Here is a 57671-nt window from a genome sequence, read left to right on the forward strand (position 1 = left end):
CTTGACAGGAATTACCTGCGCACCGCCAAGCTCCTGACGCTGGCTATCGGGGTGGTGGGCACGGTGCTGGCGCTGGTGCTGGCACAGTCGGGGGTGTCCTCCTTGTGGGATCAGTTTAATCTGATATTAGGCTTGTTCACCGGAGGCCTAGGTGGCTTGTTTGTGTTGGGCATCTTCACGGAAAGGGCAAATGCCAGGGGAGCGATTGGCGGGCTTTTGCTAAGCGGATTGGTGCAGTTCTACATTAGCCAGTATACGTCCGTCAGCTTCCTGCTTTACGCTTTCACGGGGCTCATGTCCTGCGTGGTGTTTGGGTATTTGTTGAGCCTGCTGTTTGGCGGGCAGGAGCGGCAAAACGAGGGGTTGACGGTGTATGGAGGCCAGTCGCCGCAACGCCAAAGTAAGATAGGGGAGAAAGTGTCTTGAGTAGCAACAAAGTAATTGAAACCGAAAGGGAAAGAGGCGTAAGCGCAGCCTGGCCAGGTATAAAAAGAAGTAGAAAACAGCCTGCATGCCTCAGAAACGCACCTATAAAATAATCAGCAGTACCAAGTATAAAGCATCATGACGAAAGTTAAGATTATTCTGTGTTGCCTGTCTCTGGCGCTGGCCTGCAGCGCTGGCTGCTCCCGAAAGGTAAGCACCGCAGCGCCCACAGATGGTATCCGTGTAAGCAGCACGGCACCGGCCATGCCGATACTGAAAGGGGTAGAGACGAACCCGCTGCTGCGCGTGACGGTATACGTGCCGGCAAAGCATGGGCAGGTAAGCGTGCAAAGCATAAAAGCCCGCCTCAACGCCACCGCCCTGCACGATGTGGAGAAGCTGGAGGTGTACTTTACCGGCGCGGAGCCCCTGTTTAAAAAAGAAAAACTGGTCCACACGCTCAGGCCTGCTTCGGAGGAGCTGGAGGTGCCGTTGAACATGCACCTGAATCCTGGGAAGCATTACTTCTGGATTAGCGCCACGCTGAAGGAGGCGGCCAACCTCGACCATAAGGTAGCGCTGCACGTTACCCAGCTGGCCACGGCCTCCGGCAAGGTATACCCGGTGGCGGAAGACGGCTCGGCGTATGCCAAGCGCATCGGTATTGCCCTGCGCAGGGTCGGCGACGACGGGGCGCATACCTACCGCATCCCCGGCATCGCCACCACCGACAAGGGTACGCTGATCGCCGTCTACGACATCCGCTACGACAACTCCGCCGACCTGCCCGGCAACATTGATGTGGGCATGAGCCGTAGCACCGACGGTGGCCAAACCTGGGAGCCGATGCGCATTATCATGGACATGGGCCCGCCGCATGAGAACAATGGCGTAGGCGACCCCGCTGTGCTCTTCGACCCTGTCACCAAAAAGCTTTGGGTGGCAGCACTCTGGAGCAAGGGCAACCGCTCCATCGCCGGCTCCAGGCCCGGCCTCTCGCCCGACGAGACAGGGCAGTTTGTGCTGGTGAGCAGCTCCGACGACGGCAAGACCTGGTCGGAGCCTTCCAGCATTACCAGGCAGATCAAGGACCCGGAATGGCGCATTTACTTCAACGGGCCCGGCAACGGCATCGCCATGCAGAACGGCACGCTGGTTTTCCCCTCGCAGTATTGGGATGAGAACGGCATGCCGCACTCCTCCGTCATCTACAGCAAGGACCATGGCGCCAGTTGGGAGAGCGGCACCGGGGCCAAGGCGAACACGACCGAGAGCCAGGTGGTGGAAACCACCCCCGGCACCCTGATGCTGAACATGCGCGACAACCGTGGGCGCTTCCGCTCTGTGGCCACCACCACCGACCTGGGCCAGACCTGGGTAGAGCATCATACCTCCTATAGCGCGCTGCCCGACCCGGTGTGCATGGGCAGCTTCATTAAAGCCAATGTGGGCACAAAAGGCGGGGAGCGGGAGGTGCTGTTCTTCAGCAACCCGGCCACCTTCTCCGGCCGCTACAACATCACCCTGAAAGCCAGCACAGACCTGGGCGAGACATGGCAGCCTGCCAACCAACTGCTGGTGGATGAGCGGGGTGCCTTTGGGTATTCTGCCCTGACCAGGATAGACGACAAAACGCTCGGGATGCTGTATGAGGGTGTGCGCGAGCTGTACTTTGTGCGCATACCGGTGCAGGAGGTGATCCATTAACGAACCCATGCCGCCCGTTTTTGCCGCTATGATGCGCTTTATACTTCTTCTCTGCCTCGCCCTACCCGCTGTGTTTCCGGCTATGGGCCAAAGCGCGTCCAGGGGTAAGGTGGCCTGCATCGGCAACTCGGTTACGTATGGGTATGGCATCGAAAACCGGGAGGAGTACGCATACCCCGCGCAGTTGCAAGCGCTACTCGGGCCGGGGTATGAAGTGGCCAATTTCGGGCAGAGCGGTGCCACGCTGCTGCGTGAGGGGCACCGCCCTTATGCCAGCACGCAGCAGTATAAAGAGGCGCTGGCCTACAGGCCGGACATTGCCGTCATCCATCTGGGGCTGAACGACACCGACCCCCGCAACTGGCCAAACTACCGCGATGCGTTTGCTGCCGACTATGGCCATCTGATCGACACCCTGCGGGCCGTAAACCCCCAGGTGCGCATTCTCATTTGCCGGCTCACGCCCATTTTCTCAGGTCACCCGCGCTTTGCCTCGGGTACCCGCGAGTGGTTCTGGCAGATACAGGCACTCATCCCCTTTATTGCCGAAGGCAGGAGGGTGGAGCTGATTGACCTGCACACGCCGCTGTACCATCGCCCTGATCTGTTCCCGGATGAGCTGCATCCGACCAAAGAGGGTGCGGCTATACTCGCTGCCACGGTCTATACGTCCATTACCGGCAAGTATGGCGGCCTGCAACTGGCCCCGGTGTATGCTGACCACATGGTGCTGCAGCAAAAAGTGCCCCTGCCGGTTTATGGCATAGCCGACGCCGGGCAGGAGGTAACCGTAAGCTTCGGAAGCGAGCGGGGAACGGCCACCGCCGGTGCCAACGGGAAATGGGCAGTCATGCTTCCGGCCCTGAAGGCGGGAGGGCCTTTTCGGATGGAGGTTTCCACGCAGGACACAAGCATCAGCATCAGCGATGTGCTGGTGGGGGAGGTATGGCTGTGTGCGGGGCAGTCGAATATGGCGTTCCCGTTGCGGCAGGCCGTGCACACAGGGCCGGAGTTAGTGGCGGCGCAGCAGGCCTCCACGATCCGTCTGCTGCAGATGAAGCCCATGGCCGAGACAGCGGACATCGCCTGGGATTCCGCCACGCTGCAAAAGGTTAACCAGCTGCAGTATTTTTCCGGCACCTGGCAGCGCGGCGACTCCGCTACAGCGAAAGATTTCTCGGCCGTGGCCTATTATTTCGGGAAAAGGCTGCAGGAGCGGCTTGGCGTGCCCGTGGGGCTGATACAGGTGGCTGTCGGCGGATCCGGCACCGAGTCGTGGATAGACCGCTATACCCTTGAGCGCCATCCGCAGCTGGTGGGTATGCTGCACGGCTGGCGAGACTCCGATTTCCTGATGCCCTGGGTGCGCGAGCGGGCCTCCAGAAACCTCGGCAACGCCACCCTGCCGAAACAGCGCCACCCGTACCAACCCGCGTACAGCTTTGAGGCAGGCGTCGCGCCTTTGACGGGCTTTCCCATCAAAGGCGTGATCTGGTACCAGGGCGAAAGCAACACCCACAACAGCGAACTACACGAAACGCTGTTTAAAACGCTGGTGCAAAGCTGGAGAGAGCAGTGGGGGTATGCGTTTCCGTTTTACTACGTGCAACTGTCTGGCATAAACCGCCCCAGCTGGCCGTATTTCCGGGATAGTCAGCGCCAATTGCTCCAGCAGATACCCAACGCTGGCATGGCGGTCTCAACTGACCTTGGCGACTCACTGGACGTGCACCCGAGGCAAAAAAGGCAGGTGGGCGAACGGCTGGCAGGCTGGGCGCTGGCCCGCACCTATGGCAGGCAAGTCCCCTATAGTGGCCCTCTGTTTCAGAGAGCACGCATAAAGGGCAACCGGGCCGTCTGCAGCTTCGCGCACAGTAAGGGCATGCGGGCAAGCGATGGGCAGGCCCTGCGCGGGTTTGAGGTGGCGGGAAGCGATTTGGTTTTCAGCAAGGCGAAGGCCGTAGTCAGCGGCAGCAAAGTGAGGGTATGGTCGGGGAGGGTGCCCGAGCCGAAGTATGTGCGCTATGCCTGGCAGCCCTATACCACCGCCAATTTAGTCAACAAGGCAAACTTGCCTGCCGCTACCTTTAGCAGCTTTACCATCACAGAACGATAAGATAACCCCTTTCATACATGGGAACGAACCATACCGAAATGCTAACCCACTACAGAGATTTTTACAAAAAGCAGCTGCTCCAGGACACGGTGCCTTTTTGGTTTCCGCGCGCCATAGATGAAGAACACGGCGGCTACCTGTTGATGCGCGACGCGGACGGCAGCCTGCTCGACGACGACAAGGCCGTCTGGATACAGGCACGCGCCGCCTGGTTGCTGGCAACCCTGTACAACACGGTGGAACAAAAGCCCGAATGGCTCGCGGGGGCCAAAAAAGGCATCGACTTCCTGCGCCAGCATTGCTTCGATGAGGACGGGCGCATGTTCTTCCACATGACGCGCGAGGGCAAGCCCATCCGCAAGCGCCGCTATTTCTTCTCCGAGACGTTCGCCGTCATCGCCTTTGCCGCCTACGCCAAAGCCAGCGGCGACGCGGAGATTGCAGAGGAGGCGCGGAGGCTTTTTGGCAAGTGCCTGGAGTATGCCACCACGCCCGGCCTGCTGGAGCCCAAGTTTACCGGTGTGCGTCCGGCCAAGGGCATCGGTGTGCCCATGATCATGATCAACACGGCCCAGCAGCTGCGCGACACCATCGGCGACGGGCGGTGCGACGCCTGGATTGCCAAGTGGATTGCGGAGATAGAACGCGATTTTGTGAAGGACGACATCCGCTGCGTGATGGAGCAGGTGGCGCCCGACGGCAGCCTCATCGACCACTTCGACGGCCGCACCCTGAACCCCGGCCATGCCATTGAAGGTGCCTGGTTTATACTCCATGAGGCAAAATACCGGAACAATGACCCCCACCTGATAGACCTCGGCTGCCGCATACTCGACTACATGTGGGAGCGGGGCTGGGATAAGGAGCATGGCGGTATCTTATACTTCCGGGATGTGCATGGCAAGCCGGTGCAGGAATATTGGCACGACATGAAGTTCTGGTGGCCGCAAAATGAGGCCATTATCGCCACGTTGCTGGCCTATCTGATGACGGGCAAGCAAAAGTATGCCGACTGGCACCGGCAGGTGCATGACTACGCCTACAGCCACTTCCACGACAAGGAGCACGGCGAGTGGTTCGGCTACCTGCACCGCGACGGCCGCCAGTCGTCTACCATAAAGGGGAACCTGTTTAAAGGGCCTTTCCACCTGCCGCGCCAGGAGTGGTATTGCTGGCAGGCGCTGGCCACTTTCGAAGACAGGTAAAACTAAGTTTGTCAACTATTTTCAAGAGATAACTCACTTTAACACCCATGCTGCATCTACTGCTTATAATTTCTGTTTTTCTAACCGCACTTCAGGCCGTGGCGCAGCCAACCGACGTGCCTGTTTTCACCTCAGGCGAGGAGGGCCACAAGTCTTACCGCATACCCGCTATAATAAGCCTTCCAAACGGCGATTTGCTGGCCTTTGCAGAAGGAAGGGTGCATGGCGCGGCCGATTTCGGAGACGTGAACATTGTCTTAAAGCATAGCTCGGACAAAGGCACAACATGGTCGAGGCTGCAAACAGTGATAGATTACGACAGCTTGCAGGCAGGCAACGCCGCCCCGGTAGTAGACCTGACAGACCCGCTATACCCAAAAGGGAGAATTTTCCTGTTCTATAACACCGGCAATGCGCATGAGCATGAAGTGCGCAGCGGCAAGGGGCTTCGAGAAGTATGGTACGTCACCTCTACCGACAATGGGCAGACCTGGTCCGCCCCTGTGAACATTACCGCTCAGGTGCATCGCCCGAAGATGCCTTCTGCCCACCCAGCCTATAATTTTGAGGAAGACTGGCGCTCCTATGCGAACACGCCCGGCCATGCGATACAGTTTGCTGAGGGCCAGTACAAAGGCCGCATTTTTGTGGCTGCCAACCACTCTGCGGGGCCGCCCAGGCACAACTTTGAGGACTATGCCGCCCATGGCTTTTATACCGATACCCACGGCAAAACCTTTAAACTGAGTGAAGCCGTGCCAGAGCCAGGGAGCAATGAGGCCACGGCAGCTGAGCTAAGTAAGGGCAGATTGCTCTTAAACAGCCGCAACCAACAGGGGGATGTGCGTGCGCGCATTGTGAGTGTCAGCAACGACGGTGGCGCTACCTGGGACTCAACTTACTTCGACAAGCAACTGCCAGACCCTGTGAACCAGGGAAGTATACTGCGGGTAGGGAAGAAGAACGGGCAAGCGATTCTTGCTTTCAGTAACGCTGCCGATACCCAGCACCGAGACAACTTGACGCTGCGCATCAGCTTTGACGAGGGCAGAACCTGGCCTCGGAAATTTGTTATCGCCAAAAGCCCGAATGGAGAAAAAGACTATGCCGCTTACTCAGATTTGGTGAAAACCGGAAAAAAGGAGATTGGCGTGCTGTACGAGAAAAACGGCTATGCGCAAATTGTTTTCACCACCCTGAACTGGAAAAAGTAATCCGCCCATGCGCAGGCTTCCATTAGGCCGACTCTTTATCATGAGAAAATTATTGTTTCTGTTCCTCTTGCCTTTTCTGTGCGGTGCATCCCGGGCGCAGGTAAAACCCGTGCAACTGGCCGACAGTCTTTTTTCGACTTACTACCACCAGCGCACCACGCACTTCCGCAACCTGCCGCACACCCCCGGCGACATTATTTTTATCGGCAACAGCATCAGCGACGGCGGGGAGTGGAGTGAGCTTTTTGCAGACCTGCGTGTGAAGAACCGCGGCATCAGCGGAGACACCTCGCCCGGCGTCGTGAACCGCATTGGGGAAGTGGCAGCGCGCAAGCCAGCGAAGGTGTTTCTGATGATCGGCACCAACGACCTGGCGCGCGGCATCTCACCTGATAGCCTCCTGCAGAACATCTTCTGGCTGTCTGACTACCTGAAAGTGAAGAACCCTGCAACCCAATTGTTTGTGCAGAGCATCCTGCCGGTGAACGACAGCTTTGGCAAGTTCAGTGGCCATACCCGCAACGGGCAGGTGATCCGGGAGGTGAATGCGGCGCTGCAAACTGCGGCTCCAAAGCATGGCTATACCTATCTCGACCTGCACACGCCATTCTCTGATGCCTCCGGGAAACTCAACGCCAGGTACACCAACGACGGCCTGCACCTGAACGGCGACGGTTATACGTACTGGAAGCACTTGGTCTACGACGACGTGTATGACTTGCAAGAGAAGCCTTCTATTATCCCCGAGCCCCAGCAGCTGCAGTGGACGGAAGCGGCTTTCCCGCTTTACAGGAGCAAAACCATTGTGGTGCAGGACCCGGCGCTGCGAAAAGAGGCGGAGCGGCTGAGAGGGATGCTTACGGCCAAAGGGTTGGAAGTGCGAATAAAAGACAAAGCCGCGCCCGGTGAGCCGCACATTGTCCTGACGCTGGAGAAAACAGAGGCACCTCGCCTGCAGGCAGAGGCTTATACGTTGTCAGTGAATAGCGATAAGGTACAGATCAAAGCCAACACGGCGCACGGCATCTTCAACGGCCTGCAGACCCTCGGCCAGCTGATGCGCGATGGGACGTTTATACCTGGCTGCGCGGTGCGCGACTGGCCGGCCTTTGGCTGGAGGGGCTACATGGTGGACGTGGGGCGCAATTACCAGTCGATGGAGATGCTGAAGGAGCAGATCGACGTGATGGCCAGGTATAAACTCAATATCTTCCATTTACACCTGACCGAGGACGTCGCCTGGCGGCTGGAGGTGCCGCGCTATCCGCAGCTGACAGCCCCGGAGCACATGACGCGCAACAAAGGCGCCTACTACACAGTGGCCGAAATGCAGGAGCTGATCCAGTACTGCAAAGACCGCTACATCACCCTCGTGCCTGAGATTGACATGCCGGGACATAGCGCCGCCTTTACACGGGCCATGGGCGCGGGCATGCAGAGCGAAGAAGGGCTGGCATACCTGAAAAACATACTCAACGACTTCTGCGATACCTATGATGTGCCTTATGTGCATATCGGGGGCGATGAAGTGAAAATTAAGAATGAAGATTTTCTGCCTCAGGTAACGGCTTGGCTGCACGGGCGGGGTAAGAAAACCATCGGCTGGGACCCTGGAGGCAACCTGGACAAAGCCACCGTTCGCCAATTGTGGATGAAGGACGGCGCTGACAACCCTGATCATACATACATCGAGTCGCGCCACCTGTACCTCAACCACATGGACCCTTTGGAGGCGGTCACCACGATCTTTAGCCGGCAGTATGGCGACCGTGAGGCAGCAGACAGCACCGTTATGGGCGCCACGCTTTGCCTTTGGCACGACCGAAACGTGCTCCGGCAGGAGGATGTGCTTTTGATGAACCCCGTTTACCCCGGCATACTGGCTTTTGCGGAGCGCAGCTGGCAAGGTGGGGGCTATGCGGGGTGGATTACCAATATTCCGGCAGACCAGCCAGAGCGGGTACAGGAATTCCGAGAGTTCGAGAACCGACTTTTGGATCAACAGCAAGCATACTTTCAGAACATGCCTTTCCCATACGCTGCGCAGGCCGATAGGAGTTGGAAGTTATTCGGGCCTTACAAGAATAAAGGGGACCTGACGGCCTCTTTTGCCCCGGAGAGAAAGTCTTTCAAAGGGAAGAAACCTGCGGCAGAGGCAGTTGGCGGCACGGTGGTGCTGCGGCACTTCTGGCATCCGCTGGTGGCAGGCGTGCTGGAGAAACCGGAGGAGAACACCACCTGGTACGCCACTTCCCGGTTCTGGAGCGATGCCGATACAATAGGCTACTTCTGGGTTGGTTTTCAGAACCTGTCCAGGTCATATAATTCTGATTCGCCCGCCGCAGGCACCTGGGACAACAGAGGGAGCGCCGTTTTCCTGAACGGACAGTTGGTATCGCCGCCGAGGTGGAAACGCCCCGGGCAAAAGGGTAATGCTGAAATACCGCTACTGGATGAAGGGTATGAGTTCCGGGCGCCTGTGGATGCCCCGGTAAAGAAAGGCTGGAACACGGTGCTGGTGAAACTACCGGTCGGAAGCTTTAAGGGCAAGGACTGGCAGAATCCCCTGAAGTGGATGTTTACTTTTGTTCCCCTGGGAAGTGAAGCGGGCGCTCAAAATCAACCAATGGAAATGGAAAAGCCGGTTAATTAATGGTATAAACTGCAGGCTTGACTGATGTACGCGCTAGGGACCGAATACGGGTAGTGAAGTATATTCCCGCTTCCGGATTGCTTCGCCCTGTTACCCGCTCTTTGAGTGCATTAATGTTTTGCGTTTACGATAACATTGCCTATTTTGGGCCTTTTTAAAGGATGATGCAGCATAACCTTGACCGGAGAACGGCTCCAGCGGCACTGCGCGAACATAGGCAATCAGCCTGTTTTTATGATCAGATGAAACTACCTTTATACTTTCTGTTGCTGCTACCCCTCGTGCTGGCAGGGAATAACCTCTCGGCAGCCCCGAAAAATGATAGCTGGCAAAGCCTGAAAAAGCCTGTGAACGTTAGCTTTGCCAGCAGTGATGTGCGCTATGCCCAGGGCCAGGTACCGGAGGTAGTGCTGCAAAACAGTTGGCAAACCACTGCCTGGAGAGGGGAGAAAGTGCACACGCAGTTTCTGATCTGGACGAGTCGGGAAATCCCCCAACTGCGGGTCAGCCTCTCCGATCTGAAAGGGAGTAAAGGCAACCGCATCGCGTCTACGAACATACAGGCTGGCTTTGTGCGCTATGTTATAACCGACGAGTTCGGCCAGGGCTGCGGCCACCGCAAACCTGCCGACTTCGACTCCTCGATGGTAGCTGACCCTATCGACACGGCTACTGTAACCGCGGTGACAGCAAACACTGTGCAGCCCGTTTGGCTGCGTGTAGAAGTGCCCCGCCAAACACCTGCCGGGAAGTATAAAGGCGTGGTTACGGTTCATGCCACGAAGCCCTATACGCTGCAGGTAACTGTAACAGTGCAGGAACGAGAACTTCCGGCTCCTGATAAGTGGGCCTTTGACCTGGACCTATGGCAGCACCCGGCTGCCGTGGCCCGTGTGCATGCTGTGCCACGCTGGAGTCAGGAGCACTATGCCGCCATGCGGCCATACTATACCATGCTGGCCGCCGCCGGGCAAAAAACGATTACCGCCAGCATTATAGACGAGCCCTGGAACCATCAAACTTACGACGATTTCCCGGGCCTGGTCAACTGGATTAAGCGCAAGGATGGCACCTGGGCCTACGATTACAGTCGCTTCGATGAGTATGTTTCTTTTGTCATGTCCTGCGGGATTAAAGCGCGCATCAACTGCTATACCATGGTGCCCTGGAAAATGTCCTTCTCATACCTCGACGAAAGCACCGGGAAGACCACAGCGTTTGCAGGAAAAGCCGGCACACCCGAGTACAACATCTTCTGGGGTGCTTTTCTCCGGGATTTTGCGCGGCATCTAAAGGAAAAGGGCTGGTTCGGCATCACCTCCATCGCCATGGATGAGCGCCCTTTGGCCGACATGCAGGCCGTGATCAGCCTCCTGAAAGAAACAGAACCAGACTGGAGAATAGCCCTTGCCGGCGTATACCACCCGGAGATCGAGCAGGATATTTTCGACTACAGCATCGCCTCCAAATGGAAGTTCGGGGAAGAGGTGCTTGAGCGCCGGAAGGCCAGTGGCAAGCCCAGCACGTTTTATACCAGTTGCGAGGAGGCCCATCCGAACGGCTTCACGTTTTCGCCCCCGGCAGAGCATACCTGGATCGGGTGGTATGCGGCAGCACAGGGTTTTACGGGGTATCTGCGCTGGGCATACAACAGCTGGGTAGAAAACCCCTTGCAAGACAGCAGGTTCCGCACCTGGCCCGCCGGCGACACCTACCAGGTATACCCCGGGCCGCTCACTTCCATCCGCTTCGAAAAGCTAGTAGTGGGCATTCAGGATTACGAGAAGATTCGGCTGCTGCGCGAGGAGTTTACCCGCACCGGCAACCGCACCAAACTGCAGGAACTCGATCGCATACTTACTGCCTTCGAGGTGAAGGAGCTGGACAAAACACCGGCAGCCACCACGGTCGGGAAGGCAAAAGCACAGCTGAATAAACTGTAGGTGAGGCAGCCTCATGCGAGGCATCATATTTTTAAGTACACCGAATCAGAAAGCCCATCATGAAAAAGCTTTTTATACTTGTTGCCTGCTGTTTATACCTGTGCACCGCCTTCGGGCAGCAAAAGGCTCTGTTGGCTCCCGCGCCCCAATGGGCTGGATGACCTGGAATTTCTTTGCAGACAATATTCATGAGCAGGATATCCGAGAGATGGCTGACGCGATGGTGGCCTCGGGCATGGTGGAGGCTGGTTACGACTACCTTTTCATCGACGATGAATGGCAAAGCGGCCGCGATGCCCGCAACAACATCATCGCTGACCCCAAGAAGTTTCCTTCGGGCATGAAGGCACTGGCCGACTATGTGCACAGCAAAGGCATCAAACTAGGTATTCCTGCTCAACAAGGAAGTTATCGCCGTGAACCAGGACCCGCTGGCAGGCAAGCCGAGCGCAAAGTGCATGATGGTGCCTGGGACGTGCTGGTGAAGCCGCTGCAAAACGGAGATGTGGCCGTGGCCATACTTAACCGGGGTGATCAGGCTAAGAATTATAGTATAAACTGGCGCAAACTGGACCTGGACGGCAGGTACGAGGTACGCGACCTGTGGAAGCACAACACGGCAGGCAAAGGCAAGCGGTGGAAGGGCCGCGTGCAGGCCCATGAGACAAAGCTGTTCCGCCTCAAGAAAATCTAAAAGTATATACCATACCGGTTATGCAGCAAGCTAGCAAACCCTTACACAAGTACCGAACTACTACCTTAACCATGAATAAGCTTTTACTACTTACCTGCCTGCTGGCAGTGTGTTTTTTACCGGCGCTTGCCCAGAAACCTTACCTGGACCCCGTATTTGAAAACCCGGCGATACAGGAAGAAAACCGCCTGCAAATGCGGGCTTCCTATTTCCCTTTCGAAGATGCCGCCAAAGCCGCCGCTGGCGACAAAGCCAAATCCTCCCGCTTTCTATCCCTGAACGGGATGTGGAAGTTTAACTGGGTGGAAGATTACAAGCAACTGCCGAAAAGCTTCTACGAAACCGGCTTTAATGATAAGAGCTGGAAAGAGTTTCCGGTGCCCGCCAACTGGGAGTTTAACGGGTATGGCGTGCCGATTTACGTGAACCCGTTCTACGAGTTTAACATGACGAACCCACAACCGCCAGACATTCCGGATACCATCGACCAGCCGGCTGGTGCCTATCGTCGCGTGATAAGCCTTCCGGCTAACTGGAATAACCAACGCGTGTTTATACATCTGGGGGCCGTGAAATCAGCTTTCAGATTATATGTAAACGGAAAATACGTTGGTTTGGGCAAAGACAGCAAGCTGGAGTCTGAGTTCGACATTACCTCTTATGTGCAGCCCGGACAAAACCTGATTGCCCTGGAGGTGCGCCGCTGGAGCGACGGCAGCTACCTGGAGGCGCAGGATATGTGGCGCGTGTCAGGTATCAGCAGAGATACCTACCTCTATACCCGCCCCAACGTGCACCTGTATGACTATGTCGCCAATGCCTCCCTCACCAACGGCTATCGCGATGGCATACTAAACCTGCACGTTGCCGCCTGGAACAACACCGACGAAAACCAGGAAAAGTATGCCATAGGCGTCGCCCTGTTCGATGCCGAGGGCAGGAAAGTATGGAGCGCACAGCAGAACACCTGGGGCCTGAAGATGAAGCAGGGCAAGACGGAGCTTCGCTTCAACGGCACCGTTGCGAACGCCAAAACCTGGAGCGCCGAGACGCCAAACCTATACCGCCTGGAGATCACCTTGTCCGACGCATACGGGAAGACCAAGGAAGTAATCAGCCGCAAAATGGGCTTCCGAACCGTAGAGATTAAAAACACGCAGCTGCTGGTAAACGGAAAGCCCGTGATGATTAAAGGCGTAAACCGCCACGAGACGCACCCGGAAACAGGGCAGGTAGTGAGCCGCGAGGCCATGCTGGAGGAAGTAAAGTTGATGAAGCAGCTGAACGTGAACGCTGTGCGCACCAGCCACTACCCCAACGATCCCTACTTTTATGAGCTGTGCGATGCGTACGGCCTTTATGTGATGGATGAGGCCAACGTGGAATCGCATGGCATGCACTATGACCCGGGCCGCACGCTGGCTAACCAGCCGGAGTGGGAGCTGGCGCACCTGACGCGCATCGGCCGTATGATCCTCCGCGACCGCAACCACCCGAGCATTTTCTCCTGGAGCCTGGGCAACGAGGCGGGCAACGGCTGGAACTTCTACCGTGGCTACGAGCTGGCCAAGGCGTTGGACCCCTCCATACCGGTGCACTACGAGCTGGCCTCCGGCGATTGGAACACAGACATCTACTCTAAAATGTACCGCACGCCTGAAGAGGTGATTGCCTATGCCCAGAGCAACCCTACCCAGCCATACCTGCTTTGCGAGTATGCGCATGCCATGGGCAATAGCATCGGGAATTTTAAAGAGTACTGGGATATTTTTGAAACGTACCCGGTGCTACAGGGCGGCTTTATCTGGGATTGGGTAGACCAGGGCGTATACCGCATGAAGGATGGCAAAAAGATACTGGGCTACGGCGGCGACTGGGGAGATAAGGATACCCCAACCGACAACAACTTCCTCATCAACGGCGTGATAGCATCCGACCGTACGCTGCACCCGCATTCGTATGAGGTACGCAAGGTATACCAGAACATCGCCTTCACACTGGACAAAAAAGACCTGGGCGTGCGCAGCAAGTTCTTCTTCCGCACCCTCGATAACTTTAAGCTGCAGTGGACGCTGCTGCGCGACGGCAAGGAAGTGAAGTCCGGAACGATTAACGAACTGGCCGTGCAACCGGGGCAATCGGCCCGCATTGCGTTGCCAGACGAGGCGATTAAAACAGACACGACCAGCGAATATTACCTGCAGGTAAGCGCCGTGCTGAAAAGCGACGAAGGTGTGCTGAAAGCCGGAACGGAGCTGGCCTTTGAAGAGTTTGCGTTGAGCAAAGCCGTGCAGCCTGTTTATGCCACGGGTAACGACAAAATAAACGTTACAGACGGCGCATCCACTATCGAGCTGGGTAACAAAACCTTCAGCCTGACAGTGGACAAGAAAACCGGCAACATCACCGCTTACAAAGCTCACGGCAAAACAGTGTTTGAGAATGGCCCGCGCCTTAACTTCTGGCGCCCCGGAACCGATAACGACTTCGGCGCCAACTTGCAAAAGCGACTCAAAGCACTCAAGGATGCTGATGAAAAAGCCGTCGTAAAAAGTGTCAATGTGGAGACGCTGCCCAGTGGGCAGGTGCAGGTAAACGTCGAGAAAGAGGTACTGGACGGAGCCCTGAAGTATGAGCAAACGATACTTGCCGATGGCCAAGGTGCCCTGACCGTGAAAAACGACGTGGAGCCGCTAAAAGACCTGAAGATGCTGACCTTTAAGGTAGGCAACTACATGACCTTGCCAACAGATTTCAAAAACATAGAGTGGTATGGCCGCGGCCCCTGGGAAAGTTACTGGGACAGAAAAACGGCTGCCCTGGTAGGCCAGTACAAAGGCAGTATTGCCGAGCAGTACCACCCCTATGCGCGCCCGCAGGAAAGCGGCAACAAATCGGATGTGCGTTGGGCTAAGATCAGTCGCAAGAACGGCTCAGGCATTATCATTCAGTACATCGACACGCTGTTGAACGTAAGCGCGCTGCCGTATTCCCCGGATCAGCTGTTCCCAGGTTTTGACAAGCACCAGACCCACTCCGGCTCACTGGAACCGGATGACCAGGTACACCTGCATGTGGACCTTCAGCAGCTGGGCGTTGGCGGGAACAACAGCTGGGGCTTACTGCCGATGGAGAAGTATAAACTATACCTCGACAAGAAATACCATTACGAGTACCGCATTGTGCCTGTGAAAAAATAAAGCATGCTTCCGCCCTGGATATTTTTTACGTCAGGGCGGAGGTATGATTGGCTTAGGCAGGAGGTATGGAGCCATGCGCTAAAAACAGTGCACCTCTTCTCCGGTCAGCGGAAGCTAAAGTTCAGGCAGCAGGCCGAAGGCACCTTCAGCTATCTGGAGGGTGTGCCGCTTGTAAAATCGATACCATCATTAAACTGCAGGTGCAGTACTGCTGCCACCTCTTCAAGCGTTCTGGCCCTTAGAGCATGTTTAAATTTCGTTTTTGGAAGCGAGAATTGTTCAGGAAGGGTTCTGGCGAAGCGTTTTTTGAGCCGCATAGCAGCGCTATGGGGCGATAAAAAGGTGAAGTCAGGTTCCTTTATGAACAATTTGCAGCCCAAAAGATGAATTTTAAACATGCTCTTAAAACCAATGCCGGGCCGTCATCAAATTAGACACATCATGCTCCGAAAGATCAGTATGTTTTTGACGCTTGCAACCTTGTTTGCCTGCCAAAGCCACCAAAGCAGCATATCCGGTATCGCTCCAACGGCCACCGCCAGATCAAAAACAGGTATAGCCCGTCCGCAGACACCTATCATGGGGTGGTCAAGCTGGAATAATTTTCATGTCGATATCAACGAGGACATCATCCGGGCGCAGGCCGATTTTATGGTATCGTCGGGGATGCAGGAGGCAGGTTATACTTACGTGAATATGGATGACGGCTTTTTTGGCGGCCGCGATAACACAGGAAACTTAATTGCCCACCCTGAGAGGTTCCCAAGTGGCATGAAGGCCCTGAGCGACTATATCCATTCCAAAGGGCTGAAGGCCGGGATATACTCTGATGCCGGCATCAATACCTGTGCCTCATACTGGGACAAAGACACTGTGGGCGTAGGCATGGGCTTGTACGGGCACGATGCACGGGACCTGCGGCTGATGCTGCAGGAATGGAATTACGATTTTATAAAAGTGGACTGGTGTGGTGGCGATTGGCTGGGGCTGGACGAGCAAAGCCGGTATACCCAGATTGGCCACCTGATCCGGCAAATACGCCCGGACGCGGTATACAACGTCTGCCGCTGGGAGTTTCCGGGCGAGTGGGTGGTGCCGCTGGCCGACTCCTGGCGCATCTCCGGCGATATCGCAAACAACTTTGCCTCCGTGATGCACATTGTAGACCTGAACGCCGACTTGTGGAGGCACGCCACCCCGGGCCATGTAAACGACATGGACATGCTGCAGGTGGGGAGGGGTATGAGCTACGAAGAGGACAAAACGCACTTCTCGATGTGGTGCATGCTAAGCTCCCCGCTCCTGACCGGCAATGACCTGCGCAGCATGACACCGGAGACCATCCGTATCCTGACAAACAGGGAACTGATCGCCATTAACCAGGACAGGCTGGTATACCAGGCCCGCCGACTGGTCGACGAAGACGAGCAGGAGGTATGGGCCAAGCCGCTTCAGTCCACGATGAGTGGCGAGGTAGCCGTCGCCCTGCTCAACAGGTCAGATCAGGAAGCCGTTATCACTTTTCAGCCCGACTCCGTGGGGCTGGTTGCCGCTAAAGGGTATCGCATGCGCGCTTTGTGGGAGAATAAGGACTACGCGGTTTCGACAAAGAAAGAAGCCAGCTTTGACGTTCCGGCGCACGGGATAGTCGTGCTCCGGGTAACGGGCACAGCCAAGCCGTTCAATGTGTTTCAGTATAAATAAGCGCAGCTATACTAGAGAGCAACTATGCCGCGCGCAATATCCCATACCTACTTATACCCATGACGAAGAAAGCCTGTCACAGCCGTATCATCACTTCTTGCCTTTTGGCTATGCTTACCCTCTCAACCGTGTTCGCCCACGCCTCGGACACCCTGCGCGTCGTGACGCACAACCGCGTGACGGTGGTGACAGACCCGAGCAAGGGTGAGAACACCTACAGGGCCTGGGGCGTGTTCCCAACTGCCAGGCAGGGCATCCGAGGTATAAAACTGAAGGTGCACCTGGGCTGCCCCGATAACATGCGTTGCGCCGACTGGGACTACAAAGACCACATTACTATCCGCCGCACCGGGGGCGTGAGGGGCGAGTCGCAGGACATTGAGGTTGGCCGCATGTTGACGCCCTACGGCGGGGCCTTCGGCAAGGACTGGAAGTTTGACTGGGAGGTGGACATCACCGACTTCAGCCTGCTGCTGCGCGACAGTGTGGAAATAGAATACAAGCACACCGGCTGGGAGCCTAACGAGGACCGAGGCTGGACCGTGACGCTCGCCTTCGAGGTGGTGAAGGGTACGCCAGCCTGGGAGCCGATCTCAATCCGGAAAGTATACGACGGGGCTTATCGGTACGGCGACCCCGCCAATCCGATAGAGAACGAACTAAAACCCGTGCCCTTTACGGCGGATAAAAAGGCGGCCTTTGCCCGTATGCGCGTGGTGCAGACCGGCCACGGTATGGATAAACCGGATAACTGCGCCGAGTTCTGCAGCAAGTACCGGGAAGTATACTTCGACCAGAAGCTTATAGACAGGAGGGACATCTGGAAGAAGTGCGGCGAGAACCCGCTATACCCACAGGCGGGCACCTGGGTATACGACCGCGCCAACTGGTGCCCCGGCGACCTGATGCAGCCCGATGTATATGACCTGGCCGTGCAGCCCGGCAGTAGCCACACAGTAGACATCAACATGGAAAACTATGCCTCCACAGAGCCCAGCGCCGACGAGTACATCACGGCTTACCTGATTCAGTACCGGAAGCCCTCCGCCAGGCATGATGTGGCCATCACCGACATTATCCGCCCTACCTTGAAAGATGCGCACCGACGCCAGAACCCGGCCAACGCACAGCCGCACATCGTGGTGCGGAACATGGGGGCATCGCCACTCACCAAACTGGATATCCGCTACGGCACCAAAGGCTTCGCGCAGCAAAAGTATACCTGGAGCGGGAGCATCGCCCCTGCCGCCACTACCCTCATCGCCCTGCCGGGCGTGATCGACAACAACGTGGGGCAGAATGTTTTTGAAATTGAGTTGCTGCAGCCAAATGGCAAAAAAGACAGGTATACGGCTGATAATAAAATGACCAGCTCGTTTACCGGTGTGCCTCGGCATGGCGAGACCATGATCGTGTACCTGATGACAAATAACCAGCCGACGCAAAACAGCTATGTGCTTACAAACAGCGATGGCAAAGTAATTAGCGAGCGTATCGCCGGAAGTTTGGAGGCAAACACCCTGTACCGCGATACCGTGCAGCTAACCAAAGGGAAGTATGAGTTTATGCTCCTGGACTCAGCCGGGAACGGGCTGGAGTTTTGGGCCAACCCGCGCGGCGGCAGAGGGAAAGTCCGCTTGCTGAACAAGGACGGTGCGATGTTGCAGGATTTTGAGTCTGACTTTGGCTCCTCGGTTCGCTATGCCTTTGAAATAGGCGCACCTGTGGCCCCCGTCACCGACCATACCTCTTTCGGCCTGTACCCCACCCGCACCAACGATACCACCACCTTCGATTACTACGCAAACTTCCCGCACGACGTGCTGGTGCAGATTGTAACAGACCCCGGAGATGAAGTGGTGCTGGAGAAGCGGTATCAGCAGATAAAAGAAGGCGTATTCACCTATGACCTGAGCCAGCATCCGAAGGGCCGTTTCTACCTGAAAGTATACATAGACGGGGAAGAGAAATTTAAAAAGCGCATCCGTCTAAAAGAGTAAACTACTGCTTTGCCAAATTAAAAATTAGAAATGAGGTATGAGAGCCGTTTCTAGTCATATAAAAAACATCCGCTAATTCTGGTAATTCAATAAGTCTGGTACTGCTTTCCTGACCAATGCCTTCAGTGCCGTTGTTTGTAGCCTAAACTAGAGCAAGCAGCGGCACTGTTGTGTTACAGCGGTATGCCATTTGGCTTACCGTGTCACGGTGGCCCCTTGTTAAAAAGGGAGCTGGTTTCCGTTGGTGCAAAACTGACCCCGTGGGTTTGTCTCCCCATACTGGGGTATGCGCATGGCTTCCCATACCCCATGCCCTTGTGATCGATTGGGTATGTTTTACAGGTGCAACGAATTCCCTGATTCGCCTTATGCAGTACGGCTGCATGTGAGAGGCATTGTAGGCACTTTAACAGACGCAAATGGGCCTGCCACTTCGCTAGCCGGATCTGATTTCGAGCGGATCGCGGACTCAGATGTTGGTTTTGCCTACAGGCCGCTTCTCCATACCCGACAAAATCACCTCTCTCTGATGATTAATTTAAATTCTTTCTTTAACCATATATAACTGCCAGCTGAAGTGAATTTATATATGTTTTATGCAATAAGTGCAATAGTGTATTTGAGGAGTTAAACATAATAACACTAGCAACTTTTTAAATAAATTTAAAAGTAGTTTTTTATTTTAAAAAGTTGCGTTACCTTGTTGTCGTTGCTGTGTGTGAAGACTAATAATTTAACAAACACTATCCGATGCTTGACAAACAGGTGGGTTATAAAAGAGATATCGTAAAGCATTTGTATTTCGCGGGCGAGTTGTCTTGTGCAGACCTCTGTACCCTGACGGGCAAAAGCATACCCCTGACAGGCCGCATCCTGAATGAGTTGATCCTTGAGGGTGTCGTGGTCGAGACAGGGCATGCGCTTTCAACGGGGGGCAGGCGGCCACAAATGTATTCTCTCAAAGCGGACCTGAAGTACGTGGTGTCTGTGGCGATGGATCAGCTGATTACCCGCATCGCGCTAGTGGATATGCATCACAGCTTTGTCGGGGAGGTTAAGCGGATAGAATTGCCTCTGGCCAACAATCCGGATGCGTTGCGACAGCTAGCCGATCACCTATCCGATTTTTTGGGGCAGATGGATGTGTCGAAAGACAAGATAGTAGGCATCGGCATCGGTATGCCCGGCTTTGTGGATGTGATCAAGGGCGTAAACCACTCCTTTCTGCCATCCCACGATGGCAGCATAGTGGACTACCTGGAGGCATCCCTTGGGATTCCGGTATGCATCGATAACGACTCCAGCCTGGTGGCGCTGGCAGAGCAAAAGTTTGGGGCGGCCAAAGACAAACGGAACGTGATGGTGCTAAGCATAGGCTGGGGAATTGGCCTGGGGATGATACTCAATGGGGCTTTGTTCCGGGGGCACAACGGCTTTGCCGGAGAGTTCAGCCATATACCCATTTTCACGAACAATAAACTGTGCAGCTGTGGCAAGAGTGGCTGCCTCGAAACGGAAACCTCGCTGGTTATAGTAGCCCAGAAAGCGATCGAAGGCCTGAAGGAGGGCAGGGTCTCGATGTTGCAGGGGCTTACCCTGGACGATATAGAAGGAACCACCGATGCCATCATCAAGGCCGCCCAAAAGGGAGACCGCTTTGCGGTGGAGCTGTTTTCCGAAACGGCCTACAACATCGGTAGGGGCGTGGCCACGCTTATTCACTTGCTCAACCCGGAGCTAATCGTGCTGAGTGGCCGCGGGTCAATAGCCGGGAAGATATGGATGACCCCCATCCAGCAGGCGATAAACGAGCACTGCATTCCCAGGATCGCGGAAGACACAAAAATCAAAATCTCATCATTTGGGTACCAGGCCGAGATTATCGGGGCGGCGGCATTGGTGATGGAGCATTACGATACTTTAGACTTAGAGCAAAATAAAGCGGTGGGCAGTCGTCAGGTTGCCTAGCCCCACGGATAGTTATTTTTAATACAGAAGGGTCAAAAAAATTCACAATTAAAACTGTTTCTTATGATAAAAGCACTTACAAAGCAGTTCGTGCTCTGTATGTTCCTGTGCCTGTTTGCGGGCCTGGCATTTGCACAGCAAAATCGAACCATTACCGGTACAGTAAAAGACAAGCAGGGCACAGCCGTGCCTTTCGCGTCTGTGCAGGTAAAAGGAACCACAACGGGCACCACCACCGGTGAGGATGGTGGGTTCAGCCTTTCCGTTACGGAGGGGGCAGTTCTGATTGTCAACTCCTTGGGTTTCGACGCGAAGGAAATATCTGTTGGCGCAACCAACACCCTGAACATTGTGCTGGGAACCAGCAATAGCCAGCTCAGTGAAGTAGTGGTGACCGCCCTCGGGATAGAGCGGGAGAAAAAAACCTTGGGATATGCCGTGCAGGAAGTAGGGGGCGAGGAACTGGTAGAGGCCCGGGAGGCTAACCTGGCAAACGCCCTCACCGGTAAGGTGGCTGGCCTGCAAATCACGCGCTCCAGCAACGGCCCTGCAGGCTCATCCAAAATAGTGCTCCGTGGCAACAACTCACTGGTAGGCGACAACCAGCCCCTGATTGTGGTAGACGGCATCCCGATCGACAACTTTACCGGTAGAAACAACAACGACTACTGGAACCCGGGGTTGGACATGGGCAACGGCCTTGCCGATATCAATGCAGAAGACATTGCAAGCATTTCGGTGCTGAAAGGACCATCCGCGGCCGCCTTGTATGGCTCAAGAGCAGGAAACGGCGTTATCCTGATCACCACAAAGTCTGGGAAGCCACAGGATGGCTTAGGAATCACGATTTCGTCTACAGTGGGTTATGATGAGATCTTCACTTATCCGGAATTGCAAAACGGATTCGGTCAAGGCTCTGAAGGAAGCTTTGACCCGCTGTCTGGTGCAAGCTGGGGCCCAAGGGCTGAAGGCCAGTCGGTGGTAAACTGGAACGGCGAAACTGTGCCGCTGCGCACGTATGACAACATCGAGAACTTTTTCGGAAAAGGGTTGCACTCCAGCCAGAACATCTCGTTTCAGCAGCAGCTCAACGCCACTTCGGTTTATACCTCGTTCAACCAGTTTGATAACGAAGGGGTGTCTCCGGGAGTAAAGCTGTCCAGGACGAATATGATGGCCAGGGCCATTACTCATTTTGGCAAAGCCGATCGCTGGACCACAGACACGAAGGTCCAGTACACCAAGTCTAACGCAGAGAACAGGCCTGTTGGGGGCAACAACCCGAACAACTCTTTTGGCACCCTGTTCATGCTGCCCCGCTCCCTTGATATCCGCGATTTTAACCCGTCTGTTAACGATGAAGGTAAAATGATCTGGTATGGCAGCAACAGCCAGATGAACCCATACTGGAACAGTAAGTATAACCTGAACCAGGATATCAGAGACAGGTTTATCATGAACGGATCCGTAAAGTATAACTTCACGGACTGGTTGAGCGCTGAAGTAAAAGGAGGCTCAGACATGCACAATACCAATACCGAGAGCAAGCTTTACGGGGGCAGCCCTCAGACGCCATCCGGAAGATACAGCATAGGCAAGCAAAGCTTTACAGAAACCAACTTCAGTACGCTAATCACAGGCCAGAAAGATAACGTGTTCGGAAAACTGGGAGGCGCGTTTACGTTCGGCGCGAACCTGATGCATCAGAAGTTCAGTGCTGTAAGTGGCAGTGCCGGCGAGTTGGAGGTGCCTAACCTGTTTACCCTGACTAACAGCATATCTAACCCGGGCGTGGGGCAGGAAAGCCGTGAGCATAAGATCAATTCAGTTTACGGGTCGATGCAGTTCAACTGGGACGGTTACCTGTTCTTAGACGCAACTTTCCGCAACGACTGGGCCTCTACATTAAGAGAGGACAACAGCTCATACTTCTACCCGTCTCTGAGCGCCTCTTATGTGTTTACCGATATGTTTGAGACGATAGGCACGCCACTGCCTTCCTGGCTGACCCATGGCAAGCTTAGGGCCTCATACGCAGAGGTAGGTAACAGCCTTCCTCCCTATCAGCTTTACAACACCTACTGGGTAGGCAAAGATCCAAACGGAAACACGACAGCAGGCCGAAATAACATCCTTTTTGACCCGAGTGTCAGGAGCGAACTGATCAAGGCGTACGAGGCAGGTCTGGAAGCACGCTTTTACGACAACCGCATCGGTATAGATGTGGCGTGGTATAAATCCAACGCCACACGCCAGCTCATCGACCTGCCGATGGATCCACTGAGTGGATACAGCTATAGAAAGATCAATGCGGGCGACATTCAGAACACAGGGGTAGAGGTAATGGTTGACGCGGATATTTTCAGAAACCCGAATGGCTTTAACTGGAACATCAGCGGAAACTTCGCCAGAAACCGCAACACGATCGAGGACCTGTATGGAGATGTTGAGATCTATCAATTGGGAGGCTTTGATAACGTGCGCGTGAATGCAGTAGTTGGCGGTGAGTATGGCGAGATCTATGGCAGCACTTTCAGAAGAGTGGACGATACTGAAAGCCCATACCATGGCCAGCTTTTGCTTAGCAACGATGGCTTGCCGCTGGTAGGTGAGCAGGGCGTGAGGCTTGGGAACCAACAGGCAGACGCGCTGGTGGGCGTCACCAATTCACTGCGCTACAAAGGTCTGGGGCTTTCGTTCCAGGTTGATGCCCGCATTGGAGGCGAGATATTCTCTGGCACGCTTGCCAGTATGCAGCGCAATGGTACAGGATCCAGCACTGTTAGAAACGGTGGCCGCGAGAACTTTGTGGCAGAAGGCGTGGTGCAAAACCCTACCACTGGCCAGTATGAAGTGAACACCACCGAGGTTTCGCCGCAGCTCTACTGGAACGCGGTGGCAGGTGTAGGCAATCTGGGTATCACGGAAGCCAATATTTACGACGCTACCAACGTGCGCCTGCGCAACGTGCAGCTAAGCTATGCGCTGCCTGGCGGGCTGCTTTCTAAAACGCCGCTCCAAAGAGCCAGAATCGGGGTAACTGCTACCAACGTATGGCTGATCTCCAGCCACTTAAATGGTCTGGACCCTGAGTCTGTGTTTGCAACAGGCACGAACGCTACGGGTTTTGAGAACTCAAGCATGCCAACATCACGCTCTATCCTGTTTAACCTGACGCTGGGCTTCTAATCAATAAACTGCATTGTTATTATGAAAAATATACTGAGAAAATCATGGGTACTGATGGCAGCAGGTTTGTTGCTGACCTCGTGTAACGATTTTGAAGAGATAAACGTGAACCCCGTAGCGGCCAGCGCGGATCAGGTGCAGGTGGAGTACTTTATCAACAACTCCATTATAAACGCACAGATGAACCCCGACGTAGCGGAACGTTCTTTTATACTATACTGGAAGGTAGCCGCGCACTATCAGGAAGGCTCCAGCCTTTCTGCCGGAGGGTATAACGATGGCTGGACCACAGCTTACTATAATCAGGTAGCCAGCTGGCTCAATGCCGCGAACACCGCCATCGAAATTGCCAACGGGCACATCAGCTCTGGCAATACGCAGCCATACACAGAAAACCTGCTGCAGGTGGCCCGTATCTGGAGAGCCTACCTCATGAGCGAAATGTCCGATAACTTCGGCCCGATTCCGATTACGGCTTTCCAGGGCGAGAACCCCGAGTTTTCGAGCGAGAAGGAGGTGTATTATTATGTGCTGGAGGAACTGACAGAGGCAAGCGCTAAACTAGATGCTTCGGTGGCAACTACAGAAGGTCTGAGGAAACTGGACCCTGCCTATGCCTATGATTTCGCCAATTGGAGAAAGTACGCTAACTCGCTGCGCCTGCGCCTGGCCATGCGGCTTTCTGAGGTAGACCCTGACAAGGCAAAGGCCGAGTTTGAGGCTGCCGCTGCCACCAATGATCTGATCATGGCCAGTGGCGACATGTTTAAAGTAAAGGAAAAGCCGGGCTGGGATGCACTCACGGGTGTGATGAGCCGTGAGTGGAACTCACAATACTTGTCCCAAACGCTGTTCAACACCTATTTTAACCTTGGAGGAGTAGCGTCAGAAAAGCAGCTTGGGGCTTCATACCACGCTGCAATCAAGCCTGCTAACTGGATGGGGCAGAAGTTTGAGGATCACTTTGCAACCAAAACCAACAACCCGTCTGCAGGCTACTGGTTTAATGGCTTGCCGCATGCCATAGACCCGCGTGCCTACGAGGCGTTCATCATACCCGGCGATTTCTCAAATCCTAACTTCAGCAACTACCCCTCCTGGACAACCAATGCCAGAAACACAAATCGCCAGTTACTGGATGATAACGGTAACGTGGTGAAGGAGATTAACGCTACCAATACCTGGAACCCGGCTGGAAACGGCTCCTGGGGCGCCAAGGGTGCCAAAAACAGGGTTTACTCTTTTCAGGGCACCATTCCACGCATGTCTCAGGAGTTTAGAGGAAGCCAGAGCGAGCGTGTTTTCTTTGGCCCTTGGGAAACATACTTCCTGCTGGCAGAGGCAGCCGAGCGTGGCTGGAACACTCCGCTCTCCGGGCAGGAGGCCTATGAGGCGGGTATCCTGAGCAACTTTGAATACTGGAACGTGCCACAGAATGATTACTTGTCCTCGGAAGAGTATAACCGGAACGGCACGTCTGTGAGCTGGAATCATACGGCCGAGCCTTCGGCAACGTATACCATGCAGTATGAGAACGGCTATACGGGTGCAACCGAAGTGGCCACTATCAAATACCCGGACAACCACCTGTACAAGAACGGAAACGTCAAGAATGATCGTCTCACAAAGATCATCACGCAGAAGTACCTCGCGCAGTTCCCGTGGCTACCGCTGGAGGCGTGGAACGACCACAGAAGACTGGGCTTGCCGTTCTTCGAGAACCCGGCTGTAGAAAACCCACTTCCTGATCTGCCAGCCCTGACGTCTGCCAATTACCAGAACAGTAGCGTGCAGTTTTTCCCGCAGCGCCTGAAATACCCATCTAGCTTGCAGAACACAAACCCGGCGGGCTATATGGAGGCAGTGAAGTTCCTGGGTGGAGAAGATGCCGTGGCAACACCGCTGTGGTGGGCGAAGCAAAAGTAATAGCGCCTAAAATGCAGTCAGATTCCGCTTAGGCGGAGTCGACTTTACCTTAAAAGAGTTATGAGTGAAAAGGGTTGGGCCACCTGCTTCTGTAGAAGCGGGTGGCCCAACCCTTTTTTAATGGAATGTGTCTTCATGCCTGATTTATACCTCACACCTACTCCTTCACTGCCCTAAAGGCACACGGCGCTTACCCGTCGACACCTTTTATCTCCTTTGGGCGCATGGCAACCGGATGTTTAGCCTGATTATATAAGCGATTATAAGTGCCCTGCTAATTATAAGTGCCCTGCTATATAAAAGCAGGGTTTGAGATGCCAGGAGGCTTGTGCTTTGCGTGAACACCCGCGCGAAGCACAAGCCTCCTGGCATTTAGGGAACAGGTTCATGATGATGCCACCAGGAGCGTTTTTTGAACAATAGACTGTTCCTGTGGGTGAACGTGTAATTAAAACAGTTATATGTATTACATAAAAATTGCGTGTTCGCGCACATTATTACACGATATCTATTGTGTGTTCTGTTATTTCTGTTAAATTTGTTTCATTGAAAGCTTAAGAGGGTGTTTTTCAGTGTCATACAAAGTAATGTATGACATAATGATATATGCGTTCCTAAGTGTCTCAATAGTCTGTGCATAGCCTCTAGTCCAATATTCCATTCTACCCAAATAGCCTCCCATCGAAATAAAAAAACCTGACTGATTTAATCGAATACTAACTAAAGATAGTGCCTTATGAAAAAATCTACTAGATTATCCATTCTGCTGTTATTGGCTGCCTCCATGAGTGGGCCAGCCAATAGCCAGGTACTGGCCCTCTCCGGGACGAAAGACCCTGGCCAGCAATCGAGGCTGGCCAAAAGCACAACCACCAGCCCCCCGAGGCAGGTAACCGCCGTGCAGGGGAAGGTAATCTCACAAGATGGGAATCCACTTCCTGGTGTCACCGTCGTATTAAAAGGCACACAAACCGGTGTGGCCACGGGAGTAGAGGGCACCTTTAGCCTGAATGTGCCCAACGGCACCGGCACGCTGGTGTTCTCTTACATTGGCTATCTGACGCAGGAAGTTCCGGTTAACGGCCAGGCCATGGTGACCGTGACGCTGCGGGAGGACACCAAAACCCTGGAAGAAGTGGTCATAGTGGGGTATGGGGAGCAAAAGAAAGCGAACCTCACAGGCTCTGTCTCGACAATTGGTGCCGAGAAATTGGATTCAAGGCCAGTTCAGAACGTAAGCCAGGCACTGCAGGGCATCATACCCGGACTGAACGTGCAGACAAGCGGATTAGGAGGGGAGTTAAATCAGCCGCTCAGCTTTAACATCAGGGGCGCCGGCACGATAGGTTCTGGTTCCAGTAGCGCCGCACTGGTGCTCATCGATGGTATGGAGGGCAACCTGAACGCCATCAACCCGCAGGACATTGAGTCGGTGACGGTGTTGAAAGACGCGGCCGCAGCCTCCATTTATGGCTCCAGGGCGCCGTTCGGCGTGATTCTGGTCACAACCAAAAAGGGTAAGGCCGGAAAAACGAGCGTTGGGTACAACAACAGTTTTCGGAGCGCAGAGCCAATGGGCCTGCCTACCATGATGGATTCCCATACCTTCGCCCTGTATTGGAACGAGGCGGCAGCCAACGGAGGGGAGGGCGCCAAGTTCTCACAGGAAGTGCTAGACCGGATTGTGCAGTACCAGAAGGGAGAAATCGACTTCAGCACGGTGCCTAATCAGAGTGGCGACAGGTTCCAGTATTATACCGGGTCTAACGGCAACACCGATTGGTTTAAGGAGCATTATAAAAGCCGTTCCTTCTCGCAGGAGCACTCAGTTAATGTAAACGGAGGCTCTGAGAAAACACAGTTCTACGCGTCGGGGGGATACCTGGATCAGGGAGGCTTGACCCGCCACGCAGGTGACGAGTTTCAGCGCTATACCCTTACCGGTAAAATAAGCACGGAAATAAGCAAGTTTGCCAAGTTCAACTATACCTCCAGGTATATCCGGGAAGACTTCACCAAGGCAACGCACCAAACTGATTTGTTCTATCATAACATAGCCCGTCGTTGGCCTACTGTTCCGGCGCGTGACCCAAACGGGAATTGGTCTGACCCCAGTGAAATAGCCCAGTTGAGAGAGGGTGGCCGCGTGCTTGAGCAAAAGGACTGGATTTACCAGCAAGCCCAACTGACGCTCACCCCGGCCAGTGGCTGGAACATCGTGGCTAACGGAAACTATAGAATCCTGAACAGGAACTACCACAGTGACGTGTTGCCTGCTTTTGCCAATGATGTGGCTGGTGAGCAGTTCGCAATTCCCGTAGGATGGAATTCAGCCGGGTATAGCTCTGTGTATGAGTACGCGCAAAAAGAGAACTATTTCAGCTCCAATATCTACTCTGACTACGAGTTTAAAATCCGTGACGGCCACAGCTTTAAGGTGTTGGGCGGATTTAACTCAGAGCTGACGAAATTCCGCACGCTGGCTGCCTCCCGCAGCGGCCTGATTACGCCTTCTCTCCCTACCATCAACACGGCAACTGACAACAGCAGAGCCGATGAGGGACAATACCAGCATTGGGCCATCGCTGGATTTTTCGGCCGACTGAACTATAACTACAAAGAGCGTTACCTGCTTGAGCTGAACGCCCGATACGATGGCAGCTCCCGGTTTGTAAGGGACAAGCGTTGGAACATGTTCCCATCTGTTTCGGCTGGCTGGAACGTTGCCCGCGAAGATTTCTGGTCGTTCGACAATTTTATCCAGTTGTTAAAGGTTAGGGGCTCTTACGGTGAGCTCGGGAACCAAAACACAAATAACTGGTACCCTTTTTATGCCACGATGCCTGTGAGCGTAGGTACTGGCAGCTGGCTGCTGGATGGTCAGAAAACCAATGTGGCCAGTGCTCCCGGCCTGGTAAGTAGCCTGCTCACCTGGGAGAGAGTAACCAACTGGAATGCCGGACTCGATTTAGGCATGCTCAGCAACCGCCTGAGCCTGAACTTCGACTATTTTAAGCGCAAGACCTTTGATATGGTGGGCCCAGCCCCAGAGTTGCCGGTGACTTTAGGAACCGCGGTTCCGCGCATAAACAATGCGGACATGGAATCCTATGGCTTTGAAATAGAGGCCAGCTGGAACGACAGGCTCGGCGACTTTGGGTATGGCGTGCGTGCCGTGCTTGCCGATGACCAGCAACGCGTCACCAAATACCCGAACGAGACCGGGAATATCAGCAACTGGTATGATGGCAGAAGAGTGGGAGAGATATGGGGGTATACCACGGTTGGCATCGCGAAGACACAGGAAGAAATGGATGCCCATCTTGAAAAAGTCAACCAAAACGCGCTGGGAAGCAAGTGGGGTGCAGGCGATATCATGTATGCCGACCTGAACGGTGATGGAAAGGTTGACGCAGGAAAAGGAGTGTTGGGTGAGACCGGCGACAGATCGATCATCGGGAACAGCATGCCCAGATACAAATTCAGCTTAGACCTGACTGGTGACTGGAAAGGCTTTGACATAAGGGTGTTTATGCAAGGCGTGGGCAAACGCGACTATATGCCTAACGGACCTTATTTCTGGGGCGCCAGTGGTGGTATGTGGCAGTCTGCAGGCTTTGAAGAGCACATGGACTTTTTCCGTGATGAGGACTCGCCAATGGTGAAGGCTGGTGTGGCCGATGTGAACCTGGATGCCTATTACCCAAAGCCCTATTTCAACACAGGGAAAAATCAGCAGACGCAGACACGCTTTATGCAGAGTGCGGCCTACCTCAGGCTCAAGAATATGCAGCTGGGCTACACGCTTCCGAAAAACCTGACTTCTGTGGCGGGTGTCTCCCGTGCAAGAGTCTATGTGTCCGGAGAAAACCTGCTGACCTTCTCAAAGATGATAGACATCTTTGACCCAGAGTCTGTAGGCTTGAACGGGTGGAATGACGGAAAGACCTATCCGTTTGCGAAGGTGTATTCTGTTGGCCTTAACCTTAACTTTTAATCAACCGAAAGAATGAAACGACTGATCAATAAAAAAATAAACACGGTACTGGCTTGCCTGGCCTTTCTTGGCCTTAGCGGTTGCGATGAGTTTTTAGACCGGGAGCCACTGTCTGATGTGACACCCTCCAATTATCTTTGGAGTGAGGCCGACCTGGCGGCTTATACCATAAACCAGTATGATTTTCCGACCCATGGAGGTTGGGGGCCAGGGATTTATGGGTTTGACAACCACACGGACAACCAGGCAACTACCAATTCCTCTGACCGATGGGTCCCGGGTGAGTGGCGTGTGCCGCAGTCTGGCGGCGGCTGGAACTTTGGAGACATACGCCAGGCAAACTACTTTCTGGAAACCGTTGTGCCCCGTTGGAAGGATGGCAAAATTACCGGCAACGCAAACATGGTTGCCCATTATGTGGGGGAAGGCTACTTCCTGCGGGCGTACGAATACTTTGGGAAAGTGCAGGCGTTCGGGGATTTCCCGATCATCAAGAAAACACTTAAAGACCAAAAGGAGGAGCTTACGCAGGCCTCTAAGCGCAGGCCGCGAAACGAAGTGGCGCGGTTTGTCATCGCTGACCTCGATTCGGCCATACAGTTGTTGAGCACAGCCCCTCCGGGAGGCACGAACCGCATTTCGAAATACGCCGCGCAGCTGTTCAAGTCGCGGGTGGCACTGCACGAGGCCACCTGGCTGATGTACCACAAAGGGACGGCGCATGTACCCGGCGGACCAGGCTGGCCAGGCCAGGGCAAGGTCGAGAACTTCAGCATTAATATAGACGCCGAGATAGACTTCTTCCTGACGCAGGCCATGGAAGCGTCGGCCGCGGTGGCAGATGCCATACCGCTGGTTGAGAACAAGAAAGGGAATGGGTATAACTCCTCCACAAACCCTTATTTTTCAATGTTTGGCGACCGTGACCTAAGCAGGTACAGCGAAGTGCTGCTATGGCGCCAGTATGACCCCACGCTGGGCATCAACCATAACGTGAACCATTACATCAACCAGAATGGGGCAAACACGGGGTATACCAGAGGCCTGGTGGATAATTTCCTGATGAGCAATGGTTTGCCGATTTATGCGGCAGGCTCTGGCTACAAAGGGGATGATTATATCGCGGATGTGAAGGTGGAGCGCGACAACCGCCTGCAGCTGTTCATGAAGGCCCCGGGGGAGCTGCGTTATGTAGATAAGGCAAATGCAGATGGCACCCCAGTGCTGATAGACAAGCCCGATATTATCGGCTTAGAGGAAACCCGCGATGTGACCGGTTACTCTGTTAAAAAAGGCATGTCGTACCTGGCTGCTGAGTCTGAGGGGAGCAGAGGATCTACAGGGAGTATCGTGTTTCGGGCTGTAGAGGCCTACCTGAACTACATCGAAGCCGCTTACCTGAAAGAGGGAAGCGTCAGCGGGCAAGCCGAGCAATACTGGGCTGCCATCCGTGAGCGCGCAGGCGTTAACCCCGACTTCAGGGCTACTGTAATGGCCACAAACATGCAGCAGGAATCCAATGACGATTTGGCTGCATATTCTGCAGGAAAGCTATTAACTGACGCGACACTGTACAACATCCGTCGGGAGCGCCGGAGCGAGCTAGTGGCGGAAGGCATGCGCTATACCGACCTGAAGCGCTGGAGAGCCCTGGACCAGCTGAAAACCGACCCTTATATTGTAGAGGGATTTAAAGTATGGGGACCCATGCAGGAGTGGTATAAAGATGAGGAAGGGAACTCGCGCCTGATTGAGGCGGACACTCCGGGAAAAACGGCTAATGTTTCCAAGCAATCGGAAAGCCAATACCTGCGGCCTTACCGGGTAAACCTGGCACCGAGCAACCTGGTAAAAGACGGCTATCGCTGGGCTTACGCTCACTATCTGGAGCCTATTGCCATACAGCACTTCCTCATTACCTCGCAGGATGGCGTCGAAACCTCAGTGATTTATCAGAACCCTTTCTGGCCGCTTCAGGCCAATGAAGGAGCAAAAGAATAAAGACCCTTTATAAGACAATACAGGGTAGGTATTTTATACCTGCCCTGTATCTTAGAGCATGTTTAAATTTTATTTTTGGAAGCGGAAAAGGTGAAGTCAGGTTCCTTGATGGACGTTTTGTAGCCCAAAAGATAAATTTTAAACATGCTCTTATGTAGTCTAGACAATGGCAAAACAACAGACCTTCTTCATTCCATACCCCTGCAACAGTTCAGCACCACTGCTATTCAGGTTCCGGACCTCGGGAGCATGTATAGGGTGCCGTGCTTTCAAGATTTTTCGCAGGGGCCTTATGCTTTTTTAGCAGTACACTGTATCGGCGCATGGACTGGTGTTATACCGACGATAGAGGTAGGTGAGGAAGCCTTTATGGAAGTGGACTGGATGAGGGTATACGTCAATGGGAAATTTGACGAAAGCAGCCAGGCTGGACATGACGGAAAATTTTACTAGGCAACTAAACGAAAACTACCCGGGCAGCTTGAAGGCGATGTAGCGCGTATCTCTAAAGCATAAATCCGATCCGGTCGGGAATGCGATGAGGACGCATGAGCAATTGCAAAAGGCTGCCTGCTAAAAAGTTATATATGGAGATTCGGTTAATAATCCTTATAATGGTTTTTACTGCTGGCTGCACTGTTATGCCACAAACCCGGGAAGCTGAAAACTGGGCCCTGGTATGGGCTGATGAGTTTGAAAAAGACGGCGTGCCCGACCCGGCTAAGTGGGGCTTCGCATCGCGCAAGTCCGCTGACTGGGCCTGTTACTGCGCTGATACGTTGGCCACAACCTTTGTGAAGGACGGCACGCTATACCTGCGGGGTATCCTGAGCCAGGACAAGGCAGACACGGTAAAGTATAAAACAGCCTGTATCCAGACAAAAGATAAGTTCTCTTTTCGGTATGGCAAAGTGGAGGTGCGGGCTAAACTCTCGAAAGGCAAGGGCTCCTGGCCTGCCATCTGGCTCATGCCGCAGCACGCCAGGTATGGCGGCTGGCCCACTAGCGGCGAGATAGACATCATGGAGCACCTCAACCACGACAGCATCATCTACCAAACGCTGCACAGCCACTACATCGACAGGATGCAGCAGAAAACAAACCCGGTATACTTTGCCACTGCACCATTGGCGGTGGAGGAGTACAATACCTATGGGCTGGAGTGGTACCCTGACCGGCTCGATTTTTTCGTGAACGGCCAGAAAACCTTCACTTACCCTAAAATAGAGAACGCCGATAGCAGACAGTGGCCCTTCGACGAGAACTTCTTTATCATTCTCGACCAGGCATTGGGCGGCAATTGGGTAGGCACCATCAACGACAAGGACCTGCCCGTTCAGATGGAGGTGGATTGGGTAAGGGTATACCAGCAAAACAGTGGGCAACAGGCCAGCCTATAGTCTGGGTTGCGCGCCAGATAAAATGACGGATACAAACATGCAGCCCTACGCGGCCGAGAGTCGTGCACAGCCAGAATAAGGGCTTTTCTGAACTGGAAAAAGTAGTTTCTTTTATGAAAATCTTTTGTCTCTTTCCTAGAATCACCCTGTGCGCATACCTGCCAATGCTATGGCTGGTGCTGCCACTGGCTATACCGGGGCTAGCACCAGCAGCCTTTGCGCAACAGCGTCCCAATGTGGTCCTGATCTATGCCGACGACCTGGGCTACGGGGATGTGAGCAGCTACGGCGCAACCAAGATTACCACGCCCAACCTGGATAGACTGGCCAGCCAGGGCGTGCGCTTTACGCGCGGCTACGCCACCTCTGCCACCTGCACCCCTTCCCGCTATGCCCTGATGACGGGCGAGTACCCCTGGCGTAAGCAGGGCACCGGCGTGCTGCCGGGAGACGCCGCCCTGATTGTGCCCACCGACAAAGCCACCCTGCCGGGCGTGTTCAAACGGGCGGGGTATGCGACGGGCATCGTCGGGAAGTGGCACCTGGGCCTGGGCGACGCCGTGGAGAAAGACTGGAACAAGGACATTCAGCCGGGCCCCAACGAGGTCGGATTTGACTACGCCTTCATCTTTCCGGCCACTGCCGACAGGGTGCCCACCGTGTTCATGGAAAATCACCGCGTGGTGGGCCTCGACCCCTCAGACCCGATCCGGGTGGATTACCGCAACAAGGTTGGCAACGACCCTACTGGCAGCGAGCACCCCGAGCTGCTGAAAATGAAGGCCTCGCCCAACCACGGCCACGACAACACCATCGTGAACGGCATCGGCCGCATCGGCTACATGAGTGGCGGCACCAAGGCCCGCTGGACCGATGAGGAGGTGCCGCTTACCTTTCTGCAAAAGGCAAAGGACTTTATAGGGGAGCATCGGCAGAAGCCCTTTTTCCTCTTCTATTCCCTCACGGAGCCCCACGTGCCGCGCATGCCCTCTACTGTGTTCAAAGGCAAGAGCGGGCTTGGCTACCGCGGCGACGCCATTCTGCAGCTGGATTGGGCGGTGGGCGAAATTATGAAGGAGCTGGAGCACCTGGGCCTGGCCAATAACACGCTCCTCATCTTCACCAGCGACAATGGCCCTGTGCTCGACGACGGCTACCAGGACGAGGCCGTGACCCGGCAGAACGGGCACCAACCGTCCGGTTCCATGCGCGGCGGCAAATACAGTGCTTTTGAGGCGGGCACGCGCGTGCCCTGGATCGTGAGCTGGCCAGGCAAGGTGAAGCCAGCCGAGTCGGCCGCGCTACTCTCGCAGGTAGACCTGCTGGCCTCTTTCGCCGGAATGCTGCGGCAGCCGCTGGACCCCACGGATGCCCCCGACAGCCAGGACATGCTGAAAGCGCTGCTTGGCACCGACAAACGGGGCCGGGAGGCGCTGGTGCTACACGCCGGCACGCTGGCCATCGTAAAAGGCAACTGGAAGTACATCGCGCCCGGTAGCGGCAGGGCCTACAACGAACTGACTGATATAGAACTCGGCAATTCCCCCGCCCCCCAGCTCTACGACCTGCGTCAGGATATCGGCGAGCGGCAGAATGTGGCGGCGCGGCACCCGGAAAAGGTGAAGGAACTGTCTGCGCTCCTGCAGCAAATAAAGCAGGCAAAAAAATAGATACCTAAGTATGCATCCAACCATGACAAAGCACTTCATCCTACTAATGGCTGGCCTTGTATGGGGCCTGACGGCCCTGGCGCAGCAGCAAGGCAAGCAGCCCAACATCGTCATCATCATCTCCGACGATCACGCCTTTCAGGCCATCAGCGCCTACGGCGGCAACCTGATGCAGACGCCCAACATCGACCGCATCGCCAAAGGGGGTGCTGTGCTCAACAGGGGCTACGTGACCAACTCGATCTGCGGGCCGAGCCGGGCGGTGATCCTGACAGGAAAATACAGCCACAAAAATGGTTTCAAAGACAACGAGAACTCCAGCTTCGACGGCAGCCAGAACACCTTCATCAAAGAATTGCGCAAGGGCGGTTACCAGACTGCCTGGATAGGCAAGTGGCACCTGGAAACCGAGCCACAGGGCTTTGACTATTGGCAGGTACTCCCCGGGCAGGGGCAGTATTACAACCCAGACTTCCAGATGATGGATGGCACCCAAAAGACGGTTGCGGGCTATGTGACCAACGTGACAGAGGACCTTGCGGAGCAGTGGCTCGACCGGCGGAACACAGACAAGCCCTTTTGTCTGGTGATCGGCCAGAAGGCCACCCACCGCGTTTGGCTGCCCGACACGGCCGACTTCGGCATGTTCGACAAGAAGACCTTTCCGGTGCCCGACACATACTACGACAGTTACGCCGGGCGCAAGGCGGCCCAGGTGCAGGAGATGTCTGTGGCCGAGGACATGATCATGGGGTATGACCTGAAGATGTACCCCGACTACGACAGTATCCGGGAGGGAAGCGTGCGGCGCATGAGCCCAACCCAAAAAGCGCAGTTCGACGCCTATTACAAGCCCATCTACCAGGACCTGAAGTCTCGTAACCTGACGGGCCGGGAACTGGCCGAATGGAAGTACCAGCGCTACATGCGCGACTACTTGAGCACGGCTGCCTCGCTGGACCGCAACATCGGCCGGACCCTGGACTATCTGGAGCAACACGGTCTGGCCGAGAACACCCTTGTGGTTTACATGTCGGACCAGGGCTTTTTCCTGGGCGAGCATGGCTGGTTCGACAAGCGCTTCATGTATGAGGAGTCGTTTCGCACGCCCCTTCTGGTGCGCTACCCAGGCGTCATCAAGCCGGGCACCAAGTCTGATCATTTCGTGATGAACCTCGACATTGCCCCTACCATGCTGGACGCGGCCGGGGTGGCCATTCCCAGGGACATGCAGGGAGCGTCTATGCTGCCGGTGCTGACCGACAAAAATGCAAAAGGGCGCGATGCCCTCTACTACCACTATTACGAGAACGGCGAGCACGCCGTATCGCCGCACTTCGGCATCAAGACAGACCGCTACAAGCTTATCCGGTTCTACAAAAGAGTGGAGAGCTGGGAGTTGTATGACCTGCAGAAAGACCCGAGGGAACTGCACAACCTCTACGGCAGGAAAGGCTATGAGAAAATCACGGCCAGGCTCAGGAAACAGCTCGAGGGCCTGGTGGACAAGTATGATGATCAAGGTGCCCATGAACTGATGGAGAAAAAAATAGCTGACAACGCATCACTATGAAAGGTATGAAAAAACTAAGCCTGTTGTTATTAACCTGTTGCTGGGCGCTGGCTGCCTTTGCCCAGCAAAAACCCAACGTGGTCTTCATCCTGGTGGATGACATGGGCTACGGTGACTTGGGCAGCTACGGACAGAGACTAATCCAGACGCCCAATATTGATCAGCTGGCCGCCAATGGCATCCGTTTCACCCAGTTTTACGCGGGCACGTCCGTCTGCGCGCCGTCCAGGGCCTCCCTGATGACAGGCAGGCACACGGGCCATACACCGGTGCGGGGCAACTTCGAGATCCAGCCCGAGGGACAGTATCCGATTCCCGACTCCACCTTCACCATGGCCGAGATGTTCCGTCGGGCAGGCTATACCACGGGCCTCTTTGGCAAGTGGGGGCTGGGGTATCCCGGCTCGGCGGGGGAGCCTAACAAGCAGGGGTTCGACCAGTTTTTTGGCTACAACTGCCAGCGGCAGTCGCACAACTTCTTCCCGGACCACCTTTGGGACAACGGACAGCGGGTAAACCTCCGGAACACGCCCTCCAACCAGCAAGAGTATGCAGCCGGAATTATTCAAAACAAAGCGCTAAACTTTGTGGCGGACAACGCCAAAAAGCCCTTCTTCCTGTACCTGGCCTATACCTTGCCCCACGCGGCGCTGCAGCTGCCGGAAGGCGACGAGGTGTTTGAAATGTATAAGCGCAAGTTCAGGGAGCAGCCCCAACCTGTAGACGCTGGCTGGAAAGGTGTGGGGTATCAGCCGCAGGCCTATCCAAAAGCCGCCTATGCTGCCATGGTAACGAAAGTAGATGCCTATGTGGGCGAGGTAGTACAGGCCCTGAAAAGGCAGGGCATCGAGCAAAACACGCTGATCGTGTTCGCCAGCGACAACGGCCCCCACCGGGAGGGAGGAAACCAGCCAGAGTTCTTTGACAGTAGCGGCGGTTTGAGAGGCATTAAACGTGACCTGTACGAAGGCGGAATCAGGGTGCCGGTGATCGCGAGCTGGCCAGCCGTGATCAAGAATGGAAGGCAGTCGGACTACATCGGCGCCTTCTGGGATTTCCTGCCCACCTTCGCCGCGCTAACGGGCCAGCCCATCCCGCAAAGCATCGACGGCATCTCTATCCTTCCCACGCTAACCTCCAAAGGCAAGCAGGCGCAGCATGAGTTTCTGTACTGGGAGTTTCACGAGGACGGCGGCCGGCAGGCCGTGCGCATGGGCGACTGGAAAGGGGTGCGGTTGGGGGTGATTGCCAACAGCAAGGCCCCGGTGCAGCTGTTTAACCTCGCTACGGACCCTGCCGAAACCACGGATGTCAGCACAGCGCACCCGGAAGCGGTCAAGAAGATAGAGCGCATTCTGGCGCGTGAGCATGCTGCGCACCCTGCTTTCCCGCTGCTGGCGGGTGAGCGAGGGAAAGATGCGGAAGGAAGCCCAGGTCATCACTAATCCCTGATTGGATTGAAATGAAGAACACCATCAGAAGCCTTATAGCCTTTATCCTGTTTGTGCCGCTTGCCGCAGCAGCAGGCAGAGGAATCCGTAGCAACGCCAGGCATCACCATTTTGGCAGCTTACCAAATTAAACCGACCGTTCAGTAAGCTTATTTATACCCCAATAACTCTCTCCATGAAAAAAATCTTATACCTGCTACTTCTTGTTTTTATAGCTGCTTTTGAGGCTGGCGCGCAGGAAATAAACATCATCCCGAGGCCTAACAAAATAGAGCTAGCAAAAGGGCAGTTTGAGATAGGCAACGCAAAAAGTATCCAGTATGCTGCCAATGCAGAGAAAGAAGCCGCTTTCCTACAGCGCGCTTCAAGGTAGGTATAAACTAAGTCTGGCTACCAACTCGGGCAAGTCGAAAAAGAACACCATCAGCCTGGAACTGGATAAAAAGCTGTCGGGAGCACTAGGAACGGAAGGCTACCGGTTAACGGCAACCCCTACGCAAATAACTGTTAAAGCGGCCACCAATGCGGGCCCATTCCGACGATAGGAGAAACCCCAGAACGGTTCTGCCGCGAGTTGAGAAGCCTGTGCTATAGCTACTTACGCGGCTGATATTTAAAAGAACACAATGAAAAAACGCTTTCTGCTGGTTGCACTTATACTACCTGCCTTGGCTACCCAGGCGCAGGAGCGGCCCAATATGGTGGTTTTTATGGTAGACGACATGGGCTGGATGGATACTTCTGTGCCCTTTGCAGAGAAGGTATACCCTTTGAACCAGCGCTACCACACGCCCAACATGGAGCGCCTTGCCCGGGAAGGCATGAAGTTTACCAATGCTTATGCTACGCCCGTGTGTACGCCCACACGGGTAAGTATGCTTACCGGGATGAATGCAGCCCATCATGGCGTCACAAACTGGACCACGCCCTGGAAAGGCCAGAACTCTGACAACCCCGATGAGCAGATGGGCTTTGCTGCCTGGAACCTGAACGGACTAAGCCCGGTAGCGGGAGTGCCGCAGACGGTACATGCCACGCCTTTCCCGAAGATCCTGAAAAACCATGGCTACATGACCATACACGTGGGCAAGGCGCATTGGGCAGGGGCAGGCACCCCGGGAGCCAATCCGCACAACATGGGCTTTATGGTGAACATTGCAGGTCACGTGGCCGGTCGTCCGCTTAGCTACCTCGGCGAGCGGAACTATGGCAACGCACAGGGCAAGCCGTACGACATTCATGCGGTGCCGGATATGGCGGAGTACTTCGGAACCGAAACATACCTGACAGAAGCGTTGACACTGGAAGCCCTGAAGACGCTGGAGGCGCCCATCCAGAACAAGCAGCCCTTTTTCCTGCACATGTCGCACTACGCCGTGCACGACCCATACAACCCGGACAAGCGCTATATGCAGAAATACCTGGATGCAGGATTAAGCAATACCGATGCAATGTATGCCAGCATGGTGGAAGGTATGGACAAGAGCCTGGGCGACATCATGGATTATCTGGAAGAAAAAGGAGTGGCCAGCAACACCGTACTGATTTTTATGAGCGACAACGGTGGCCTTAGCATGGCCTATGCCGGGCGCGGGGCGGCACACACGCAAAACCTTCCGCTCAGAGCGGGCAAAGGGTCTGTGTACGAAGGCGGCATCCGGGAGCCGATGCTTGTGAAATGGCCGGGCGTGGTAAAGCCCGCTTCGGTAAACCATACCCCTATCATCATTGAAGATTTCTTTCCGACGCTTTTGGAGATGGCACAGGTGGAGCAGTATAAAACTGCGCAACAGGTAGATGGCATCAGTTTTATGCCGCTACTCAAGTTCCCTCCTAAAAAAACGGCAGACCGTGCCCTGATCTGGCACATACCCAACAAATGGACCCGGGAAGACGGCCCCGGCATTAACTATAAAAGTGCCATCCGCGAAGGCGACTGGAAACTGGTTTACCATATGCGCGATGGTAAGCTGGAGCTGTATAATCTAAGGTCTGATATCGGGGAGACGACAGATGTAGCCACAAAGCACCCTAAACGGGTGAAAGCCTTAGCCGCTAAGTTAAGCCAGCAACTGCGCCAATGGAACGCGCCGATGCCGATGGTTAAAAGCACAGGCAAACCCGTGCCCATGCCCGATGAAGTACGCTAAAGTATAAACTAACAGGTATGAAATCTTCAAGTACAACTTATACATACAGCAGGATGAAAAAAATAACGACCGGCCTTTTATCGCTTTTACTGGCTGCCTCTGCTCCCGTTCATGCGCAGGACACAACCGATAAAGCGAACTTCATGATTTTGCAGCCTTCTGATACAGAGGCTGCTATTGTCCGGAAGGCCGCGAACATAGTGCCCACGCCTCGTCAGCTGCGCTGGCAGCAGCTGGAGCTAACTGCCTTTTTTCATGTGGGCGTAAACACCTTTACCAACCGCGAGTGGGGCACCGGCAAGGAGGACCCCAAAATATTTAACCCGACGCAGCTCGACGCCCGCCAATGGGTGCGCGTGGCCAATGAGGCAGGCATCAAACAGGTTATCCTGACGGCCAAGCACCACGACGGCTTTTGCCTGTGGCCCACCGCCACCACAGGGCATTCTGTTAAAAGCAGCCCCTGGAAAAACGGGCAGGGCGACCTGATGCGGGATGTGGCCGAGGCGTGCCAGGAGTATGGCATTGGCTTTGGCGTATACCTCTCCCCCTGGGACATGAACTCGCCGGTTTACGGCAGTGATGCCTACAACGACCTGTTTATAGAGCAGCTCACCGAGCTACTGACCAACTATGGGCAGATAGACGAGGTATGGTTTGACGGAGCCAACGGCGAGGGGCCGAACGGGAAGAGACAAGTATATGATTTTGACCGCTGGTATAAGCACATCCGCAAACTGCAGCCCACGGCCACCATCGCCATTATGGGGCCGGATGTGCGCTGGGTAGGCACCGAGACGGGCTATGGCCGCGAAACGGAGTGGAGCGTGGTGCCAGCCGACAACCTGGACCAAAATTCTGTAGCGGCCACCTCGCAACAGGCCGTGGCCTTTAAACCTGCCGGCGACATGCGCGGTGAGGTATTGGGCAGCCGCGAAAAAATCCGAAATGCCAAGGGGCTGGTGTGGTACCCCGCCGAGACAGACGTGTCCATCCGCCCGGGCTGGTTCTACCATCCTGCCGAAGACGATAAGGTAAAGGCGCCGGAGAAACTGCTGGATATTTACTACAGCTCGGTGGGCCGCAACGGTGTGCTCCTGCTCAACATCCCGCCAGACACGCGTGGACTTATACATGAGAGTGATATAAAAGCCTTGCAGGAATGGAAAAAGCTGCGCGATGATACCTTCGGCAAAAACCTGGCAAGCGGCGCCAAAGTGAAGGTTTCGGGTGGCAGGAATAAGATGGCCATACTTGATGGGAAGTATGACACACACTTCACCACTAAGTCGGAGAAAGACACCACTGCCGTAATCGAGCTGCGGCTGGACGGGGAGCAGACCTTTGATGTGCTGATGCTGCAGGAAAACATCAGCGTGGGCCAGCGCATTGAGAAGTTTGCGTTTGAGTACTGGCAAAACGGGCAGTGGCAACAGGCTACAGCGGGCACTACCGTAGGGTATAAGCGCCTGTTGCGTTTCGAGCCCGTAACCGCAAGCAAAGTAAGGCTGCGCATTGAGTCGTCGCGGCTCAACCCGACCATCTCTGAAATCGGACTGTACAAAAACGCGCTAACAAATGGTTCTTATTCTGCCAAACAGCAGCAGTAAAGTATAAACACATAGCTCGCGCAGCCTGCGCTTTAAACCACCTGTCATACCTAAATATTTTTACCATGACAAAGAAGATAACCCTTCTTTTAACTGTTTTCTTCCCCTTTCTGGTGCTGGCACAGGAGCCGGTCAGCATTATCCCGCAGCCGGTGAGTATACAGCGCAGCGAAGGCAGCTTCGTTATCGACAGCCATACTTCCATGCACCTGGAGAATGAGATAAAGGAGTTGAAACCGGCCGCCGAGTTTCTGGCTGCACGCATCAAAGAAATTTCCGGCTACGAGCTGCCCATCAAAAAGCGAAAGGGCAAAGCCATCAAACTGGCCATCGAAAGTATAGTCGGCATCGGTGCCGAAGGGTATCAGTTGAATGTTTCTCCCTCCGGGATAAGTATAAAAGCCAACTCCAAAGCCGGTATCGTGTATGGTATCCAGTCGGTGCTGCAGACGCTGCCGGCCGTGCGCACCAACGCTGCCTTGCAGGTGCCCGCGATGCGCGTTGCCGACTACCCACGCTTTGGCTGGCGCGGCATGCACCTGGATGTGAGCCGCCATTTCTTCTCGCCGGAGGCCGTGAAGCAGTACATTGACCTGATGGCCATGTATAAGATGAACACCCTGCACTGGCACCTGGTAGACGATCCGGGCTGGCGCATCGAGATTAAGAAATACCCAAAGCTAACGGAAGTAGGCGCCTGGCGCGTAGACCAAAACGACAAACCCTGGGACGCAAGGCCACAGGCAAAACCAGGCGAAGAGCCGACCTACGGCGGGTATTATACCCAAGAACAGGTGAAGGATATCGTGGCGTATGCCATGCAGCGCAATGTAAGGGTAGTGCCGGAGATTGAGATGCCGGGCCACGTGGCCTCGGCCATCGCCGCTTACCCGCACCTGAGCTGTAGCGGCAAACCGCAGCTGCCCATCACGGGCGGCGACTACACAGGCATTAGCTCCAACTACTGCCCGGGCAACGAAGAGGTGTTTGCTTTTCTGGAGGACGTGCTGGACGAGGTCGTGGCCCTTTTCCCCTCGCAGTACGTGCACATCGGCGGCGATGAGGTAGATAAATCGGGCTGGAAGAAGTGCCCCAAGTGCCAGGCACGCATGCAGGCCGAAGGGCTGGAGAACGTGGAGGAACTGCAGAGCTACTTTATCAAGCGCATGGAAAAGTACCTGCTCACCAAAAACCGCCGCATTATTGGCTGGGATGAGATTTTGGAGGGCGGACTGGCCCCGCAGGCAACTGTGATGAGCTGGCGTGGCGAAAGCGGGGGCATTGCCGCGGCCAAAATGGGCCACGATGTGATCATGACGCCAGGCTCCCCGGTATACTTCGACCATTACCAGGCTGGCCCCGAAGGCGAGCCGCTGGCCATTGGCGGCTTCAACACCCTGAAGAAAGTATACGACTATGAGCCGATACCGAAAGAGCTGACACCAGCAGAAGCCAGGCACGTACTGGGCGCCCAGGCCAACGTCTGGACGGAGTATATCCCCACGGCCTCGCAACTGGAGTACATGGTGCTGCCGCGTATGCTGGCACTGGCCGAGGTGGTATGGTCGCCGAAGGAAAGCCGCGACTGGGCAAGCTTCAACCAGCGCTTACAGCCCCAATTCAAAGCCTTCGACCAGAAAGGGCTTACCTACTCCAAAGGCAATTTTACCGTGGACATCAAGCCAAGCTCTGAGGGCGGCAAACTACTGGTGAGCCTTTTTACGGAGGCCATGAACGGTGAGGTATACTACACCTTAAACGGCGCTGAGCCTACTACCCAAAGTATAAAATATACACAGCCTATCCAGATCGATTCGTCGGTTGTGCTAAAGGCCGTGACAGTGGTAAATGGCAAAGTGATGGGCCTGAAGCCTGCGGAGCAGTCGTTTAGCATGCACAAGGCCGTTGGCCGCGAGGTAAAGTATGAAAACCCGGTAAGTAAGCACTACATGGCCGACGGGCCAAACTCCCTGACCGACGGCGTGCGCGGCAGGCAGGTAGTGGGCAAATACTGGCATGGCTTCAGCGGCCGCGACATGGTGGCCACCATCGACCTAGGCGAGACAAAATCCATCTCTAACATTTCCCTGGGTGCCCTGCAGCACTACCGCGACTGGATTTTTATGCCTACCGCAGTAAAGTTTGAGGTATCCACTGACGGCAAGAATTTTAAAGAAGTGAAAACCGTGAAAAACCCGGTGTCGCTGAACGAGCAGGAGGCTACCATGCACGACTTCAAAGCCGATTTTCCGGCGCAGAAAGCGAAGTATGTGCGGGTAACTGCCTATCACCTTACGTTGCTGCCCGAAGGACACAACGGGGCAGGGCAACCCGGCTGGCTTTTCGCTGACGAAATCATGGTGAGGTAAGCATTCATGATGCGTTGCCAATGGCTGCCGCGAGACAAGCCAGCAGCAAAGAAGCCAGCTCACATCTGCCGTTGATATGAAATACAAGCACACGCTAGTACGCTTTATCCTCCTCGTTCTCAGTGTGCGTGCTGGATGAAGCCTGACCGTGACCGCCGTGCTGCCGGACGGGCCCGTAAGCCTGTACCGCGACAAAAGTAAGCCAATCAAGGGCAACTAACTTACTGCCTGGCCTGGTGCCAAACGGGTAGCTTGCCGCTGTAGCCAAAGGGGTACCGTCTTGCCGGGTAGTGGTGCTGCACGAGGTGACAACACAAGCCAGCCAGCACAAACAGGGTAGTTTGTAGCTTAGAAAAAGCTTTCAGATGCATATTTATTGTTTTTTTGAATCCGGAAGGTATGGCCCTTTAAAGCGTTGGGCTGATTAAGAATACAGATTTACATGTAAAAGAAAAGGCAGGCCCTATGCTGTAAGACAGGGCCTGCTCTTCCTATTGGCTTTCCGGTTGCGGTTATTTTACAATAATCTCGTCGGTAAACAGCCAGGCCTTTCCTTTGTCCTGGTCAGTGCCCGGGCGAGGGTTCTTAGCTGTTACCCTGATATAACGCGCTTTTGTGCCGCTTAACTCAGCCGTCAGCACTTCCTTAAACACACCCGGCTTGTCGCTAAGCTCGCTGATCACCTTCACGGTTTTATACTTCCTGCCATCCTTTGACACGGCAAACTCTACCTGCTCCGGAAGTTGGATCCCGTCGTTTTTGGTTTGCAGGTAGGAGCTGGTGATGCTGTTGATGCGCTTTTTCTCCTTCAGGTCGATCACAGCCTCTATGTCAGTGCCCAAAAAACCGAGCCATTGCCCGTTGGTGAAGCTGTTGCTTGCCAGTTGGCCATCCACCAGCGTGCCAGGGCCAGTGGCCGTGTAGCTGCGGTGCGGGGTATGCTTCAGCGTAACAGCGTGCGCGAAAGCCTTGTGCTGGTTCAGTTCTTTTGCGCTTACCTTGCCCAGCTGTTTCCCTTTTTCATCAAAGGAGGCCGCTTTGATTACGGCAGATTTCTTAAGCTCAAAAGGTTGGCTGTACGCCAGCGATGCAGTTGTCGGCTCAGAGTCATCCAGTGTATAGAAAATCTGAGGGCCTGTGGCATCGGTAGCAAGCGTTACAGTGGCCGCAGCCTGGCTAGGGTCTACCGCTATTTGCTGCTTCACGTTAAAGGTGCTGCGGGCATAGTTTACGCCCATGTGATCAAAGCGCTTGTACTGCTGCTGCATACGCGTCTGGAAATCGTTCCAGTCTTTCCTGGCGGCCGGTGTCCAGAGCACTTCCGACAGGGCCGAGATACGCGGCATGATCATGTATTCCACCTGATCCTCGGTAGGGATATACTCGGTCCATACATTGGCCTGCGCGCCCAGGATATACTTTTTCTCCTCAGCGGAAAGCACTGCCGGCGTTGGCTCAAAAGCGTATACTTTCTCCAGCGTGGTATGGCCTCCGATGGCGGTGGGCTCCAGGCTTGGCTCGCCCTGGTAGTGGTCGAAGTATACATGCGATCCGGGTGTCATCACCACATAATGATGCTGCTTGGCAGCGGCAATGCCTCCTTCGGTTCCTCTCCACGACATGACGTAGGCGTTGGGTGCCAAACCACCTTCCAGGATTTCATCCCAGCCGATAATGGTTCTGCCTTTGGCATTCAGGAATTTCTCCATGCGTTGGATAAAGTAACTCTGCAACTCGTGCTCGTCATGCAGGCCCTCGTCGGCGATGCGCTTCTGGCACTTCGGGCACTTTTCCCAGCGGGCTTTCGGCGACTCATCTCCCCCGATGTGCACGATCTTGCTGGGGAACAGCGCCAGCACCTCCGTCATCACGTCTTCCAGAAAAGTGAACGTCTGCTCGTTTCCCGCGCAGAACACATCATCGAACACGCCCCACTTTTTCTCGACTTCAAACGGGCCGCCGGTACAGGAGAGCTCCGGGTAGGCCGTAAGTGCCGCTAAGGCGTGTCCCGGCATCTCAATTTCTGGTATTACCGTAATGTAGCGCTCCTGCGCATACTTTACCACGTCCTTTATCTGCTCTTGGGTATAAAATCCGCCGTAGCGCTCATTGGTAAACTTATGCGGCTGGTCGCTGTAATGGCCGATCAGGGTGCCATCGCGCCAGGCGCCTACTTCGGTCAGCTTCGGGTATTTTTTAATCTCAATGCGCCAGCCCTGGTCCTCGGTCAAGTGCCAGTGGAAGGTGTTCATCTTGTGCATGGCCAGGTAATCGATGTACTCTTTCACGAACTCTACCGGGAAGAAATGGCGGGCCACATCCAGGTGCATGCCGCGCCACTCGTAGCGGGGCTTGTCTACTATAGCCAGGGCAGGCAGGCTTACCGGGGCCGTCGTGGGCGCTGCGGGCAAAAGCTGCCGAACGGTTTGCGTGCCCAGGAAAATCCCCTGCGGTTCTTTGGCGGCAAGTGTCACCTTCTCCGGTGTCACATGTAAGGTATACCCTTCGGCGCCCAGTGTGTCGATTGGAGCGCTAAGCGTGAGGTGCAGGTAATTGCTGCTGTTTTTGGCAGGCGCTTTTTGCTCCACTGCCGGCTGCACCCCGGTCATCTCTTTTATATGCCTGGCCAGGTATTCTCCTATCTTGCGCAGCTCTTCGTTCTTTGGGTCCACAAAGATTCGGGTTTCTTTCCCGAGTGGGAAGCTGCCGCTTTGCTGCGTAAGTTTTACCGGTTTCGGAATAATAGAGATCGTTTGCTGCTGTGTGGCGCTTTGCTGCGCCATGGCGGGAGCAGGGCTAACTAAGTGCCCCGACAGAACACAGGCAGAAGTAGCAAGTACGGTGAGCGTTTTCTTTATTGTCATACAGATGCTTTATTGAAGGAAGTTTTAGCTTTGTTTTTCATTTGGAAGAGGGCTGCGGCCCCCAATACCGCTGCTTTGTCAATTGCCGAGGGCTCAATAACTGTTCTATCCAAAACAGTTTTAAAGGGGAAAGTCGCCAGGCTGTTGCGCATCGCTTTCTCGAAAAACGGAAAGCTTTTGCTGATTGACCCGCCCAGGAATATAGCTTCCGGTGACAGGGCGTATAGGATGATTTTTAAGGCACTCCCGAGGTGATGGCCAAACTGCTCGAATATTTCCAACGCGTCAGTATGTCCTTTTTCGGCAAGTTCCCGAACCATGCCGCCGTTCATGCCAAAGCCATTTTCAAACATCTTGCCGCTACAGTAGTCTTCGATGGTTTTATCTAAGTATGGGATCCCCCCGAACTCGCCAGCACTGGAAAGGGTGCCAGAGTAAAGTTTGTTATTTGCGATGATACCCGACCCGAAACCGGTGCCCAGGGTAACGCCAACAATGTTCCTGAATTCCTTGCCCTTCCCATATAGCTTTTCTCCAAGTACAAAGGAGTTTGCATCGTTCGTGACGTAAACGGGTCTGCCGAAGTAGTCCTCCAGGTATTGTTTAAGGGGTACTTCTTTCCAGGAGGGGATATTCTGCACACTGCAAACAACACCTCTTTTTTCATCGACCAAGCCTGGTACACCTATCCCAATTCCTAATGTGTCGGAATCAATCAAGTGCTTAATCCCTTGAGCTGTCTCTTCTAGAATCTGCTCCTGGGAAGCATGCGAGGAGGTTGGTATTTTTTTCTCGAGAATAATTTTCCCGTCTTGCACCAAACCTATATGGGTTTTAGTGCCTCCAATGTCAATGCCGATGATTCTCTGGTTATGCTGCATCTTGCTTGTTTGTGATGTTTAAAGCAAAGCTATGGAAAATTTTATTCCACGTTTTCCGCTCCATCTCCACAGGCTGAATTACTTTACAAATGACAATTGGAAAGGCGCAAAAGTAGGTTTGCCTGTTAACAAGGCAGGTAGTGAATCGGGCATTGCCTTCAGGCTTACCTCTGAAAGCCAAAGTATACCCTAAAATTTATACCGTACAAAAGCCTCCATGGCTTCGTACTCAGCTAACCCCAATCTGTTGTATGCTTTCGCGGTCTCACTGGTGCGGTCTTCAGCCCTTATCCAGAACTCACGCGCATCATCCCCCGGAAACACAGGTCTGTCCTTCTGCGACTGGTGCTTGAAGATGGCGTTCCGCTTGCGCTCCACCTCCTGCGGCGACAGCGGCACGGCCATCTCTATTTGGTGTGTCTCAAACTCGTGCCAGGCACCGCGGTACATCCACAGCCAACACTCCCTGGCCCAGTCTTCCGTTTCACGGAGCTGCGCAATGGCCGCTATGATGATGTCAAAGCAAACCTTGTGTGTGCCATGCGGGTCTGCAAAATCACCTGCTGCAAATATCTGGTGCGGCTTTACTTTTCGCAGCAAGTCTATCGTTTGCTGGATATCATCACTATAAATCTCTCTTTTCTGCGTCTTCGCCCGATCATAGAAAGGCAAGGCCATAAAATGAATGTTCTCGTCAGGCAAACCGGCAAACCGAGCGCCGGCCCTGGCTTCTCCCTTTCTAATAAGCCCCTTTACTTCTAATATCTCATGTAAATCCGTCTGGTTTGGCTGCTTTGTTTTTAAGAACTTGCGCATGTTCTGATAAGCCGCCCCAAGTGATTCGCCGTCATACCCTAACACTTTGTTAAAGTCGATGGCAAACTCTACGAAACGTAAGGCGTCGTCGTCCCATACCGCCGTGTTGCCGCTGGTTTGGTAGGCCACATGCACGTCGTGGCCCTGGTCCACGAGGCGTATAAAGGTGCCGCCCATCGAGATCACATCGTCATCGGGGTGCGGGGAGAAGATGATCACGCGCTTCCGGGCAGGCTCGGCGCGCTCGGGCCGCTGCGAGTCGTCGGCGTTGGGTTTGCCGCCCGGCCAGCCCGTGATGGTATGCTGCAGCTGGTTGAACACATGGATGTTGATGTTGTAGGCGGGGCCGTTCTGCACGGCCAGCTGTGCCATGCCGTGGTTGTTATAGTCTTCGTCGGTCAGTTTTAGAATGGGTTTATTTAAGGCCTGTGCAAGCCAGATAACGGCCTTCTTGGTCAGCGCCTCGTCCCACACGCAGTCTTTCACCAGCCACGGCTCATTCAGTCGGGTCAGCTCGGAGGCAGCGTCGGCATCCAGCACAAACTCCACCTTGTCCGAAAGCTGCAGGTAGGTGGCGGGAACTTCAGAGGAAATCTCTCCCTCCACGGCTTTTCTAATGATGGGGGCTTTCTTTTTGCCCCAGGCCATCAGGATGATCTCGCGGGCCTTGAAGATGGTGCCAATGCCCATCGTGATGGCTTTGGTGGGCACGTTTTCCTTGCCACCGAAGTCGCGGGCCGCGTCTCGGCGCGTCAGGTCGTCCAGCGTCACGAGGCGGGTGCCGGAGTTGGGGGCCGAGCCTGGCTCGTTGAAGCCAATATGTCCGGTGCGGCCGATGCCGAGCAGCTGGAGATCCAAGCCATTTAAGGCCTCAATCTTACGTTCATAGTCCAGGCAATACGTCGTGATCTCATCTCTGTCAAGGGTGCCATCCGGTATATGGATATTCTCCCTGGGTATATCGACGTGGTCGAAAAGGTTCTCGTTCATGAACGTGACATAGCTCTGGGCGGCCGTAGGGCTCATCGGGTAGTACTCATCCAGGTTAAAGGTCACCACGTTCTGGAAGCTCAGTCCCTCCTCGCGGTGCTGGCGCACCAGCTCCGCATATACCCCTACAGGAGTGGCACCTGTCGCAAGTCCTAACACGGCCCGCTCTCCGTTTTGGTGCTTGCTGCGGATAAGGGCTGCAATGCGACAGGCAACCTTCACTGAGGCAATATGCTCATGAGGATAAACGGATACCGGAAGTTTTTCAAAGCGGGTTTCTTCAAGAAGGTTTAATCGGGCCATGATATGAGGATTAAAGTATTTTGGATATGCGTGTACGAGCACACAAACATAAGCAAAAATCTTGTTTCCAAAAAATATCCTTTGAAATAGTGCATGCCTAGCTCAGTGTTGCACAAAAAGGCGCTCTCTTTTATTAGACAATAGCACGTTGCCGGTAGTCATCGCCATGTATAACAGCATCTTAAGCTGATACACCAGGAACCTATACCCACGCAGCAGCGCCTATGAAATGATGGCTGATTCGCGCAGGAGCAGATACAAGGATAACGTATAGGATTTTAGGTAACCGTTGCGCGGAATAGGGGTTGAGGTGCCCGTGAAGTTGTTTTTTCTAATTTTAAATAATGGGGAAAGGAAGCCAGGCGTCAGCGGTTGGTTTTACATGATGTGATCAAACTGAGTATCTCTTCTCGGTATGGGCACGCCTATTTCCCAAAGCAAGTAATACCATAGCTACTCAATTGCTCTTTACAGGCAAGGCTAGAGTAGGATCTTTACTACATAATAGTATATGTATACATGTCGTACTTAATGCGATTCAATGGGTTGTATCTGAGTTTCCTGCCCATTACTTCAATTACTCTACATGGCAAAGTTCCTCTTTGTTTTTCTGCTTATCGGCAGCATCACCAAGGCGCCATACACCCGACTTCGGTACCTGAACGATAGGGGCAGCAACATCTATCTGAACGGGCAGCTTATACCCCCCAGCCTGGAGGCGCACCGGACAGAAGCGAAATTCATACCCTTCCTCTTCGACGAAGGGTATGAATTTCGCCCACCTGTAGCCGCGCCAGTGAAAAAAGGCTGGCACACGGTGCTGGTTACACTGCCTGTGGGCAGCCTGAAACGCCAAGATTGGCAGAACCCGGTGAAGTGGATGTCTACCTTGTTGCCGCTGTGTAAATAAGGGATGGGCGGCGGCAGGGCACGATACCTGAAAGCGGAACAACAAGCTACGGTCTACGCCATAGCCTCAATTTATGAATCAGCTTCGATGTAGTAGTGCAGGTTCTCTTTTGTGATGATATCCAATGGAAGATACTTGATCGGGTTGTTCTTTTTCTTGAATATGAGATGGTCTGCCAAGGCCTGAACACCCCAATAGCCCTGGCCCTTCGGGTTCTGGTTGATAAGGAAACTGATCATATCGCTGTTGAGGTAATGCAGGTTTCTCTCAATCAAATCATAGCCGACCAATTTTATATGCTGGAGTTTCCGTTGCTGTATATATTCTGCAATGATATACGCCTTGGAATTCGTTACAAATACCCCGTTTATATTGCCTGCGCTTTTGAAATAATGATTTAACTGCTGGGGTATCGTTTGCTGGGAATTACTCTGAAGGTCAATCTGCAGAATTTCATACCTGTTTGCCAGGCCATCCTGAGCAAAGTAATCCTTGAACCCTTGTTCCTTGTGTATCAGATGAGACGAGTTGAGAATGTCTTCTTCGATATGGATCACCGCCAGGGTAGCCGTCTCGCTGCAGCCGTAATGCAGGAGTTTTCCGGCCAACAAACCACTTTGGTAAGAATCCTGGCCTATGTACATGAGCGGCTCATAATCCGGGATGTGCGTGTTGAAGAGCACAAACGGGATGTTCTCACGCCTCCATTTGTTAAAGTACGCTAATGACTGCCGGTAAAACAAAGGGGCTATTAATATGCCATCGAAAGCCTTGCTGACAACTTTATTCGCTGCCGTAGAGAAGGAGTCGGCGTCTACGGGATCAAAAAAGAACTTCGTAATCCTAATGCCATACTGTTTCAACTCATCCTCAGCCTTCTCAATACCCTCCTTAGGGGCCTGCCAGTAACTATCTTCGGAAGGGTCAGCTATAAGTGCAGCTACATGGTATGTTTTGTTGCTCACCAAAGCTCTTGCAAGCAAATTAGGCTTGTAATTAAGTTCCTCTGCAATTTCTAACACGCGCTGGCGCACATCTTCAGCCACTCTTCCACGGTTGTGAAGAATGCGGTCTACAGTCCCCGTCGAAACGTTCGCTTTCTCAGCTATATCTTTTATTCTAATCATATTGCCAATCTTAGGTAAGGTCTTTTTCAGACCCAAAAGGCCTTGTATATGTCTTATATGAGAACAAATACAGCTATGGCGACCTTTTATCTCCAAAGCCAGTTACAAAATTACATTAAAATTCAGTTGCGTGTCAGTACACTAAATATAATTTTGCTGTTCTACATCAAAGCGACCTGGCCATTTAACCGGCACGCGCGTATGCCCATTTGCCTTTCTAAAAGCCAAGAGGCGTTCATACATGGCTGTCTAGGGGGGCGCGTTCTTTTTAGTCGGGGTCCAGTCGAAATGAATATCGTTCAAAAATTTAACCTGCCGTGAAGTCAGCTGCTTCCTGGTCAACTTCAATCAGGTAGACGAGGTTGGGAGCTATGTGGGCACGAAAAAGAAAGGTAAAATTTCACGTCTGGAATCATTGACCCGATTCAGTGACAATTATTAGATCCTTAGTTGTCTCTCTGAGTATAAGCTCTGGGTTGATAACAATTTTTTCGGACAACATCGGTTCGTTATGACGTAGTATCGAAACGATTTTCTGAGCGGCAAGCTCACCCATTTTGGTGGCCACTTGCTGAACCGTGGAGAGTTGTGGAGTCATATACGTTGCCACGGGCTCATCCGAAAAGCCAATTACAGAAATGTCCTCAGGCACGCGCTTGCCCATCTTGTTAAGTACATTTACCGCATAGTTGGCCACATAGTCATTAAAGACAAACAAACCGTCCAGTTGCGGATACTTCACCATTGTCTTTTGTAAAAACCGGTCAATAGAGGAGAGGTCGAATTCGCAGTAATGAACGAGAGACTCCTTTACCGGGATATCATGCGATGCCAATGCATCCAAGTATCCGTAAAGGCGGTTGTTGCTATTGTTGAGGTTGATACTGCCGGTTATGTGCGCAATGTATTTGCAACCAGTATTCAACAAGTGCTTCGTCGCATTGAACGAGGCCTGATAATCATTCGCAACTACCTTAGGGACAGGAAGGAAGTTGGCCACTCGGTCAAAAAACACAATCGGAACTTCATGTTTCAGCAGCTGCTCAAAATGATCGAAATTCTTTGTTTCCCTGGATATAGCCACCAGCACACCGTCAACGCGATGTTTAAGGCATGTCTGGATCGCGCGTATTTCTTCCTCCACAAATTCGTCGGTGCTAAAGAGGAGCAAAGAGTAGTCGGTTTCTTTTAGAACTTTTTGAATACCCTCGATAGCTTTAGAGAAAAAATGGAGCGAGAGCTGTGGCACTATCACGGCAATGATCTGGCTTTCCCCCTTGCTCAAATGGTGAGCCGTGGAGTTAGCCTGATACCCTAGTTCATCCGCCAGCTTTTTCACCAACGCCCGGGTCTTCTCACTGATGCGCGGGTGATTGCTCAATGCCCTCGAAACCGTGGAATGAGACAAATCCAGTTGCCGGGCAATTTCGGTGATGGTGACATATTTTCCCATGGAATTAATTGCAATGCACACCTGTGCATTGCAATTAATTTAATTTTTAGTCTAAATCAAAGCCAAATACTACTAATATGCAAGTCAAGAGTGATTACTAACTAATATCCGAAATGCAGATAAACAGGTTACTTAAGATAGATGAGTCGGATAATGTGCTGGTGGCATTGGTTGACCTTGAGCCAGGCGAGATAACACATGAAGACCTCAGATTGACGCTTCAGCAGCCGGTAGCGCAAAAGCATAAATTCTTAACAACGGATCTGTTAAAAGGAGACAAAGTTGTTATGTATGGCGTGCCCGTCGGGATGGCCAATTGGGATCTAAAGGCCGGTACTGTGATTACGATTGAGAACGTCACCCACTTTGCAGATGAAGTGGTCATCCGCGACCAAACAAGGTATGATTGGCAAGTGCCAGACATCGCGAAGTGGCACGGCCGGACCTTTAACGGCTACCATAGACCAGACGGTAGTGTCGGGACAGCCAACTATTGGCTTTTTGTGCCCCTGGTTTTTTGTGAGAACAGAAACCTGAAAGTGATTGAAGAAGCCTTGTCTAAGGGGCTGGGGTACCACAAGCCCAATCGGTATGAGGAATACGTAAGAACAAAGGTTTCTTCTCAAACTGCTTTCCAGGCGGCAAGCTCCCAGCAGCAGGTGTTTGAGAATATCGACGGAATCAAATTTCTCTATCATCATGGGGGCTGTGGAGGCACAAGGCAGGATTCTGAAACACTTCTGAGGCTGTTGGCAGGCTATGTTAGCCATCCAAATGTGGCTGGTGCCACTGTGCTGAGCCTCGGCTGCCAGCATGCGCAAATAGACTGGTTTCAACAAATTCAGAAAGAGTTATACCCTCAGATTCAAAAGCCCGTCATTTTTCTGGAGCAGCAAAAACTCCTTTCCGAAGAAAAGTTAATCACCGAAGCAATCGATCAGACTGTCGAGCAGCTAAGTGTTGTCAACAGGATTGAAAGGCAGCCTGCCGGATTGGACAAGTTGGTAGTTGGTTTGGAGTGCGGCGGCTCTGACGGTTTTTCTGGAATTTCTGCCAACCCTGCCGTAGGTCACGCATCCGATTTGATCGTGGCCTTGGGCGGGGCAACTATACTGAGCGAGTTTCCCGAACTCAACGGCGTAGAGCAGAACATTGTCGACAGGTGTGTTTCAAGAGAGGTCGCGGAGAAGTTTCTGAGAATACAGCGGGCATACGAAGCGCGGGCGAAAGCTGTGGGTTCCGGGTTTGATATGAATCCTTCTCCCGGAAACATCAAAGACGGTCTGATTACAGATGCCATCAAATCGGCCGGGGCAGCCAAAAAGGGCGGCAAAGCACCTGTGCGCGCTATACTAGACTATACCGAGCCGGTTACCGAGCCGGGCCTTAACCTGCTTTGTACCCCCGGCAATGACGTGGAATCAACCACAGGGCTTGCCGGCTCCGGGGCCAATGTGATCTTGTTCACGACAGGCTTGGGCACGCCTACAGGTAACCCCATCACGCCCGTGATCAAAATATCCAGCAACACCGCGCTTTACAACAGGATGAATGATCTGATTGATCTGGATGCCGGCGGTATCACGCGGGGTGAGGCTTCTATTGAGCAGATCGGGGAGGAATTCTTAGAAAAGATCATTGCAGTAGCCAGCGGACAAAAGACCAAGGCGATGGAGCTGGAACAGAACGACTTTATACCATGGAAAAGGGGAGTATCACTATGAACAAGATATTTGATTTGAGCGGAAAGCGGGCCATCGTGACGGGTGGTGGCAGCGGAATAGGCAGAGCCATCGCTATAGCACTGGCGAACAACGGAGCCAAGGTGTCCATCCTGGATTTGGATGAGAGCAAGGCGCAGGAGGTTGCCCTCGAAATCACGAACGCAGGCGGCGAAGCCATCGCTGTGAAGTGCGATGTATCGGATGAGCAAAGTGTGAAACAAGCCTTGGACGGCAGACCGATTGACATATTGATCAACAATGCCGGGATCGCGCATATCGGCAACGTGAGCAATACCTCACCGGAAGACATGGACAGGATCTACAACATCAACGTGAAAGGCGCCTATCTGTGCCTGAGAGAGGGAGTGAATTTGATGAAGGCAAAAGGAGGTACGATCGTCAATGTATCGTCCATTGCCGCCCACGTGGGCATCTCAGACAGATTTGCCTACTCCATGAGCAAAGGCGCCATCCATGCCATGACCTTGTCTGTGGCCAGGGATTTTCTGGCAAACAATATTCGCTGCAACAGCATCTCTCCCGCAAGAGTCCATACCCCCTTTGTGGATGGTTTCCTGGCAAAGAACTATCCCGGCAACGAGAAAGAAATGTTTCAGGCACTCTCCAACACCCAGCCTATCGGGCGTATGGGAAAGCCTGCAGAAATAGGAGCGCTGGTGCTTTACCTGTGTTCAGATGAGGCATCCTTTATCACGGGCACGGACTTCCCGATAGATGGGGGATTTATCACATTAAATAACTAATTCAATAAAATAAACTATTAAACCGATGAAATTAATTCGATTTGGAGAAGCCGGTTTCGAAAAGCCAGGTATAGAAGTAGACGGTATACGGTATGATGTGAGCGGCCTGGTAAATGACTTTGACGAGGATTTTTTTGCTGGCAATGGGTTGGCAGAACTTGAGGCTGCTTTCAACATGGAGACTGCTCCGGTAGTACCCACGACTACCCGACTTGGGGCACCGATTAAGCGACCAGGCAAGATTGTTTGCATTGGCCTGAATTACCGCAAGCATGCCGCCGAAAGTGGTATGGCCGAACCTGCAGAACCGGTGGTATTCTTCAAGGCGACTTCCTCCATGATAGGACCTGAAGACACAATCATCATTCCGAAAAACAGTGCTAAAACAGATTGGGAAGTAGAGTTGGCGGTGGTGATCGGCAAGCGCGCGAACTACATTCGCGAAGAAGAAGCGCTGGATTACGTGGCAGGCTATATGTTGCACAACGACGTAAGCGAGCGCGAGTTCCAGATAGAGCGTGGAGGGCAGTGGGTAAAAGGCAAAAGCTGCGATACATTTGCTCCCTTAGGACCCTATTTGGTCACCAAAGACGAAGTGGCTAACCCTAACAACATGCGGCTGTGGTTGACCTTGAACGGGACGAAAATGCAGGACGGCAACACCAGCGACTTCATCTTCAATGTACAGCATGTGGTGGCTTATCTGTCGCAATTCATGAGCTTAATGCCCGGCGACATCATTTCTACCGGTACCCCAGAGGGAGTTGGCTTCGGACAAAAGCCTCCATTCTACCTCAAAGATGGCGATGTGATCGAATTGGGTATAGACGGTCTCGGCAGTGCCCGGCAAGAGGTGAAAGCGTACGCTGGATGAAACTGGATGCCCACCAGCATTTTTGGAAGTTTGATCCGGTAAGAGACGCCTGGATCGGGGAGGACATGCAGCTCATTCGACGGGATTTCATGCCCGAAGATCTGAAACCGGAACTCGACAAACATCAACTTGATGGATGCATTGCCGTGCAGGCCGACCAATCGGAGGAAGAGAACGAGTTTTTGCTCTCTTTGTCCGCGCAACATCCCTGGATCAAAGGAGTGGTGGGCTGGCTCGACCTCTTGAGCGATACGCTGCCGGAGCGCATAGATTACTATAATGGATTTTCAGCCTTCAAAGGCGTACGGCATATACTGCAAGCTGAGCCAGATGGGTATATGACCCAACGTAAGTTTGTGGAAGGTATAAGTAGTGTTGGCAAAAGCGATTTAACATATGATATACTCGCCAAAGAAGGGCAGCTAACGGAAGTCCTGAAACTTATCAAGCAGCTGCCTGAGATGCGACTGGTGCTGGATCACATCGGCAAGCCTGATATCAAAAATGAGTCGTTTGCGCATTGGGCCACCTGTATGAAGTCGATCAGTGAGCTTGACCATGTGTATGTTAAACTATCGGGTATGGCTACAGAAGCAGACTGGGCTACCTGGCAAAGAGAAGACCTGCAGCGGTACGTTGATTGTTGCCTGGAAAATTTCGGCCCCTCCAGACTTATGTATGGCTCAGATTGGCCGGTTTGTCTGGTTGCCGGGTCTTATGACAGGATTCACCAGTCCCTGATGCATTGTTTACAAGAGTTGTCATCGGATGAACAGAACCAGATCATGGGAAAGACAGC

36 protein-coding genes (2 of these 36 cut by a window edge) are annotated in these 57671 nt (G+C 53.7%); 30 read left to right on the forward strand and 6 right to left on the reverse strand.

Going from position 1 to position 57671, the window contains the following annotated elements; translation table 11 throughout:
* The 25 genes from MKJ04_RS12640 to MKJ04_RS12755 all read left to right on the forward strand — a co-directional run.
* Nucleotides 1–426 carry the 3' end of a sodium:solute symporter family transporter gene (locus MKJ04_RS12640; RefSeq protein WP_241642009.1) on the forward strand. It extends 2262 nt beyond the left edge of the window, so only the last 426 of its 2688 coding nucleotides appear in the window; its start codon lies beyond the left edge, outside the window; it ends in the stop codon at nt 424–426.
* A 138-nt stretch (nt 427–564) separates the two neighbouring features.
* Nucleotides 565–2133: a sialidase family protein gene (locus MKJ04_RS12645; protein ID WP_241642010.1), complete on the forward strand. Its 1569-nt coding sequence runs from the start codon at nt 565–567 to the stop codon at nt 2131–2133.
* 7 nt (nt 2134–2140) lie between these two features.
* A complete protein-coding gene (locus MKJ04_RS12650) occupies nt 2141–4249 on the forward strand; it encodes a GDSL-type esterase/lipase family protein (RefSeq protein WP_241642011.1) in 2109 nt (702 codons plus the stop codon).
* A 17-nt stretch (nt 4250–4266) separates the two neighbouring features.
* Entirely contained in the window at nt 4267–5454 is a 1188-nt protein-coding gene (locus MKJ04_RS12655; protein WP_241642012.1) for an AGE family epimerase/isomerase, read from the forward strand.
* 47 nt (nt 5455–5501) lie between these two features.
* Nucleotides 5502–6668: a sialidase family protein gene (locus MKJ04_RS12660; protein ID WP_241642013.1), complete on the forward strand. Its 1167-nt coding sequence runs from the start codon at nt 5502–5504 to the stop codon at nt 6666–6668.
* Nucleotides 6669–6708: 40 nt separating this feature from the next.
* Nucleotides 6709–9321 carry a family 20 glycosylhydrolase gene (locus MKJ04_RS12665; RefSeq protein WP_241642014.1) on the forward strand — a complete coding sequence of 871 codons (2613 nt, stop codon included), beginning with the start codon at nt 6709–6711 and terminating at the stop codon, nt 9319–9321.
* 242 nt (nt 9322–9563) lie between these two features.
* Nucleotides 9564–11264 (forward strand): DUF4091 domain-containing protein, encoded by a 1701-nt coding sequence (locus tag MKJ04_RS12670; protein WP_241642015.1) that lies wholly within the window; start codon nt 9564–9566, stop codon nt 11262–11264.
* Nucleotides 11265–11364: 100 nt separating this feature from the next.
* Entirely contained in the window at nt 11365–11958 is a 594-nt protein-coding gene (locus MKJ04_RS12675; protein ID WP_241642016.1) for an alpha-galactosidase, read from the forward strand.
* A gap of 71 nt (nt 11959–12029) precedes the next feature.
* Nucleotides 12030–15158, forward strand: a complete 3129-nt coding sequence (locus tag MKJ04_RS12680) for a glycoside hydrolase family 2 TIM barrel-domain containing protein (RefSeq protein ID WP_241642017.1) — start codon at nt 12030–12032, stop codon at nt 15156–15158.
* 441 nt (nt 15159–15599) lie between these two features.
* Entirely contained in the window at nt 15600–16862 is a 1263-nt protein-coding gene (locus MKJ04_RS12685; protein ID WP_241642018.1) for a glycoside hydrolase family 27 protein, read from the forward strand.
* Between the two features lie 59 nt (nt 16863–16921).
* Nucleotides 16922–18862, forward strand: a complete 1941-nt coding sequence (locus tag MKJ04_RS12690) for a peptide-N-glycosidase F-related protein (RefSeq protein WP_241642019.1) — start codon at nt 16922–16924, stop codon at nt 18860–18862.
* A gap of 750 nt (nt 18863–19612) precedes the next feature.
* The gene (locus MKJ04_RS12695; protein WP_241642020.1) at nt 19613–20830 is read left to right on the forward strand and encodes an ROK family protein; all 1218 of its coding nucleotides are present in this window, start codon (nt 19613–19615) and stop codon (nt 20828–20830) included.
* A 63-nt stretch (nt 20831–20893) separates the two neighbouring features.
* On the forward strand, nt 20894–24019 hold the full coding sequence (locus MKJ04_RS12700; RefSeq protein ID WP_241642021.1) for a SusC/RagA family TonB-linked outer membrane protein: 3126 nt from the start codon (nt 20894–20896) through the stop codon (nt 24017–24019).
* A 21-nt stretch (nt 24020–24040) separates the two neighbouring features.
* Nucleotides 24041–25945: a SusD/RagB family nutrient-binding outer membrane lipoprotein gene (locus MKJ04_RS12705; RefSeq protein ID WP_241642022.1), complete on the forward strand. Its 1905-nt coding sequence runs from the start codon at nt 24041–24043 to the stop codon at nt 25943–25945.
* A 736-nt stretch (nt 25946–26681) separates the two neighbouring features.
* The gene (locus tag MKJ04_RS12710) at nt 26682–29942 is read left to right on the forward strand and encodes a SusC/RagA family TonB-linked outer membrane protein (protein ID WP_241642023.1); all 3261 of its coding nucleotides are present in this window, start codon (nt 26682–26684) and stop codon (nt 29940–29942) included.
* Between the two features lie 12 nt (nt 29943–29954).
* A complete protein-coding gene (locus MKJ04_RS12715; RefSeq protein WP_241642024.1) occupies nt 29955–31943 on the forward strand; it encodes a RagB/SusD family nutrient uptake outer membrane protein in 1989 nt (662 codons plus the stop codon).
* A gap of 641 nt (nt 31944–32584) precedes the next feature.
* Entirely contained in the window at nt 32585–33343 is a 759-nt protein-coding gene (locus MKJ04_RS12720; RefSeq protein WP_241642025.1) for a glycoside hydrolase family 16 protein, read from the forward strand.
* Between the two features lie 113 nt (nt 33344–33456).
* Nucleotides 33457–35013: a sulfatase family protein gene (locus MKJ04_RS12725; protein ID WP_241642026.1), complete on the forward strand. Its 1557-nt coding sequence runs from the start codon at nt 33457–33459 to the stop codon at nt 35011–35013.
* A gap of 22 nt (nt 35014–35035) precedes the next feature.
* Nucleotides 35036–36586 carry a sulfatase gene (locus MKJ04_RS12730; protein WP_241642027.1) on the forward strand — a complete coding sequence of 517 codons (1551 nt, stop codon included), beginning with the start codon at nt 35036–35038 and terminating at the stop codon, nt 36584–36586.
* A gap of 5 nt (nt 36587–36591) precedes the next feature.
* A complete protein-coding gene (locus tag MKJ04_RS12735; RefSeq protein WP_241642028.1) occupies nt 36592–38031 on the forward strand; it encodes an arylsulfatase in 1440 nt (479 codons plus the stop codon).
* Between the two features lie 181 nt (nt 38032–38212).
* On the forward strand, nt 38213–38410 hold the full coding sequence (locus MKJ04_RS12740; RefSeq protein WP_241642029.1) for a glycoside hydrolase family 20 zincin-like fold domain-containing protein: 198 nt from the start codon (nt 38213–38215) through the stop codon (nt 38408–38410).
* A complete protein-coding gene (locus MKJ04_RS22965) occupies nt 38367–38582 on the forward strand; it encodes a glycoside hydrolase family 20 zincin-like fold domain-containing protein (protein WP_410896824.1) in 216 nt (71 codons plus the stop codon). The genes MKJ04_RS12740 and MKJ04_RS22965 overlap by 44 nt, the downstream gene beginning before the upstream one ends.
* An 81-nt stretch (nt 38583–38663) precedes the next feature.
* Nucleotides 38664–40187 (forward strand): sulfatase, encoded by a 1524-nt coding sequence (locus MKJ04_RS12745; protein ID WP_241642030.1) that lies wholly within the window; start codon nt 38664–38666, stop codon nt 40185–40187.
* A 53-nt stretch (nt 40188–40240) separates the two neighbouring features.
* The gene (locus MKJ04_RS12750) at nt 40241–41797 is read left to right on the forward strand and encodes an alpha-L-fucosidase (protein ID WP_241642031.1); all 1557 of its coding nucleotides are present in this window, start codon (nt 40241–40243) and stop codon (nt 41795–41797) included.
* Nucleotides 41798–41862: 65 nt separating this feature from the next.
* Nucleotides 41863–44166 (forward strand): family 20 glycosylhydrolase, encoded by a 2304-nt coding sequence (locus tag MKJ04_RS12755; protein WP_241642032.1) that lies wholly within the window; start codon nt 41863–41865, stop codon nt 44164–44166.
* Between the two features lie 221 nt (nt 44167–44387).
* Here MKJ04_RS12755 and MKJ04_RS12760 read toward each other — a convergent pair whose 3' ends face one another.
* From MKJ04_RS12760 to nagB, 4 genes are all read right to left on the reverse strand, one after another.
* Nucleotides 44388–44537: a hypothetical protein gene (locus MKJ04_RS12760; RefSeq protein WP_241642033.1), complete on the reverse strand. Its 150-nt coding sequence runs from the start codon at nt 44535–44537 to the stop codon at nt 44388–44390.
* 141 nt (nt 44538–44678) lie between these two features.
* A complete protein-coding gene (locus MKJ04_RS12765; protein ID WP_241642034.1) occupies nt 44679–47030 on the reverse strand; it encodes a family 20 glycosylhydrolase in 2352 nt (783 codons plus the stop codon).
* Nucleotides 47027–47911, reverse strand: coding sequence for an ROK family protein (locus MKJ04_RS12770; RefSeq protein ID WP_241642035.1), 885 nt, complete (start codon nt 47909–47911; stop codon nt 47027–47029). The genes MKJ04_RS12765 and MKJ04_RS12770 overlap by 4 nt, the downstream gene beginning before the upstream one ends.
* A 189-nt stretch (nt 47912–48100) precedes the next feature.
* Nucleotides 48101–50020, reverse strand: coding sequence for a glucosamine-6-phosphate deaminase (gene nagB, locus MKJ04_RS12775; protein WP_241642036.1), 1920 nt, complete (start codon nt 50018–50020; stop codon nt 48101–48103).
* Between the two features lie 586 nt (nt 50021–50606).
* On the opposite strand from nagB, the gene MKJ04_RS12780 reads away from it, so the two are divergent.
* On the forward strand, nt 50607–50930 hold the full coding sequence (locus MKJ04_RS12780; protein WP_241642037.1) for a hypothetical protein: 324 nt from the start codon (nt 50607–50609) through the stop codon (nt 50928–50930).
* A 71-nt stretch (nt 50931–51001) separates the two neighbouring features.
* Here MKJ04_RS12780 and MKJ04_RS12785 read toward each other — a convergent pair whose 3' ends face one another.
* Nucleotides 51002–52093 carry a LacI family DNA-binding transcriptional regulator gene (locus MKJ04_RS12785; RefSeq protein WP_241642038.1) on the reverse strand — a complete coding sequence of 364 codons (1092 nt, stop codon included), beginning with the start codon at nt 52091–52093 and terminating at the stop codon, nt 51002–51004.
* Nucleotides 52094–52469: 376 nt separating this feature from the next.
* Complete coding sequence (locus MKJ04_RS12790; protein ID WP_241642039.1) at nt 52470–53510, reverse strand: LacI family DNA-binding transcriptional regulator; 1041 nt, start codon at nt 53508–53510, stop codon at nt 52470–52472.
* 113 nt (nt 53511–53623) lie between these two features.
* Between MKJ04_RS12790 and MKJ04_RS12795 the strand changes: the two genes are divergently transcribed.
* The 4 genes in view from MKJ04_RS12795 to MKJ04_RS12810 are tightly spaced (at most 25 nt apart) and all read left to right on the forward strand, a layout consistent with a single transcriptional unit that may run on beyond the window.
* A complete protein-coding gene (locus MKJ04_RS12795; RefSeq protein ID WP_241642040.1) occupies nt 53624–55234 on the forward strand; it encodes a UxaA family hydrolase in 1611 nt (536 codons plus the stop codon).
* Nucleotides 55235–55239: 5 nt separating this feature from the next.
* Nucleotides 55240–55998 (forward strand): SDR family NAD(P)-dependent oxidoreductase, encoded by a 759-nt coding sequence (locus MKJ04_RS12800; protein ID WP_241642062.1) that lies wholly within the window; start codon nt 55240–55242, stop codon nt 55996–55998.
* Nucleotides 55999–56023: 25 nt separating this feature from the next.
* Complete coding sequence (locus tag MKJ04_RS12805; RefSeq protein WP_241642041.1) at nt 56024–56872, forward strand: fumarylacetoacetate hydrolase family protein; 849 nt, start codon at nt 56024–56026, stop codon at nt 56870–56872.
* On the forward strand, nt 56869–57671 hold the 5' portion of the coding sequence (locus MKJ04_RS12810) for an amidohydrolase family protein (protein WP_241642042.1). 25 nt of this gene lie beyond the right edge of the window; 803 of the gene's 828 nt are visible here — the first part of the coding sequence; its start codon is at nt 56869–56871; the stop codon falls past the right edge of the window. The genes MKJ04_RS12805 and MKJ04_RS12810 overlap by 4 nt, the downstream gene beginning before the upstream one ends.

Source organism: Pontibacter sp. E15-1 (assembly GCF_022601975.1).
Taxonomy (GTDB): domain Bacteria; phylum Bacteroidota; class Bacteroidia; order Cytophagales; family Hymenobacteraceae; genus Pontibacter.

What these genes read in the sequence shown, in the direction of transcription:
- MKJ04_RS12645 (WP_241642010.1), top strand. Translation starts at nt 565, where the DNA reads ATGACGAAAGTTAAGATTATTCTGTGTTGCCTGTCTCTGGCGCTGGCC.
- MKJ04_RS12650 (WP_241642011.1), top strand. Translation starts at nt 2,141, where the DNA reads ATGCCGCCCGTTTTTGCCGCTATGATGCGCTTTATACTTCTTCTCTGC.
- MKJ04_RS12655 (WP_241642012.1), top strand. Translation starts at nt 4,267, where the DNA reads ATGGGAACGAACCATACCGAAATGCTAACCCACTACAGAGATTTTTAC.
- MKJ04_RS12660 (WP_241642013.1), top strand. Translation starts at nt 5,502, where the DNA reads ATGCTGCATCTACTGCTTATAATTTCTGTTTTTCTAACCGCACTTCAG.
- MKJ04_RS12665 (WP_241642014.1), top strand. Translation starts at nt 6,709, where the DNA reads ATGAGAAAATTATTGTTTCTGTTCCTCTTGCCTTTTCTGTGCGGTGCA.
- MKJ04_RS12670 (WP_241642015.1), top strand. Translation starts at nt 9,564, where the DNA reads ATGAAACTACCTTTATACTTTCTGTTGCTGCTACCCCTCGTGCTGGCA.
- MKJ04_RS12680 (WP_241642017.1), top strand. Translation starts at nt 12,030, where the DNA reads ATGAATAAGCTTTTACTACTTACCTGCCTGCTGGCAGTGTGTTTTTTA.
- MKJ04_RS12685 (WP_241642018.1), top strand. Translation starts at nt 15,600, where the DNA reads ATGCTCCGAAAGATCAGTATGTTTTTGACGCTTGCAACCTTGTTTGCC.
- MKJ04_RS12690 (WP_241642019.1), top strand. Translation starts at nt 16,922, where the DNA reads ATGACGAAGAAAGCCTGTCACAGCCGTATCATCACTTCTTGCCTTTTG.
- MKJ04_RS12695 (WP_241642020.1), top strand. Translation starts at nt 19,613, where the DNA reads ATGCTTGACAAACAGGTGGGTTATAAAAGAGATATCGTAAAGCATTTG.
- MKJ04_RS12700 (WP_241642021.1), top strand. Translation starts at nt 20,894, where the DNA reads ATGATAAAAGCACTTACAAAGCAGTTCGTGCTCTGTATGTTCCTGTGC.
- MKJ04_RS12705 (WP_241642022.1), top strand. Translation starts at nt 24,041, where the DNA reads ATGAAAAATATACTGAGAAAATCATGGGTACTGATGGCAGCAGGTTTG.
- MKJ04_RS12710 (WP_241642023.1), top strand. Translation starts at nt 26,682, where the DNA reads ATGAAAAAATCTACTAGATTATCCATTCTGCTGTTATTGGCTGCCTCC.
- MKJ04_RS12715 (WP_241642024.1), top strand. Translation starts at nt 29,955, where the DNA reads ATGAAACGACTGATCAATAAAAAAATAAACACGGTACTGGCTTGCCTG.
- MKJ04_RS12720 (WP_241642025.1), top strand. Translation starts at nt 32,585, where the DNA reads ATGCCACAAACCCGGGAAGCTGAAAACTGGGCCCTGGTATGGGCTGAT.
- MKJ04_RS12725 (WP_241642026.1), top strand. Translation starts at nt 33,457, where the DNA reads ATGAAAATCTTTTGTCTCTTTCCTAGAATCACCCTGTGCGCATACCTG.
- MKJ04_RS12730 (WP_241642027.1), top strand. Translation starts at nt 35,036, where the DNA reads ATGACAAAGCACTTCATCCTACTAATGGCTGGCCTTGTATGGGGCCTG.
- MKJ04_RS12735 (WP_241642028.1), top strand. Translation starts at nt 36,592, where the DNA reads ATGAAAAAACTAAGCCTGTTGTTATTAACCTGTTGCTGGGCGCTGGCT.
- MKJ04_RS12740 (WP_241642029.1), top strand. Translation starts at nt 38,213, where the DNA reads ATGAAAAAAATCTTATACCTGCTACTTCTTGTTTTTATAGCTGCTTTT.
- MKJ04_RS22965 (WP_410896824.1), top strand. Translation starts at nt 38,367, where the DNA reads ATGCAGAGAAAGAAGCCGCTTTCCTACAGCGCGCTTCAAGGTAGGTAT.
- MKJ04_RS12745 (WP_241642030.1), top strand. Translation starts at nt 38,664, where the DNA reads ATGAAAAAACGCTTTCTGCTGGTTGCACTTATACTACCTGCCTTGGCT.
- MKJ04_RS12750 (WP_241642031.1), top strand. Translation starts at nt 40,241, where the DNA reads ATGAAAAAAATAACGACCGGCCTTTTATCGCTTTTACTGGCTGCCTCT.
- MKJ04_RS12755 (WP_241642032.1), top strand. Translation starts at nt 41,863, where the DNA reads ATGACAAAGAAGATAACCCTTCTTTTAACTGTTTTCTTCCCCTTTCTG.
- MKJ04_RS12760 (WP_241642033.1), bottom strand. Translation starts at nt 44,537, where the DNA reads ATGCATCTGAAAGCTTTTTCTAAGCTACAAACTACCCTGTTTGTGCTG.
- MKJ04_RS12765 (WP_241642034.1), bottom strand. Translation starts at nt 47,030, where the DNA reads ATGACAATAAAGAAAACGCTCACCGTACTTGCTACTTCTGCCTGTGTT.
- MKJ04_RS12770 (WP_241642035.1), bottom strand. Translation starts at nt 47,911, where the DNA reads ATGCAGCATAACCAGAGAATCATCGGCATTGACATTGGAGGCACTAAA.
- nagB (WP_241642036.1), bottom strand. Translation starts at nt 50,020, where the DNA reads ATGGCCCGATTAAACCTTCTTGAAGAAACCCGCTTTGAAAAACTTCCG.
- MKJ04_RS12780 (WP_241642037.1), top strand. Translation starts at nt 50,607, where the DNA reads ATGGCAAAGTTCCTCTTTGTTTTTCTGCTTATCGGCAGCATCACCAAG.
- MKJ04_RS12790 (WP_241642039.1), bottom strand. Translation starts at nt 53,510, where the DNA reads ATGGGAAAATATGTCACCATCACCGAAATTGCCCGGCAACTGGATTTG.
- MKJ04_RS12795 (WP_241642040.1), top strand. Translation starts at nt 53,624, where the DNA reads ATGCAGATAAACAGGTTACTTAAGATAGATGAGTCGGATAATGTGCTG.
- MKJ04_RS12805 (WP_241642041.1), top strand. Translation starts at nt 56,024, where the DNA reads ATGAAATTAATTCGATTTGGAGAAGCCGGTTTCGAAAAGCCAGGTATA.